Raw genomic sequence first — 57671 nt, 5'->3', positions numbered from 1 at the left:
GCGTTCACGTCCACGTTGTCCAACAGCCATGCCACAGGGCGTTGCCCGAGCTTGGCTTTGACATCGGCAACTTCTTTTTCCTGTTCCGAAATGTGGATGTGAACCGGCCCGTCCGGAACCTGTGCCAGCACCTGCCTCAGATCGTCCGGAGATGTGGCGCGCAGGGAATGGGGCGCAATGCCGACAGCCGTATCCGTGTTCGCAGTGGACAGCGCAGAGCGGCATTCATCAACCAGCCGCAGGAACCGATCCACATCGTTGCTGAACCGTAGTTGCCCACCTGCAAGCGGCTCCTGATTCACGCCACCATAGGTATAGAGCACCGGCAAATGGGTCAGGCCAATTCCGGTTGTGTTCGCCGCGCCAAAGATACGCTGGCTCAGTTCCGACAGATGCGTGTAAGGCGCGCCACCCGGTTGATGGTGGACATAGTGAAATTCACCAACCGAGGCATATCCGGCCTCAAGCATCTCCATATAGACCAGCGCGGCTATGGCCTGAATCTGGTCAGGGGTAAGGCGATCAAGAAACCGGTACATCAACGTTCGCCAGGTCCAGAAGCTTTCCTTACCTGCTGCACGAACCTCAGTCATTCCGGCCATGGCGCGCTGAAAGGTGTGACTGTGCAGGTTCGCCAGCGCAGGCAACAACACGTCAACACAGGTGTCATCGGGCTGGGCCGACACCCCGGTTTCAAGATCAGCGATGTGCCCGTCCACAACACTGACGCGCAGGTCCTTAACCCAAGCAGATCCTATCAGGCCGGTTTTTGCATAGATCGCCATCGCATTTCCATTTTGTGTAGACTTTAAATTTATACCCGTATACGAAAAAACCACACGCAGGGGGAGCCCAAAAGAATCGCCATGACAAAAAAATCTGTTCTTTGCGGTGCCCGCATCGCGACATTTGCCAGCACATCTCTGCCTTACGGGATGATCGAGGACGCAGCGATTGCGATGAACGACGGGCGAATCGTCTGGGTCGGTGCGCAGAACGAACTGCCAGAAGAGTATGACCAGTGGGATCGCGAGGATGTGGGCGGGCGGCTGGTAACACCGGCGCTTATTGATGCACATACGCATGTCGTTTTCGGCGGTAATCGCGCGGTAGAATTTGAAATGCGCCTGAACGGCGCATCCTACGAAGAAATCGCCCGGGCAGGTGGCGGCATCCTGTCCACCGTCAATGGCACCCGCGCCGCCAGCGAGGACGAGTTGCTTGAAGACGCCCTGAGAAGGGTCGACGCCCTGTTGGCCGAAGGGGTGAGCTGTATCGAGGTCAAATCGGGCTACGGGCTGGATCAGGAAACCGAACTGCGCATGCTGCGTGCCGCCCGGCGCATTCCCGCAGTTCGGCCTGTGCGTGTAAAAACCAGCTTTCTGGGCGCCCATGCTGTACCACCTGAATACAAGGAGCAGGCGGACGCCTATATCGATGCGGTTTGTATCCCCACCCTGCGCGCCGCCCATGCCGAAGGGCTGGTCGATGCGGTGGACGGGTTCTGCGAAGGGATCGCTTTTGATCCGACACAGATTGCGCGCGTTTTTGACGTAGCGAAAGAGCTCGACCTGCCCGTCAAGCTTCATGCCGAACAGCTTTCGAACCTCGGCGGGGCAAAACTGGCGGCATCGTATGGTGCATTGTCTGCCGATCACATCGAATATCTGGACGAGGACGGCGTGCGGGCGATGGCCGATGCGGGCACCGTGGCGGTAATCCTGCCGGGCGCGTTCTACACGTTGCGCGAAACGCAGGTGCCACCCGTTGATCTGCTGCGCCGCCACAAGGTAGCGATGGCGCTTGCAACCGATTGCAATCCGGGTTCGTCGCCTATGACCTCGCTTTTGCTGACGATGAACATGGCCTGCACCCTGTTCCGCATGACACCCGAAGAAGCGCTGGCCGGGGTAACCCGCGAAGCCGCCCGGGCGCTGGGCCTGACCGATACCGGGTTCATCGCCGCAGGCAAACGGGCCGATTTGGCGGTCTGGGATATCGAACACCCGGCCGAGCTGTCCTATCGCATCGGCTTTAACCCTCTGCACAAACGTATTTTTGGAGGCACGCAATGAGCCCTCTTTCGCTCACTCCGGGCAACGTCACTCTGCCTCAGCTTGCCGGAATTTATTGGGACGAAACGCCGATCATTCTGGACGGCAGCTGCAAACCGCGCGTTCAGGCAGCAGCGGACCGGATCGCCGAGGCCGCTGCAGGCGAAACTGCGGTTTATGGCGTGAACACCGGGTTCGGCAAACTTGCCAGCCACAAGATCGCGCCCGAAGATACCTCGACCCTGCAACGCAACCTGATCCTCAGTCATTGTTGTGGCGTGGGCGAAGCCGTGCCCCGGAGGCTGGCCCGGTTGATGATGTCGCTGAAACTGCTGTCGTTCGGACGGGGTGCATCCGGCGTGCGCTGGGAGCTGATCGAACTGCTTCAGGACATGCTGGCACGTGGCGTGACGCCGGTGATCCCGGCACAGGGTTCGGTGGGCGCATCGGGCGATCTTGCCCCGCTTGCCCATATGACCGCTGTGGTCATCGGCGCTGGAGAGGCCGAGGTTGACGGCAAAGTCCTGCCCGGCGCAGAGGCATTGAAATCGGTCGGGTTAGAGCCGATTCCGCTAGGTCCGAAAGAAGGCCTGGCCTTTATCAACGGTACCCAGTTTTCGACCGCATTTGCACTGGCCGGGTTGTTCGAAGCATGGCGTGCCGCCCAGAACGCGCTGGTCATTTCTGCAACGTCGACCGATGCCATCATGGGATCGACCGCGCCGTTGCAGCCCGAAATTCACTCTCTGCGCGGCCATCGCGGGCAGATCGAAGCCGCAGGCACCATGCGGGCGACACTGGACGGCTCGGTGATCCGTGAAAGCCACCGTGATGGCGACACACGGGTACAGGACCCTTATTGCATTCGCTGCCAGCCGCAGGTCACCGGCGCGGCGATGGATGTGATACGGCAGGCCGCAGCCACTTTGACGGTCGAGGCCAATGCCGCCACCGACAACCCCTTGGTTCTGACCGATCCCGAAGCCATCGTTTCGGGCGGCAATTTCCACGCAGAACCCGTTGGTTTTGCCGCCGACATGATCGCCCTTGCGGTGTCCGAGATCGGCGCAATTGCCCAGCGCCGCATCGCCCTGATGGTGGACCCGGCCCTGAGCTTTGATCTGCCACCTTTCCTGACCCCCGATCCGGGACTGAATTCGGGGCTGATGATTGCTGAAGTGACCACTGCAGCCCTGATGAGCGAGAACAAGCATCTGGCCAATCCCTGTGTGACGGACAGCACGCCGACCTCGGCCAATCAGGAAGATCACGTTTCCATGGCCGCCCATGGTGCGCGCCGGTTGTCGCGGATGGTGAATAATTTGAACTACATTCTTGGCATCGAACTGATGTGCGCCGCGCAAGGCGTAGAATTCCGTGCGCCGCTGACCACCAGCGCACCACTGCAACGGGTCATCGCCCGGCTGAGGGCCGATATTCCGGCGCTGGCCGAAGACCGCTATCTGGCCCCTGAACTGGAAACCGCACGGCGTCTGGTCGGCGACGGCGCAATCCTGCAGGCCGCCGGAATTCCCATGCCGGAGCTTGCATGATGCAGGTGTTCGATATTCTTCGCGGTGATAGCCCCATCGTGCTGGGGCAACCGCATGGCGGCACCTATGTGCCCGATGCAATCGCCGCGCGCCTGAACGAAAACGGGCGCGGTCTGGCGGACACGGACTGGCACATAAACAGGCTCTATCAGGGGCTTTTGCCGGATGTGACCGTAGTGCAGTCGCATATCCATCGCTACGTGATCGACGCCAACCGCGACCCGGCGGGCGTGTCGCTTTATCCCGGCCAAAATACCACGACACTGGTTCCGATCACCGATTTCGATGGAACGCCGATCTGGACCGAAGGTCAGGAGCCATCGGAAGATGAGATCGAGGAACGCCGCGCGGCTTATCACGCGCCCTATCACACCGCACTGGAACAGGAGCTGGAGCGGGTGCGATCAAGGCATGGAGTGGCGATCCTGTTCGATTGTCACTCGATCCGCTCGCTGATCCCCTTTCTCTTCGATGGCGAGTTGCCGGTCTTCAACACCGGTACCAACAATGGCACGACCTGCAACCCGGCCATCGAACAGGTGGTGCACGGCGTAGCGGGTAAAGCGGCAGACATGCCTTCAGTTCTCAATGGCCGTTTCAAGGGTGGCTGGACTACCCGCCACTATGGCCGCCCTGATCATGGGGTACACGCGATCCAGATGGAGATCGCGCAACGCGCCTATATGGACGAAACCCCACCCTGGAATTGGCGGGAGGACCGCGCAGCAACCCTCCGCCTGCATTTGCAGACGATGCTTGAACGCCTTCGCGACCTGGCCCTGTCGGGCGCATTGACCGAAAAAGGAGCCCTGAAATGAGCGACCCGCGCAAAAATACCCGTGATGTCTTTCCGCCCACCGGCCCAGAGCTGAATGCCAAAAGCTGGGTGACCGAGGCGCCTTTGCGGATGATGATGAACAACCTGCACCCTGATGTGGCCGAGAACCCGCACGAGCTGGTGGTTTACGGCGGCATTGGCCGTGCGGCCCGCACGTGGAACGATTTTGACACCATCGTCGCCAGTCTGAAGGATCTGGAAGAAGACGAAACTCTGATCGTGCAGTCCGGCAAGCCGGTGGCGATTATTCGCACTCACAAAGATGCGCCGCGCGTGCTGATCGCCAATTCCAACATCGTGCCGCATTGGGCCAACTGGGATCACTTCAACGAGCTCGATAAAAAGGGTCTGATGATGTACGGCCAGATGACGGCCGGATCGTGGATCTATATCGGGACACAAGGCATCGTACAGGGTACCTACGAAACCTTCGCCGAAGCCGGGCGCCAGCATTATGACGGTAACCTGACCGGCAAATGGATTCTGACGGGTGGTCTGGGTGGCATGGGCGGGGCACAGCCACTAGCAGCTGTGTTTGCCGGGGCGTGTTGTCTGGCCGTGGAATGTAACCCGGAGTCGATTGATTTCCGCCTGCGCACCAAGTACCTCGACGAAAAGGCCGAGACACTGGACGAAGCGCTTGAGATGATCGACCGCTGGACCAAGGCAGGCGAGGCCAAATCGGTTGGTCTGTTGGGTAACGCCGCCGAAATTTTCCCTGAAATCTACCGTCGCATGCAGGCCGGAGGTATGCGCCCGGACATCGTCACCGACCAGACCTCGGCCCATGATCCGGTCAATGGCTATTTGCCGCTGGGATGGACCATGGGGGAATGGCGCGAGAAACGGGAAACAGACCCCAAGGCGGTGGAAAAGGCCGCGCGCGCTTCGATGAAACAGCACGTCGCGTCGATGGTCGATTTCTGGAATGCGGGCGTGCCCACACTGGATTACGGTAACAATATTCGTCAGGTTGCGCTGGACGAAGGGTTGGAGAACGCGTTCGACTTTCCCGGTTTTGTGCCCGCATATATCCGTCCGCTGTTCTGTCAGGGCATCGGACCGTTCCGCTGGTGCGCCCTGTCGGGCGATCCCGAGGATATCTACAAGACTGACGCCAAGATGAAAGAACTGTTCCCAGAGAATGAACACCTGCATCGCTGGCTCGACATGGCACAGGAGCGTATCGCGTTCCAGGGCCTGCCCGCGCGCATTTGCTGGATCGGACTGGGCGACCGGCACCGTGCCGGTCTGGCCTTCAACGAAATGGTTGCCAATGGCGAGTTGAAAGCCCCTGTGGTGATCGGCCGCGACCATCTGGATTCGGGTTCGGTCGCAAGCCCCAACCGCGAGACCGAGGCGATGCTGGATGGTTCGGACGCTGTGTCGGACTGGCCGCTGTTGAACGCGCTGATCAACACCGCGTCGGGTGCGACATGGGTATCGCTGCATCACGGCGGCGGCGTCGGCATGGGATTCAGCCAGCACGCGGGCGTCGTGATCTGCGCCGATGGCACCGAAGATGCCGCACGGCGGCTGGAGCGGGTTCTGTGGAACGACCCGGCCTCGGGCGTGTGGCGTCACGCGGATGCGGGATATGACATCGCCAAGGACTGTGCCCGTGCGAATGGCCTGCGCTTGCCGGGTATCTTGGGATAACGAAAAGGGGCAGAGTTCAGACTCTGCCCGCCCCATACGTGACCGCTTTTGCCATCTTGGATGGAATGTTCTGCTTTAACCGGACGAGCGCGATCTTATCCGCGTAAACGACGCCAGCATGAAGATCGCAGAGAGGCCGCCAAGCAAAGACCAGAGGCCCGCCGGTAGCGGAACCGGAGCGATCGTGTTCACGACGATATTGTCCACATCGAAATGCAGGTCCGGCCCAAATCCCGTTGCCAGCGTCGCCGGAATGTTTGTGTTGATCAACAGACGGTCGATCGCCGAAAACGCCGCCCCGAAATTCAGAGTGCCCGGCAGCCCAGAACCACCGGTCAGAGAGGCAACGACAGAATTGTTGCGATAGCCGGTGAACGAGATGAAATGTTCATCCTGCGGGATAAAGCTTGCGCCCGAATAAAACAGCAGGTCCAGCGACGACAGGGAAAACAGACTTCCGGCGATATTGCTCAGGTTAATCCCGCTTGAAAAAGGGCCACAGCAAACATCCATGTGCACCCCGTTCCCTACAAAGCTTCCGAAACTTGCCGACGTTGTCGGCGTCACCTCGTACCCAGATTCCTGATAGACCAGCGGTTGTCCGACTACCATATAAGGAAGGCTGTCAAAGGTAATCGTTGTTGCGGTCGCTTTAGAAGGTGCGGAAAAGACAAAAAGCGCCAAGGCAATAAGCGCGAAAGAAGCAGAACGAATTAATCTCATTTCACTACCTTTTTCTCAGGGTGAAAACTCACATCTCTCGATTGTACCACAAATCCTGAATTCCCCAAGCTTGATTTCCGCCACACCCGTCAGTTCCAGTCCAGCACGACCTTTCCTGACAGCCCGGACTTCATTGCCCTGAAGCCTTCCGCGAAGTCGTCCACGCCGAAACGATGCGTTATCACCCGGCTCACATCCAGACCGTTTTGCAGCATGGCAATCATCTTGTACCACGTCTCGAACATCTCGCGGCCATAGACGCCTTTGATGGTGATCGCCTTGAACACGATGCGGGACCAGTCCACCGGAGATTTGCCCGGTGGGATTCCGAGCAAGGCGATCTTGCCGCCCATCACCAGTGCCTCCACCATCTGATCAAGCGCGGCCTGCGAACCTGACATTTCCAGCCCGACGTCAAAGCCTTGCGTCATTTCGAGCTCGGCTATCACATCCTGCAGATCTTCGCGGGTCACGTCGACCGTGCGTGCCGTCGGCACCACGTGTTCAGCCAGTTTCAGGCGGTCTGCGTTGATATCGGTGATCACCACATGGCGGGCACCCGCATGGCGAACGACCGCGGCAGCCATGATACCGATAGGGCCTGCACCCGTGATCAGAACATCCTCGCCCAGCAGATCAAAGCTGAGTGCAGTGTGAACGGCATTGCCCAATGGGTCGAGAATGGCGCCAATCTCGTCCGGAATATCATCCGGCAGGGGCACCACATTGAAGGCAGGCAGTTTCAGGTATTCAGCAAAAGCACCCTGTTCATTCACACCGATCCCGCGCGTGCCGGGGTCAAGATGGAACTTGCCCGCACGGCTCTGACGGCTGTCGGTGGTGATCAGATGCCCTTCGCCCGAACACCGCTGGCCGATGTCCAGACCGGTCACGTTGCGCCCGATCTCGACGATTTCACCGGCGAATTCATGGCCAGTAATCATCGGGACAGGAACGGTTGAGGCAGCCCAGTCATCCCAGTTCCAGATGTGGATGTCCGTGCCGCAGATACCGGTCTTGTTGATACGGATCAGGACTTCATCCGGCCCGATTTCGGGGACCGGAGCCTGCACCATCCACAGGCCTTCCTGAGGTTTGGACTTTTCCAGCGCCTTCATCGTGTTCGCACGCATCAGATCACTCCCAATTCCTTGCCGACCTTGCCAAAGGCTGCCAGCGCGCGGTCCAGTTCATCCTTTGTCAGGGCCGCATTCATCTGCGTTCTGATCCGCGCCTGACCACGCGGAACAACGGGGAAGAAAAAGCCCGAGACATAGACGCCTTCGTCAAACAGGCGGCTAGCCATCTCTTGGGCCAGCGTGGCCTCGCCCAGCATGACCGGGATGATCGGATGCTCACCCGGCAGCAGGTCAAAACCAAGCTTCTCCAATCCGGCCCGCCAGTATTTTGCGTTACCGAACAGCTGGTTGCGCAGCATATCACCTTCTTCGACCAGACGTATGGCCTCGAGACCAGCAGCGACGATTGATGGCGGCAGCGAGTTCGAGAACAGATAGGGCCGCGCCCGCTGCCGCAGCAGGTCGATCACTGGCTGCGGCCCGGCGATGTAGCCGCCGATTGCCCCCCCAAGTGCCTTGCCCAAGGTTCCCGTCAGAATGTCTACATCGACACCGAAGTGATCCGGTGTGCCCGCGCCTTTTGGCCCCATGAAGCCGGTGGCGTGGCAGTCGTCGACCATTACGATGGCATCGTACTTGTCTGCCAACTCCCGGATTTTCGGCAGGTTGGCCAGATAGCCATCCATCGAGAACACGCCATCCGTGGCAATCATAATGTGCCGCGCGCCATCCTCGCGGGCCTGTTTCAACCAAGCTTCGAGGTCGTTCATGTCGTTGTTCAGATAGCGATAGCGTTTTGCCTTGCACAGCCGAACCCCGTCGATGATCGAAGCGTGGTTCAGACTGTCAGAGATAATAGCGTCTTCAGGCCCCAGCAAAGGCTCGAACAAACCGCCATTGGCATCGAAACAGGCGGCGAACAGGATCGCGTCATCCTTGTTCAGGAAATTTGCCAATCGCTGCTCCAGTTCGCGGTGAATGTCCTGCGTGCCGCAGATGAACCGGACCGAAGCCATTCCAAACCCCTTGGGCTCCATCGCGCCTTTGGCGGCGTCGATCAGTGCCGGGTGATCCGCAAGCCCAAGATAGTTGTTGGCGCACAGATTGATGACCTGCCTGCCGCCCACCGTGATCTCACCGCCCTGAGGCGAGGTGATCATTCGCTCACGCTTATAAAGACCTTCCGCTTCGATCTGCGCGAGGGTGTCCGTGATGTGGGACAGGAATGCATCTGCCATGGCGATCTCCTTTGCTGAGTCGCATGTCTAACATAACGGACAAGAATCCGAAATAGGAGATTTTCACTATATTGGAAAATCGTCCGTGGTGGCGGAAAATTGCTGACTGCGACTGTGCGTGCTTAATGACAGATCGAATGGCAACCTCGTTCCATGCCGCCCTGCTGAGGCCACGGCAGATGGTTCGTGGCCGGGCTACTCCTGGACACTGAAACTCACGAGGAGGTCAGGCGTTTTTGACAATCAAAAATACGCGCGCAGGACCATCTGTGGCCTGAATTGCGTGGGGAATGTCCGCGGCATAGCGTGCCGTGTCACCGACGTTCAGATTGCTGACGGCAGAGCCCGATCTGACCTGCACAGCACCCTCCAGAACAGTAAGCTGTTCGCGTGCACCACGGGCATGGGGCTGGCTGTTCAGCGCACCGTCTTTTTCGAAGCTGATGTCGTAAACCTCGTGTCCCCCGGCCTCTTCCGGAGGAGAAAGGATAAGGATTCGACACCCCTGCCCCATATTGTCGATGCCCGGCGCCTCGGAACTCCGCAAAACTTCGATCCGGTCAACCGCATCTCCATCTTCCAGTAGACCCGCAAAATCCACTTGCAACGCTCGGGTGAGGTTCCACAGGGTTGCGATGGTGGGACTGCTTTCGCCTCTCTCGATCTGGCTGACCATCGATCGGGAAACGCCGCTGAGATTTGCCACCGCTTCCAGCGAAAGCCCCTGCGAGCGGCGCGCCTCTTTCAGGCGGGCAGGCAGTCGCGTCAGGATTTCATCAGAGCTTTCCGTCATGACGGATTCTCTGCCTTTTAAGCGGAGGTTTGTCAATTCCGGGTGTGACGGTACGTCCCGAGAGACAGGTTTATGCCGCAGGTGCATAATGCACCCAACCTCAGGAGGAGTGTATTATGAACGATATCGTAATTCTGGACGGGGCACGTACCGCAATCGGTACCTTTGGCGGTGCTCTGGCATCCACCGCACCCATTGATCTGGCAACTGTGGCGACCGAAGCGGCCCTTGAACGTTCGGGGGTCGAAGGCGGTCAGATCGGCCATGTGGTCTTTGGGCACGTCATTAATACGGAACCGCGGGACATGTATCTGTCGCGCGTCGCAGCGATGCAGGCAGGTATCCCGAACGGAACCCCGGCGATGAATGTAAACCGTCTTTGCGGTTCCGGCGCGCAGGCCATTGTATCGGCAGTCCAGTCGCTGATGCTGGGTGACGCCGAGTTTGCCGTAGCTGGTGGTGCCGAAAGCATGTCGCGCAGCCCGTACATCATGACGCAGTCGCGATGGGGCGCGAAGATGGGTGATGTGACGTCGCTGGACATGATGCTTGGTGCGCTGAATTGCCCGTTCGGTACAGGACACATGGGTGTCACGGCCGAAAACGTTGCCGACGAACACCAGATCAGCCGCGAGCAGATGGATGAGTTTGCCCTGACCAGCCAGACCCGCGCGGCAGCAGCGACCGAGGCAGGTTACTTTGAAAGTCAGATCACGCCGGTTCAGGTCAAGGTCAAACGGGAGATGGTTGATTTCAAGGTCGACGAGCATCCCAAGGCAACAACTGCTCAGGCATTGGCTGGTCTGAGGCCGGTTTTCAAGAAAGACGGCCGGGTGACGGCAGGAAATGCGTCAGGCATCAACGATGGTGCCGCCGCTATGGTTCTGGCGACAGCAGAAGCAGCGGAAAAGGCCGGTCTGAAACCCAAAGCGCGCGTGTTGGGATATGCACATGCGGGCGTTCGCCCCGAGGTCATGGGCATCGGACCGGTTCCGGCCGTGCAGAATCTGCTGGCCAAAACAGGCATGGCCGTTGAAGATTTCGACGTGATTGAAAGCAACGAGGCATTTGCTTCTCAGGCTCTGGCCGTAAATCAGGAGCTTGGGCTTGATCCGTCCAAGGTGAACCCGAATGGCGGCGCCATTGCACTGGGTCATCCGGTGGGCGCGACTGGCGCGATCATCACACTCAAAGCCCTGTACGAGCTGGAACGCACCGGTGGATCAAAGGGCCTGATCACGATGTGCATAGGCGGCGGTCAGGGTATCGCGATTGCCATCGAACGGCTGTGACCCTGAAGTCGCAAAGGGGGGCTGTCTGCCCCCCAACGCGCAATTCGCGCAATTTCCCCGAGAGTATTTCTGGCTAGCTGAAGGGGTGGATCAGAACGCCATTCCGGCCAGTAGAACAATCCCCCCGCCAAACACTGCGCCAGCCAGTGCGGTCCAGACGCCCACCGGAATTTTGGAGGGGGTCTCTTCGGTTTTGTGCGTTTGCGCGATCAGGGCGTTCTCCACCAGACTGGGAAGGCGCGGACCAAAGCGGGCCAGAACCAGTGCCGTCTTGCTGAAATCCCGGATGGCGGCGCGAGGACCGATGGATTGCTTGATATAATCCTCGACCACGGGCCGGGCGACTTCCCAGATATTGATATGTGAATCCAAGGATCTCGCCACGCCTTCGACGACAACCATTGTGCGTTGCAGCAGAATCAGCTCGGTCCGGGTTTCCATACCGAAGCGTTCGGTCACTTCGAACAGATAGTTCAACAGGCGGCCCATCGAGATGTGTGAGGCATCCATGCCAAAGATCGGTTCGCCTACGGCGCGCAAGGCACGGGCGAATTCATCCACATCTCTGTCGGCGGGTACGTATCCTGCCTCGAAATGCACCTCGGCCACGCGTTTGTAGTCGCGCCGGATGAAGCCAAACAGGATTTCCGCATAGACCCGGCGCGTGTATTCGTCGATATGCCCCATGATGCCAAAGTCGTAGGCAATAATGTCACCGTTGGCCGCAACCTTGAGGTTGCCCTGATGCATGTCAGCGTGGAAATACCCATCGCGCAGGGCGTGCAGCAAGAACAGGCGCAGCACGCGCTCTCCCAGATCGCGGCGGTCATGGTTTGCAGCATCCAAAGCGGCGTTGTCGCCCAGCGCAATACCGTCAGCCCAGCTGAGTGTCATGACCCGGCGGGCGCAGAGCGGCCAGATCACCGGTGGCAGCCAGAACCCACTGTCATCCTTGGTGTTGGCGGCATATTCGGATGCTGCCGCACTTTCCAGACGCAGATCCAACTCGCCCCGTACAACGCCGTCGAAATGCTCGATCACGTCCATGGGACGCAGGCGGCGCGCGCCCGGAGCAAAGAGATCGACAATGCGGGCCGCGAAGTAGAAGGCGTCGACGTCCTTGCGAAAGGCGCGTTCAATCCCCGGGCGGAGAACCTTGACCGCAACGTATTCACCGGTTCCCGACAGTTTTGCGCGGTGAACCTGAGCGATCGAGGCTGCTGCTATCGGCTCGCTGAATTCTTCGAACATGTCATCGACGGGCTGCCCGAGTTCCTTTTCGACCTCGGCCATGGCTTCCGCTTTGGAAAACGGCGGAAGCTTGTCCTGCAGCACGCGCAATTGCTCGGCCAGTTCGTCACCAACCACATCGGGACGGGTGGACAGCACTTGCCCGAACTTGATGTATGCCGGGCCAAGGGCGGTCAGAGCGCGGGTTGCGGGCGGCATGTCCGGATCGCCCTTGTAACCCAGCCACTGGAAAGGCTTGCCCAGCGCGTGGGCAAGGATGCGAATGGCGCGTGGGGCTTCGAAGGCGTCGAGCACTACGTTCATGGCGCCCGTACGCTCCAGCGTGGCGCCCGTCCGGATCAGACGGATGATGTTGTGGGGTCCGCGCATCCGTCAGATCTTCCAACCGGAATGCAGGGCCGCGATGCCCATACTGAGGTTGCGGTATTTGGCATTTTCGAAACCCGCCTGCCGGACCATGCCCAGGAACGTATCCTGATCCGGGAAATTGCGGATGGATTCCACAAGGTACTGATAACTGTCGCGATCCCCGGCAATCATCTGACCCATGCGTGGGATCACGTTGAAGCTGTAAAGGTCATAAAGTTTTTGCAGCCCGTCATTCGGCAGCTGGCTGAACTCAAGCACCATCAGGCGGCCGCCGGGTTTGAGTACGCGGAACGCCTCGTTCAAAGCCTCTTGCGGGCGGGTCACGTTCCGGATGCCAAACGAGATCGTGTAGACGTCAAAGGTATTGTCTTCGAACGGCAGCGCCATCGCATCGCCCACCACCCAGTCTAGACTGTCGGCGCGTTGTTCGGCATCGGCGCGTTTGCGGCCTTCGATCAGCATCGGCTCGGTCAGGTCCAGAACGGTGGCGTGGCCATGGCCCGCACGTTTCAGAAACCGGAACGAGATATCCCCGGTGCCGCCCGCGACGTCCAGCAGGCGCTGACCGGGGCGCGGGGCCAGCCAGTCCATCATCGCGTCTTTCCAGACCCGGTGGATGCCCATCGACATGACATCGTTCATCACATCGTATTTCGAGGCCACGGAATTGAAAACGCCCTGAACCCGGCCCGCCTTTTCGGCCTCGCGCACGGTTTCGAAACCGAAATGTGTGGTCTTGTCGTTGTTGTCGGACATTGGCCTTGCCGTTGCTTGAATTTCGCCTCTGTTATAGGGCGCTGGAACCGGGGCACAATGCGGCCCATTGGAATAGGAGCCGTGTAATGCCGGAATTGCCCGAGGTCGAGACAGTAAGACGCGGCCTGACCCCTGCCATGGAGGGCGTTTTGATCGAACGGGCCGAAGTGAATCGCCCCGATCTGCGCTGGCCGTTTCCCGAACGGATGGCAGAGCGGCTGACCGGGCAGCGGGTCGAAAGGTTGCGCAGGCGGTCGAAATACATTCTGGCGGATCTGAGCAGCGGTGAGACGTTGCTGATCCATCTGGGCATGTCCGGGCGCATGACCGTGTCTGGAGACCCGCTTGGGCAATTCGTGCATGACCATCCGCAACCCGCCAAACACGACCACGTTGTGTTTCATATGGCCAACGGTTCCCGCGTGACATTTAACGACCCGCGCCGCTTTGGGGCGATGGATCTGCTGCAGACCGCGACAGCCGAGGCACACCGGCTGCTGGCCGTTCTGGGGCCAGAGCCTCTGGGAAACGAATTTGACGAAAACCACCTGATTGATGCGTTCCGGGGCAGAAATACTCCGGTGAAATCCGCGCTTCTGGATCAGGGAATCGTTGCCGGTCTGGGCAATATCTACGTGTGCGAGGCCCTTTATCGCGCCGGAGTGTCGCCACGTCGCAAGGCCGGACAGATTTCCGAACACCGTGTCGCCAATATGGTTCCGATCATCCGGCAGGTGTTGCAGGACGCCATTGATGCAGGTGGTTCATCCCTGCGCGATTTCCGGCAAGCAGATGGAGAACTTGGATATTTTCAGCACAACTTTGATGTTTATGGCCGCGAGGGAGAGCCCTGCCGAACCGCCGGTTGCACCGGAACGGTGAAGAGAATCACTCAGTCCGGTCGCTCATCCTTCTATTGCGCGCAATGCCAAAGATAGCTTGATCCAACTTTTTCCCGTGATAAGGAATCGTACCTGAACGGAACAACCGAAAGCTAAGACCCCATGGCCTTTGAGACGATCATCGTCAACATTGAAGACCACGTAGCCCTTATCAAACTGAACCGGCCGGATGCGTTGAACGCACTCAACACTCAGCTTCTGGGTGAACTGTGCACCGCACTGGAAGAGGCTGACCAAAACGACAAAGTGCGCTGCATCGTCATCACCGGATCGGACAAGGCTTTTGCTGCGGGCGCTGACATCAAGGAGATGTCCGAAAAGAGCTTTGTTGAAGTGTTCAACGAAAACCTCTTTGCGGATGTCAACGACCGGATTGCTGCGATCCGCAAGCCGATCATTGCTGCGGTAGGTGGCTATGCACTGGGTGGCGGATGCGAATTGGCGATGATGTGTGATTTCATCATTGCTGCCGACACTGCCAAATTCGGCCAGCCCGAAATCAATCTTGGCGTCATTGCCGGAATGGGCGGTAGTCAGCGATTGACCCGCTTTGTCGGCAAATCCAAGTCGATGGACATGAACCTGACCGGGCGCCACATGGACGCGGAAGAAGCGGAACGCTCGGGTCTGGTCAGCCGCGTCGTACCTGCCAAAAAGCTGGTGGACGAGGCAGTGGGTGAAGCTCAGAAGATTGCCGAAAAATCCCTGATCACTGCAATGGCCGCAAAAGAAGCCGTAAATCGCAGCTTTGAGCTGCCGCTGAGCGAAGGCATGCTGTTTGAGCGCCGCGTGTTCCATTCGATGTTCGCGACCGAGGACCAGAAAGAAGGCATGGCCGCCTTTCTGGAAAAACGGGCTGCCCAGTTTCGCGACAAGTAATCCGGATCGGATGGCTGGAAACAGGGCGGGCATTGGCCCGCCTTTTTCATGCAGTATCCGGGTTGGAAAAGAATCAGCTTGGCAATCTTCCCAAACTTGGCTAATCAGCGCCGCTATACATGCGCGTGCGGCCCGCTTTGGCCAGAATCACACCCGTGATCCCTGATCCGGTGCGGCCTTGTCCGTCACGCGAACCGAAGACAACCGAACCGAACACAAACAAAGGTCAGAGACACAATGGCAAATTCGCCCCAGGCAAAGAAGCGCGCCCGTCAGAACGAGAAGCGTTTCGCCGTCAACAAAGCACGTCGTTCGCGCATCCGTACCTTCCTGCGCAAAGTTGAAGAAGCAATCGAATCCGGCGACAAGGAAGCAGCAACCGCTGCCCTGCGTGCGGCACAGCCCGAACTGATGCGCGGCGTAACCAAAGGTGTGTTCCACAAGAACACGGCATCTCGCAAGGTGTCCCGTCTGGCAGCCCGCGTGAAAGCACTGGGTTGACCTAGGGTCAATTGACTCAAAACCGATTCTGAATAAAAAAGGCGTTGCATCAGGCAGCGCCTTTTTGCTGTTGCCAGAATGCCGCGCCTTCACAAAGGCGAGAGATTCTTTCCCGGAAAGACCCGAGTCAACATCAGAGTTTCGTTGCCGCGCCGTGCCGGGTCTTGCTACCACTGTCTCAGCGATTCACTCGCTTGGGGGGACAGGCTGTCCTTGGATCATCCTGACGGGCATCGGGTAGTTCAGGGACGAATGTCGTCAGCCGGTACAAACCGGTTTGCCGATCTGCTGCGGGTTTCGGGATATCCCGATTACCTTGGCCCTGTCGAAAATTGAGATTGTCGTGTGCAACTCGGATTCCGGGTGCGCCCTGATTTTTTTCGGGGAATGCTACGGGTTTCGGAATGCAGCACGAGACCAGAGATGACACCGCCAAAACCGCGTTTTGGTGAACGGTTATCTATGTGTGAGTGAATCCCAACCGGGCAACCGGGAGCCAGTAATAAGGCCAAAGGCCAAAATGAATGGGATGCGTGAGGCGCTAGATGACACAAGAGAAATGGGGACAGCTTCGTAACAAGTTGCTCAAGACCGTTGGTCGCAACAATTACACCACCTGGATTGAACCACTCGAATTTCAGGAACTTCAGGATGGTGTGGCCGTATTTTCGGTTCCGACCAATTTTATGGGCAACTATGTAAGTCAGAACTTCGCGGACCTGATTCTCTATGAATTGAATACGGCCGGTGAGGCGGTACAGCGCCTGGCGTTTCGGGTCGCGGCCAATTCTCCGGTGCGTCCAGCCAAATCTGCAAACCCCACGCCAGTGGAAGAACCGGCAAATTCCGTTGCCGCGCCCGCCGAGGCTGCGAATGGAGCCCTTGAGTCGCTACAGGCTGCGCCTCTGGATTCGCGTTTTACATTCGAATCATTCGTCGTAGGGAAGCCCAACGAACTGGCGCATGCTGCCGCGCGGCGCGTATCCGAAGGCGGACCGGTCACTTTCAATCCGCTGGTTCTCTATGGTGGCGTAGGTCTGGGTAAAACCCACCTGATGCATGCGATTGCATGGGAGCTGAAGACGAAGCGACCGGAGCTGAACGTCCTGTACCTGTCGGCGGAACAGTTCATGTACCGCTTTGTTCAGGCCCTGCGTGAACGCCGAATGATGGATTTCAAGCATCTGTTCCGTTCGGTCGACGTTCTGATGGTTGATGACGTTCAGTTCATCGCAGGCAAGGATTCGACGCAGGAAGAGTTCTTTCACACGTTCAATGCGCTGGTTGACCAGAACAAGCAGATCATCATTTCGGCCGACCGCGCCCCGGGCGAGATCAAGGATCTGGAAGACCGCGTTAAGTCCCGCCTGCAATGCGGTCTGGTTGTGGACCTGCATCCGACGGACTACGAATTGCGGCTCGGCATTCTGCAAAACAAGGTGCAACAATATGGTAGCACCTATCCGGACCTGAAAATCGCCGATGGCGTACTCGAGTTTCTGGCCCACCGCATCTCAACCAATGTCCGCGTTCTGGAAGGTGCCCTGACCCGCCTGTTCGCTTTTGCGTCGCTGGTTGGCCGCGAGATCGACATGGAACTGACGCAGGATTGTCTGGCGGACGTGTTGCGCGCATCTGAGCGCAAGATCACCGTCGAGGAGATTCAGCGCAAGGTATCGGAATACTACAACATCCGTCTTTCCGACATCATTGGCCCCAAACGCCTGCGGTCATACGCGCGTCCCCGGCAGGTCGCGATGTATCTGTGCAAGCAACTGACAAGCCGGTCCCTGCCGGAAATCGGCCGCCGATTTGGTGGGCGCGACCACACCACGGTCATGCATGGCGTCAAACGCATTGAGGAACTCAAGTTGACCGACGGCCAGATCGCCGAAGACGTGGAGATGCTGCGCCGCGCGTTGGAAGCCTGAGGGCACCGCATCAAACCCCAATCGCCCCGAGCCCTGCGTTCGGGGCTTTTTCATGTGCGCTAATGCCCACGGTTACATCAGAACTGTGCCCCATGGGCCACGTGCCCCTTGACGGTTTGCGCATTCCGACCCAGAAATCCGTAAAAAATCCTTGTGCCTCAGGGCTGAACCGCTAACTTGCCAGTCCCGCCCATGTAAGCACTCATGTCAGAGGAATTGAGGGTATGAAGATCAGCATCGAACGCGGCACCCTTCTCAAGGCCGTGTCGCAGGCCCAATCCGTTGTGGAGCGCCGCAACACGATCCCGATACTGGCCAATGTGCTTATTGAAGCCGAAGGCGATCAGGTGCAGTTCCGGGCGACCGATCTGGATATCGAAGTCGTCGACAAGGCACCGGCCCAAGTCGAACGCGCCGGTGCCACGACGGTGGCGGCGACTACGCTGCATGAAATTGTGCGCAAACTGCCGGATGGTGCTTTGGTCACACTGAATGCAGACACTGCTGCGGGCCGGGTGACTGTTGAAGCCGGACGGTCAAATTTCTCTTTGGCGACTTTGCCGAAAGAGGATTTCCCGGTCATGGCGTCCTCGGAATATCAGTCGAACTTCACCGCATCCGCCGCTCTGCTGCGGCGCCTGTTCGACAAATCGAAATTCGCCATCTCGACCGAAGAGACCCGGTATTACCTGAACGGCGTCTATATGCATGTGGCTGACGGCTCGGAAGGCGGCAAGGTTCTGCGCTGTGTTGCGACGGACGGGCACCGGCTGGCCCGGATCGATGCCGATCTTCCCGATGGTGCGGCAGATATGCCGGGTGTCATCGTTCCCCGCAAAACAGTGGGAGAGCTGCGCAAGCTGCTGGATGACGATGAAATGGACATCGCCGTATCGGTCAGCGAAACAAAAGTGCGCTTTGCTACCCCAGACATTACACTGACATCCAAGGTGATCGACGGAACCTTCCCCGACTACACACGCGTTATCCCGCAGGGCAATACCCGTAAACTCGAGGTAGATGCGGCTGAATTCGCTCAGGCCGTGGATCGCGTTGCAACAGTTTCGTCCGAGCGTTCGCGGGCGGTCAAGCTGCAACTGGAAGGTGACAAGTTGGTGCTGTCGGTAAATGCGCCCGACAGCGGTGCGGCTGAGGAAGAGTTGGCCGTGGCCTATGGGGATGAGCGGCTGGAAATCGGTTTCAACGCCAAATATCTGCTCGAGATCGCCTCGCAGGTGGACCGTGAGAACGCGGTATTCCTGTTCAATTCGGCCGGTGATCCGACCCTGATGCGTGAAGGTAACGACCAGAGCGCCGTCTATGTGGTCATGCCGATGCGCGTTTGATCGCCTGACGGCGATGCCTCCGGCAGGGATATTTCTGGCAAGAGGAAAAGAGGTATGTTGGCGCTTACCTCTTTGACCATCTCTCACTTTCGCTCGCACAAGCTGGCCCGGCTTTCTCTGGATCACCGTCCGGTGGCCATCCATGGCCCGAACGGGGCCGGAAAGACCAACATTCTGGAAGCGGTTTCCCTGTTTTCACCAGGTCGGGGTATGCGGCGTGCAAGTGCTGCCGAAATGACCCGGCGCCCGGAAACTGTGGGCTGGAAGCTAACCGGGCTGCTGAATGCGCAAGGCCAGCAATACGAAATCGAAACCTGGTCGGAGGGCGGTGCGGCGCGGCAGGTTCGGATCGACGGCAAAGCAGCAAGCCAGATTGATTTGGGAAAACTGGCCCGCGTTGTCTGGCTGATCCCGTCAATGGACAGACTTTGGATCGAAGGGGCGGAAGGACGTCGACGGTTTCTGGACAGAATCGCGCTGAGCTTTGATCCGGCCCATGCCGAGGCATCGCTGACTTATGAAAAGGCCATGCGTGAGCGTAACCGTTTGCTGAAGGAACAGGTGCGCGATGCGCATTGGTACAGCGCGCTGGAAACTCAGATGGCTGAGGCGGGCAATCGAATCCACTCATCCCGCGTTGCGGCGCTGACCCATCTGAGGGCCGCGCAGGATCAGGCCGAAACAGCGTTTCCCTCGGCTGAACTGGAATTGATGCAGACCGAAGGTACGATGCCCGAAACCGCGGACGATCTGCGGGAAGCGCTGGCAGAGAGCCGGTTTCGCGACCTTTCTGCCGGGCGGAGTCTCGTCGGGCCTCATCGTTCGGACCTTTATGGTGTGTTTGCCGCGAAGGGAATTCCTGCCAAGGACTGTTCGACCGGCGAGCAAAAGGCGCTGTTAGTCTCGCTGATCCTGTCCAATGCTCGGGCTTTGGCGCAGATGCAGGGCGCGCCGCCGATCGTTTTGCTGGATGAGGTCGCTGCCCATCTGGACGCAGGGCGACGGGCGGCGCTGTATGACGAAATCTGCGCATTGGGTGCGCAAGCCTGGATGACGGGAACCGGGCCCGAACTGTTTTCAGAATTGGTTGATCGGGCACAGGTTCTGGAGGTTACGGAAGCCTCTGGCACGTCGCAGGTTTCGCCTATCTGATTTCCGTCTGAAATTGCACGCCTGAACACACAAAATCTGGGGGGATCGCGTGACAATCCCCACCAGAGAACGTATAAGTTACCAAAATAATATAGGTACTGACGGCATGTCCGACGACACACAGGCACACCAGGAATACGGTGCTGATTCCATCAAGGTTCTCAAAGGGTTGGAGGCGGTTCGCAAACGCCCCGGCATGTACATCGGAGATACCGACGATGGCTCGGGCCTGCACCACATGGTCTATGAGGTGGTCGATAACGGCATTGACGAGGCTCTGGCCGGCCATGCCGATCATGTGACTGTCAAAATTCACGCCGATTCCAGCGTATCCGTCAGCGACAACGGGCGCGGGATTCCGGTGGATATCCATGCCGAAGAGGGTGTCAGCGCCGCCGAAGTCATCATGACCCAGTTGCATGCCGGCGGGAAATTCGACAGCAACTCGTACAAGGTCTCGGGCGGCCTGCACGGTGTGGGTGTCTCGGTCGTCAACGCGCTGTCTGATTGGCTGGAATTGCGCATCTGGCGCAACGGCAATGAACATGTCGCACGGTTTGAAGGCGGCGAGACTGCGGAACACCTCAAGATCGTCGGTGAATGCGGCACACGAACCGGCACCGAAGTGCGGTTTCTGGCATCGACCGATACGTTCTCGAATCTGGAATATTCGTTCGAAACGCTCGAAAAACGTTTGCGGGAGCTGGCCTTCCTGAACTCGGGCGTCCGGATCATCCTGATTGACGAACGCCCTGCCGAACGGCTTGAGACCGAGCTGTTCTATGAGGGCGGGGTCAAGGAATTCGTCAAGTATCTCGATCGTTCCAAAACGGCGGCGATGCCCGAGCCTATCTATATCAAGGGTGAGCGCGACGACATCGGCGTTGAAATCGCCATGTGGTGGAATGACAGCTATCATGAGACTGTTCTGCCTTTTACCAACAACATACCCCAGCGCGATGGCGGGACACATGTGGCCGGATTCCGGGGCGCATTGACCCGAACGATCAACAACTATGCGCAATCAAGCGGCATCGCCAAGAAGGAAAAGGTGAATTTCACCGGCGACGACGCGCGCGAAGGCCTGACCTGCGTGCTGTCCGTCAAGGTACCTGATCCAAAATTCTCGTCCCAGACCAAGGACAAGCTGGTTTCGTCCGAAGTACGCCCGGCAGTCGAAGGGCTGATGAACGAAAAGCTGGCTGAATGGTTCGAGGAAAACCCAAACGAGGCCAAGACCATCGTCGGCAAGATCATCGAAGCCGCACTGGCGCGCGAGGCCGCACGAAAAGCCCGGGAACTGACACGCCGTAAAACGGCAATGGATGTGAATTATCTGGCGGGCAAGCTTAAGGATTGTTCGGAAAAGGACCCCTCCAAAACCGAAGTCTTTCTGGTCGAGGGGGATTCGGCGGGCGGTTCGGCGCAAACGGGTCGTGATCGACGGACGCAGGCCGTTCTGCCGTTGCGGGGTAAAATCCTGAACGTGGAACGCGCCCGGTTTGACCGGATGCTGTCGAGCCAGGAGATCGGCAACCTTGTCATGGCGCTGGGCACCGGGATCGGACGCGACGAATTCAACATCGAAAAACTGCGCTACCACAAGATTGTCATCATGACCGATGCAGACGTGGATGGCGCGCATATCCGCACGCTGTTGTTGACGTTCTTCTACCGACAAATGCCCGAGCTGATCGAAGGCGGTTACCTTTATATTGCGCAGCCGCCCCTGTACAAAGTTTCACGCGGCAAGTCCGAAGTTTATCTGAAGGACCAGATGGCACTGGACGACTACCTGATTCATCAGGGGGTCGAGGGTGCCGTGCTAAAGCTCGGTTCCGGCGAAGAGATTGTTGGTCAGGATCTAACGCGTGTCGTAGAGGAAGCGCGGCAGCTCAAGCGTGTGCTGGACGCATTCCCAACCCACTATCCGCGTCATATTCTGGAACAGGCGGCTGTTGCAGGTGCATTCGTGCCTGGCGCCGTGGATGCGGACCTGCAGGGTGTGGCGGACAAGGTTGCCGCCCGGCTGGATTTGATTGCGCTGGAATATGAACGCGGTTGGCAAGGCCGGATCACTCAGGATCACGGTATTCGGCTGGCGCGTATTCTGCGAGGCGTGGAAGAAGTCCGCACATTGGATGGACCGATGTTGCGGTCCGGTGAGGCCCGTAAGACAGGCAGCTTCACCCAAAGCCTGCAAGAGGTTTACAACACCCCGGCAACTCTGATCCGGCGGGACCGCACTCAGGTCATCCATGGCCCTCTGTCCCTGCTCAAATCGATCCTGGACGAAGGCGAAAAAGGCTTGTCCCTACAGCGCTACAAGGGGCTGGGCGAGATGAACCCCGACCAGCTTTGGGAGACCACACTGGACCCCGATGCGCGGACACTGCTTCAGGTGCGCGTGGACGATATGGTCGATGCCGATGACCTGTTCACCAAGCTGATGGGCGACGTGGTCGAACCGCGCCGTGAGTTTATCCAGCAAAACGCTCTAAGTGTGGAAAACCTGGATTTTTAAGCAGGTGTAGGTGTGCGCATATCACTTCGCACACCCTATAAGCTTGCGTAGTGCACCCATAGTTTTGCGCTACGCGATTGTCTGCCGTACCGATGAATTTGATCAGTTTATGGCGTAGTCGTTGCGGTTAGCGAACGCGTTCATAATTCAGTGGTTCCTTGGATTTGGTTGAAGCACTGTATTTTGCGTCCGAGTTACAGAACTGCCTCGGCAGATCTATGTCGGCTTAGCCCGCGTCTCGGAACCTGCAAAGTCTAGTTGTGAATGTCCGCTTAGGACTGCTCCGGGTTTCCTGGCATAGTCTATTGACTGTGGAACGTTAGGCATAGTTGGCGATGATTGACCAAAGCTTTGCCGAGATGTGATGGTTCTAAAATGATTGACCGAAGAATGTTCGCAACCGCGTCTCTGGCGTTTGTGGCAACAAGCCCAACTGTCTTGCGAGCTCGCCAACCCAAACGCGTAATTGTTGTAGGGGCTGGTGCCGCTGGGATGACGGCAGCATATCATCTGAAGAGCGCTGGTATCGATGTGCAGCTTCTTGAAGCATCAAACCGCTGGGGAGGTAGAATTCGACGCCTCTCGAATTTTGCTGATGTCCCGTTGGACCTTGGTGCAGAATGGATCCACGATGAACCTACGATCTTAGGTGAAATCATTGGCCGAGGCCCAGACACGCTTGGTGTAGGTACACTTGAGTATCGGCCCGAAACCTACCAATTCTGGCACAATGGGCGGTTGCGCGATTTTAACTTGCTTCGGCATGCCTATGACGAGGTCAAGTTCTACGATACGACTTGGTACGGCTTCTTTGAACGCTTCGTATTAGCGAGGATCAAAAACAATATTCGATTGAACACGCCAGTTAGCTATGTCGATTTGAACGGCGACGGCATCACAGTTCGAACACATCGCGGGCAGACATTCCAAGCAGATAAAGTGCTTGTCACAGCACCGATCTCCATGTTGCAACAGGGGCAAATCGAAACCTCCTCTGCCGACGTCAACGCAAGGCTCGAGAACTTGCGTGATTTTCAATTTGGCGTCGGGTTCAAGGTCTTCATGAAATTCCGCGAGCGGTTTTACCCTGACATACTGTTTGAAGGATCCCGAAGGAGCGTGCTTTCCAATGGTTGGTCCGAAAAGACCTACTACGACGCTGCTTTTGGAAAACCGACGGATGAGAACCTGCTGGGGTTGTTTACGGCTTGGGACACAGCAATTCCGCGCTCTGAAATGAACCACTCGGAATTGGTGCAAGACGTCCTGCGAGAATTGACTGAGATCTTCGGTAAAGTCGTACGCGACAGCTTCGTTTCGGCACAAGCGCTCAACTGGTCCAAAGAGCCGTTCATTGGAGGTAGCTATTCTATGTCCAATCAAGGTACTTCGGACATAGATGAAATTCTCCAGCCTGTTTCGAACAAACTCTTCTTTGCAGGAGAGGCACTTGGCGGGGATGCTCAGTCAACAGTTCACGGGGCAGCGTTCTCTGCGATCAACGCCGTGTCGCTCCTTCTTCAGACATAGTTAATTCTTCGGCCTTAATTAAGTTTCCGTTTCATAACGCGACTTGAAATCTGGAATGTCGGGTTTAGGCTGGGATGCCAGCCAATCGAGTTGAACACCAAGAACGGTCACACCGAACGCTAAGCGCGCAGTTTGTCACACTCGCAAAGCGTCAACACGGAACATCATACCCAGAATTTTTGCAAAGCTGGCGCAGTGGCATGCGGAATGCGGAATGCGGTATAGTCTTATTACGTTATTCCAAGATGCTTGCCGGTGGCTCCCATGACCGAGAATGATATCGCGGTTAAACCCTCCACAGTTCAAATTGGTGATCTACGTTTCGATGTGCAATCTCACGATCTGTTGGACGCGTCTGGCAATCGGGTCAAACTACGGAACAAGAGCTTGGAAGTTCTCGCATGTCTTGCCAAAAGACGCGGCCAAGTCCTGACCAAGTCGGAAATTCTCGAATCCGTGTGGCCGGATGTGACTGTGTCGGATGAGAACCTGACACAGTGTATTGCAGAAATCCGGCGCGCCATTCGGGACCGTGAGCAAACTCTCCTGACAACACATATTGGAAGGGGATACTGCCTAGAAGCAGACCAGCCAACCTTTCGGCAGCACCACTATCGGATACAGGTCGCAGCGGCGGGCACGGTGATTGCAGCCGTTTTTGCGGTTGTAGTTTGGCTTATGTGGCCAACATCTCAGGTTGATGGGCCTCCGAGGATCGCAGTGCTGGCATTTGATGATTTGAGCGCCAGTGAAGACAGCGGATATCTTGGCGATGGTGTTGCAGAAGGTCTCTTGACGGAGTTGTCGCGATACCGCGAGCTCGCGATCATTGCCAGAAACTCCAGTTTCAGCTTCCGCGACAGCGGGCTTGGCATTTCGGAAATAGCTGACAAGCTGCGCGCCGACTACGTGATCGAAGGCAGCAAGCAAAAGGCAGGCAATCGGCTCAAGATTACAGTCCAACTCATAAACGGACACGATGGGACGCATGTCTAGGCTGAAGATTATGAATCGGACATCGGCGATCTGTTTGATGTGCAAAATCGGATTGTACGCGAAGTCACCAACAAAGTCGGACGCGAAGTTACCCGCAAGCCCCCATTGAGGGGGGGAAGCGAAGCGGTCGGGGCACTTCACAGCTACATCAAGGGCATGCAGCATTTTCAACAGGACACGATTGCCGGAACACTGGCAGCGCGTGATCTGTTCGACGAAGCCGTCAAAAAGGACCCAACTGCGCCTTTTGGATATATTGGCCTGACTTGGGTACACTGGCGCGACCTCTGGTCAAATGAGGTTGATCCAGATTTGCCGAGGAGTGAAAAATTAGCGCGAGCCGAGGCCCTTGCCGACAAGGCTCTGTCGCTCGATCCAGAATATCATTTGGCCCACGTTGCGCGGGCAGATGTGCACATCGCCGCAGGGGAACTGGAAGAAGCGGTTGTACGATACTCGGTCGCGAGTGAATTGAACCCAAACGACGTTCTGGTCATGGTTGGCGCAACGGATGCATTGGTGTTCTTGGGTCGGGAAGAAGAGGCCATCGCGCTTCTCGAGAAAGCAATCGATCTCGATCCGGTTACGCCTGGTTGGTATTTCCACCAGCTCGGCTGGGCTCAGTGGAGTGCCGGACAGTGTGATGATGGTCTGGAAACGATGACGCGGATGCCCAGCATACCAAATAACGCCCTCAGAGTCCTGGCAGCGCTTCAGATTTGCAGTGGGGATACCGAGGCTGCGAAAAAAACGATGCAACGTTTCAGGAAGGCAAATCCCGGACGGACGGTTACCGAAGAGATTGAATTTTTTGGTGAGAGTTGGCGGGACCCGGCCAAGATGGAGCGGTGGGCTAACGCTATGCGTTTGGCTGGCATGCCCTACGGCTCTTGATCAGCTTTGAGAAATTAACCTGAAAGCGGTACTTCCGCCATTTCTCATACAAATTTCAGACCAATTTCACAGTGATCTCACGACACTCTTGATCGCCGAACCTATTGATTGCGGGTATCCGCGATCAAATACGCGACGTTGCCTCAGCATGGCGCAGCTTCATTGCAGATCGCGAAAGCGGATAATCCGCGGGGTGACTGTTTTGGGTAGGTTTGGAAAGAAAGTTGTATTTCTGGCAGCCATTTTGGTCATGGTTTCGTTTATGCCTCATGGTGGCAAAGGTCAGTCAATATTGCCGCCCGACGTTGTTGAAGCACTGGAATCGTGGATTGACCATGAAACTGATTTGCCAAGGCGCGAAAAAGCACCGAACATAGTATTTGCTGACAGCCTGCCCGCTGTAGACGCAAATGAGCCAGCAATGGCCATAGGGCGCAAAACTCGTGGGCTCTATGATCCCGATACTGCAACGATCACTCTGATAAATCCATGGAGCGTCGAAAATCTAAACGACCAGTCTGTGCTTCTACATGAGTTAGTACACCACCGACAGTCGGTAGCGAACTGGACGTGCCTAGGTGCAATGGAACATCCAGCATATAAGCTACAGGAGAAGTGGCTGAACCAGTTCAATCTAGCGCTGGATGTGAATTGGATCGCTATCGTGCTTGCGGCAAACTGCGCACCACGCGACTTCCATCCCGACTGACTTCGTGAAGCATCTGCTGCATTTTACAGGGAAAATTGGAAGTCGACGCGCAGCCGATTTGTCAGCACTATGCCTCATATAGGAAAATGGGGGCATCCATGGTCAGGACACGCAAAATAGTCATAGTGCGAGAGCACATAACGTCTGATGCCTTCGGTGAGCCATGTGAGGCGGTGTGCCGCGTAGCGGCTGCAGCAGTTTTTCCGAATCCGATGGCAGGCCGTTTCGACGCTGACCTCACTCCGCTTTTTGAAATCGGGGCTGAACTTGGGCTACAACTCGCTGAACAAGCAGTGTCGCAGCTTAACGGTCCGCCAGTTTCTTATGGAAAGGCTGCGATTGTTGGGGTTTCCGGAGACATGGAGCACGGCGGCGCAGTCATACATCCCAGGCTCGGCGCTCCGATGCGGACCGCAGCAGGTGGTGGCGAAGCAGTCATTCCATCCAACGTCAAAATTGGGGCGGCTGGGACTTCAATCGATTTGCCACTAGGTCACAAGGACAACCCCTGGTCCTTCGATCATTTCGATACAATGACACTTTGTGTGCCGGATGGGCCTCGCCCCGATGAAATAGTCATGTTTTTGGCATATGCTGATCGCGGCCGTCCTACCCCGAGATGCGGAAGCGGACCCGTCAAAACATAGTGTTTATGTAGTCATTCGCTGCCGATGAGTGGCCTTCGAAGTATCGGAGTCGAGGGCGCGTCTACACACTTTCCGGACTTAGATGAGAGGTATCAAAGTAATGCACCCCACAGAGAAAATAGTTCGGCAATTTCATGAGTCCTGGGATTTGCGTGACCCGGAACGAGGCGCAGCCGTAATAGCCGAGGATTGTGACTTTGAGGACATCGCGCGTGGCGAGAAACTTCAGGGAAAGGAAGCATACAAAGCAGACTACCACCGCTGGCGTGAGGCATTCCCCGATGGGCTGTGCAAGGTTGAGAATGTCGTGGTTAGCCAATGCGGCGAGTGGGCTACTGTCGAGTTCCGAAACACGGGCACCCACACCGGGACGCTGCGTTCAAGCCTCGGAGATTTCCCGCCAACAGGAAGGCGGGCCGAAGTCCGTTATTGCTCGGTGATGCGCGTTAAGGACGGGATGGTGGTTGAGGGACGAGATTACTATGACAGCGCCACGATTGCGCGACAACTTGGTCTGGTTGGATAGCGCATTGGATCAAGCTGCGGTTAAATCCACACTCAAATGTCGCTTCGCTCAGATAACTACTTTGTCCGAATATCGGAACCTGCAAAGCTGTTATTGTAATGTCCGCTAAGGGCTGACCTCGTTCACCTGGCAAAGGCATCCGCTTCGGTTATTGACGGCTCGCGGGAAGCATCCAGTGAAACACGTAGGGGATCACAGGAGTGGGTTCGGCACTTCGCCGATTCCCTGAACGTCGCGCAGCCTCAGTTTGTTGCGCTTGCAGAAGTAGCAGATGCGCACCGCGAGCCGCGCAAGCTCATGCGCAAATGCAGCGCAAGATTTCTAGCGAGCTCAATGTGGAATTACTTAAGCAATGACAACTCTGCCTGTTGTATGAGGATAGCTGATAGGCATTACCCGCACGTTTCGAGGCAGGCGTGGTTTTGAATCTAAGACGCTACTCAAACCGGCATATGCACGCATCGATATTGGTACTGGCAACGGTGACACTTCGCCGTTCCTCAAATTCGAAAGTTTTGGTCAAACGTGACGCAAAATCCTCCGAAATCTGAACTGTACCGGGAACGCCGAAACTTTCCATCCTCGCCGCTATATTTACCGTTTCGCCCCAAATATCATAAGCAAACTTTGCTTTTCCGATAACGCCAGCGACGGCAGGTCCGGAATGCAATCCGATCCGGATGACAAGAGGTTTGCCGGTGTCAGGTCGACCAAAGTTCTTTGCAGCGGCCAGTATGTCGCGTGCAAGATTCATGGCCCCGTCTTCCGGTTTGGGATGAGGTTTCGGCGCACCGACTGTGATCATAATCGCGTCACCGATAGTCTTAATCTTTTCGGCGTTGTGTTGCTCGATGAGATCATCAACCGCCACGAAGAACTTGTTCAGGAACTCGACGATCTTTGCCGGTGCCTGTCCTCGGCTCATTTCAGTAAAGCCAACGATATCGACAAACATGACGGCAACACGTGAATGTTCGTCTGCAATCTGATCTTCTCCGGCCTTTAACCTGTCGGCGACAGTCACGGGCAGAATGTTGTGCAATAGGCGCTCGCTTTCGCCATGCGCGATCTCAAGCTCTTTTTCCGCCTTTGAGGCGGCTCGAATGAATGGCACCACCATCGCCAGCATCAACATCGGCCATGTCACGACCCGCATCGCGAGATCCCCGGACGTGACCTGAAAATGGGGATAAAGGGGCGCATGGGTCAGCATGTACTCCTGTGTGAACACGGCTGCGGCCAAAACGAGAGCAGAAAGAACCAAGGATAATATCAACGGATAAAAAGGCTGCACATAAAGCAGAACGAGAACCAGTAGAATTGCATCCAGAGCACCGAACTCGGTGCCGACAGAAATCGTCGCAGCTATCGCGTGGGATACAAGCTCGGCCAGTGCGAACCAATAGGCCGAACGGAACCATCCCCGATACAAAAGCAGCATGCATGTTGTGAACACGATGACGCTGCCAACGTTGAACCAGGCCATGAGCCAAACTTCCCGGTCCAGGAAAAACAGTATCGACAGGCCATGAGTGACACCCGCAAGGAAATAAAAAATGCGCCAGTAAACGAAATATCTGGCGACTTCCCTGGAAACCCAACCGGGAGCCGTGGTTACAGCGTTAAATCCGCGTTGGATTTTGGGAGTGCCCCGGCCAGCAAAGCTGGGGACACTCCTTCTTAGCAGATTCGATTGACCGCTTTCTTTCACAAACCGATCTGCTCTTTGATGCCACCGATGAAGGTAGCATCGTCAGCAGCCTTCCGATTGGTCAGCAGGAAATCGGCATCCTGCCCTGCGCGATATCGTAGAGTTTTGGTGCCATCGGTTACTGCCGTCCAGATCACTTCTGCCACGACTTCAGGAGGGGACGGCGGGAACGCCTGATTTGCGAAAGACCCCATAACGGCGGTTACGACACCTTGATACTCCTCAATGGCTGGCTCATTGGCAAAATCAAAGCTACGCCCGGAGAAGTCCGTTGCAATCATGCCCGGCTCCACGATCTTCACTTTTACGCCGATGGCCTCCAGCTCGTAATGCAGAGCCTCAGAGATGCCTTCGACGGCAAACTTGGTCCCGTGATAGAGCGTGCCAAGCGGAAAGGTCATTTGCCCACCGATGGAGCTGATATTGACGATGGTGCCGGATTTCCGGGCGCGCATCTGAGGCAGAACCGCTTTGGTCACTTCCAGTAGGCCGATGACGTTTGTATCGAACTGGCGGCGGATACGGTCCATGTCGAAGTTTTCCAGCGGACCGTAAGCTCCGTAGCCCGCATTGTTCAGAAGAACGTCAACCCCGCCAAACTTGTCGAGCGTGACTGCAACCGCGGCTTCGATGGACGCCGGATCGGTTACGTCAAGACGCGTCACCAGAACGTTGTCCAGAGCGGCCAGTTCTGCACCATCGTCGGGTTTCCGCATGGTGGCGACGACATTCCAGCCCTGAGCTTGGAAGTGCTCTGCTGTTGCCTTGCCAATACCGGTTGAAGCACCGGTAATCAAAATTGTCTGGGCCATTTTCGTTTCCGTTTGTTCACGTGAGTTGAGTTCTGCGCGTATGGGTGGTGCTTGGATTATGCGGGGAAGTGGGCGTATGCGCCTGCCGCGATGGCGGTTTTGCCTTCATAGCCTCGTAGTTGAGAACCGGCTTCGTGCGCTTGTTCCCGGGTCGCGCCGGTCACAAAGGCGCGACGTTGCAGATTTGTGTTTTCAGTTTCGTCGGACACAACTTTCTCCTTCAGGCGCGAAGCCTGTTGTTTGGTTGGTCAGTTTAGAGGGGAGTGGCTGGCGGGCTACGGGAGCCCGCTAGCTGGAGGAGGCAATATCAGACGAAGGATACTCCATTGGCTGACATGGGAAGGTGCGTTACGCGCGTTCCGGAAGCCGCCGCAATCGCATTGGCGAGCGCAGGAGCAGCGGGTGGGGTGCCGGGTTCACCGACGCCTGTTGGGGCTTCGGCGGAGGGAACGATATGCACCTCGATTGCTCCGATATCGCTGATGCGAAGCGGCTCGTAGTCCGGGAAGTTGGACTGATCCACTGCACCACCGGTCAGGGTGATCTGGTCGCGCATCACGTGACCGATGCCATAGCCAGCGCCGCCCTGAATCTGAGCTTTTACGACATCCGGGTTTACCGCAATGCCGCAGTCTACGGCACAGGTGACCTTTTCGATCTTGATGCCACTGTCTGCATCGCCAGACACTTCAACCACTTCAGCTACGTACGAGCCAAAGGACTTGTGAACCGCGATACCCTGAGCGCGACCGGCGGGCGCATTGCCCCAGTTGGCCTTCTCCATCGCCAGTTTCAGAACGCCCGCTTTACGCTTTTGATCAGCGTTGCTGTCATCGGCCAGATGGGCCAGACGAAACTCGACCGGATCGCGGCCAGCAGCTTCGGCGGCTTTGCTCATCATGGTTTCCATCACGTAGGCCGTATGGGTGTGACCCACCGAACGCCACCACAGAACCGTGGTTGCCTTGGGCGTATCCGTCAAACCCAGCGCCATGCCGGGGATCGAATAGGGGCTGTCTGCAATACCTTCGACCGAACTGTGGTCAACGCCATCGTGTACAGAGAACGCTTCGAATGCGGTGCCCTTCATGATCGACTGACCGGCCACCTGATGCTGCCATCCAACGATGTTGCCCTGACCATCCAGGCCTACACGGACCTTGTGGCCAAAGGCTGGGCGGTAGTAACCACTGCGGATGTCGTCTTCGCGAGTCCATACCAGTTTCACCGGGCGGCTCCGGTCGGTGATGACAAAGGCCAGCGCGGCCTCGACCTGATAGTCGGCTTCCGGAGTTGCACGGCGCCCAAACGACCCACCGGCCAGCAACGTGTTGATCTCGATCTGCTCGGCTGGCAGTTGGAATATCTGTTGCAGGGCGTAATGAACGCCAGTCGGTATCTGGCAGGCGTCGTGCATTACGATTTTGCCTTCTGTCGTCTGCTCGATGGTGCAGTTCATCGGCTCCATCGGGGCGTGAGCCAACAGAGGGAAGTAGAAGTTCTCTTCCAAAATCGTGTCCGCACCGTCAATCGTCGCCGCGACCGCTGCTGCATCCGCTTTGTTCACATTGTACTGAGGCTCGGTGTCCAGAGCAGCGCGAATTTCAGCCTCGATCTGATCCGAGTCACGTGTCTCGGCCGCAGACAGATCCCATTGGACTTCCAACGCCTCACGCGCCTGAATGGCTGCCCATGTGTTTTCGGCATAAACTGCCACACCGGCCTGATTGGGCAGAGTGGCTGCGTTGATAAAGCCCTTGATCTCCTTCGAGGCGCTGTCGTCGAATCCTACGACGACGCCGCCACGCGATTCCGGACGTTTGATCATGACGACCATCTGGTTCGGCAGGTGCATGTCCATACCGTATTTCGCCTGACCATTGCCCTTGATCGGAGAATCCTTGCGGCGCACAGATTCGTTGCCGATCAGGCGGAACTCAGACGGATCTTTAAGACGCGGCTCGGCAGGGGCATCAAGTTGGGCAGCCGCTGCAACGAACTCGGCGATCGGAGCCGACTGTTCGCCTGCTTTGACGACCCCTTCCTCAATGGTGATACCCGACGCGTCCACACCCCAGGTCTGAGCTGCCGCAGCGATCAGCATCTCGCGCGCAGCAGCGCCAGCCTGACGGTATTGCTGCCACGAGTTTGCCATAGCGGTCGACCCACCAGAGCCCTGGACCTGACCGAAGAGCAGGTTGTTGTAGAGCTGTGGGTTCGATGGGGCGAATTCGTATTCAATCTGATCCATGTTTGCGCCGATTTCTTCGGCGACCAGAGTCGGCAAGCCGGTTGCGGGCCCCTGACCCATCTCAAAGTGCTTGACGATCACGGTCACGGTACCGTCGGCATCGATCTTCACGAACGGGTTGAATTGAGCGCTTTCCGAAGGCGCGGCAGCGAGTGCGCCATCAGGGCGTGCACCGACCAGAAGAACGGCACCAGCGGCGGCTGCGCCTTTCAGGAAACCACGGCGGGAGGTGTTGACGGTCATGAATCAGGCCTCCAGAATTTCAGATGCGCGTTGGATACCGGCGCGGATGCGTTGATAGGTGGCGCAGCGGCAGGCATTGCCCCACATGTATTCGTCGATCTCTTCGACGTTCGGCTTGGGGTTTCCCGACAACAGGCCGACAGCAGACATGATCTGCCCTGACTGGCAATAGCCGCACTGGACCACGTCCAGTTCAACCCACGCTTGCTGAACAGCCGCACCGATTTTGTCTTCGTTCATCGCCTCGATTGTAGTGATCTCGGCACCTTCGACGTCTTCGATATAGGTTTGGCAGGACCGTACCGGCTCACCGTCCAGATGCACGGTGCAGGCGCCACAAGACGCGACACCACACCCAAATTTGGTTCCGGTCAGCTTCAACTCGTCTCGGATCACCCACAGAAGTGGTGTGCCCTCCGGCGCTTGAATATCGCGCATTTGACCATTGATCTTCAAGCTAGTTGGCATGTCGGCTGTCTCCCTTTTGGATTCGCAAAGCATCGGCATTTCTTGACTGGAATAGACAGGTAGACTCAAATACTACTTTTGTCAACTTGTGCTTTACAAGTAGACGCCTCGGGTCTAGATCGGTCACATGACGATGAACGAGAAGAACCTGAAAATCGTAGAGGCTGCGTTTGGTCTATTCGCCCATTATGGCGTGGCGAAAACGTCTATGACTGAGATCGCTGCCGCATCGAAAGTGTCGCGCCAAACGCTGTACAAAGCATATGAAAGCAAAGAAGATTTGATCTTCGCAGCCCTTCTTCACTACGCTGAGAAAACAAAGGCTGAAATCGAAAGTGACTGCGCAACAGCAACTGATCTTGAAGATCGGCTCGACATACTCTTCAGGCATATGTGCGCCGCCCCTTTCGACGCCATGCAAAGGTTACCGCACCTCGACGAGATAATGGAAATTGGCGCCAACCTCTCACCAGAGCGTGTGAAACAGATCAAGGGCAACTACCTTGGGGCAATCGGCGTTGTGTTGGCGCCCTTCGAAAAGGATTTGAACAGCGCGGGTGTCGACCTGTCGCAGCTTCAGAACATGATCAAGAGCATGTTTACACAGATCAAGCGTGACGCAAGCGACGCTGAACATCTCAAAGACCTTTTTGATCCTTTACAAGCAATGATAGCTTTCTGTGTTCGGGGCAGGCCTTAACGGCGCACTTGGGTTGCCAGACGAACCAAATTGGCGTGGATAGTATCAACTGCGTCAGCCTACGCGATCAATCTCTGTAAAAGCGATCACAAGCTTAAGATTGGCCAATGGTCATTATTTGAGTGAAATTGGGCTGAGGTGCCGCTGCCTCATACATCCGGCAGGGTCGGGAAGTTGAATACATCACCGATCGACACAAATCCCGACTATCGAGACGTCGGGCAGCATCCCTGATACAAGCAGCCGCTCTGATTGCACTCATTACCATGCCGGGCGAAATACAGACATTCTCTGTGGCGGCAAGATTATTTCCCACCAGATAACAAAGCGGATTTTTCAGCTAACCGACCGAAAAAATCCTGTCGCTGGCCACATTCCGGACCAGCCGTTCCAAAAAAGCCTTACCGGTGCCTTGAATTTCTGGACCAACCATTCCACATCTTGCTCATGAGCAATGAAACCCTCTCAGTTGGCGACATCAGATCACCTGCAGGCCCAGGTCGGCCTCGTGCCTTTGACGAAGCGGAGGCTTTGGAAAAAGCCTTGTGCGTTTTTTGGCACAAGGGCTACGAGACTGCCTCCGTGGACGATCTGACCAAGGCCATGGGCTTGAGCCGGTCCAGCTTCTATGGAGCGTTTGGCAACAAGGAGGCTTTGTTTCACAAAGCCCTCAGCCACTATTCAAGGCGTGCCTTGAAAAATCTGCGTGCTGTTGCAGACGCTGGCGGGAATGATCCTGTTGGAGCGATGATGGAAGCTTTGGCGAACCCGCAAGGCGGTCGTGACGGCTGCATGCTGATCAACTGCCTTACCGAGCTTGCCCCGCATGATGATGAGGTGGCGGCTCTTGGGCGGCACCACTTGGAAAGCATCGACGAAATTATTGCGGGAGCGCTTGAGCCTTCAGATCCGGATCAGGCCCTCGACAAGGCGCGCGCCTATGCCTCCCTTGCAATCGGCACGCTGGCCCTGCGTAAGGCGGGCGTTCCTGCTGAGCAGATATCGCAAACCCTGAAACAAGCCCGGTTGGTGATTTCGCCTTAGCGCACTCCTCGACCATAAGGACCTGAAACCCAACACAAACTCCAGCAAGAAACGTGACACTAATATTGGACTATTTAGTCCAAAACTTTCTGAACTAAGTTGACCAACGAAGGAAACAGCAATGGCTGATGAAAAACTATTCTCAGGCACCAAAGCCGGTGAAATCGAGCTGAAAAACCGCGTTGTCATGGCGCCACTAACCCGCAATCGGGCAAGGGCAGAAGATGACAGCGTTCATGAATTGCAGGCCGAATACTACGCCCAGCGGGCGGGCGCTGGACTGATCATCACAGAAGCTTCGCAAATCTCACCCCAAGGCAAAGGCTATGCCTGGACGCCCGGCATTTATTCCGAAACACAGATCGAAGGCTGGAAAAAAGTGACTGAGGCCGTCCATGCAAAGGGTGGCAAGATCGTGATCCAGCTTTGGCATGTGGGTCGGATTTCCCATACCAGCTTGCAGCAGGACGGCGGTGCACCGGTTGCACCATCTGCAATTGGTGCCAAGGCGATGACTTTTGATGGCGAACAGTTTGTCGAAACATCGGAGCCGCGGGCGCTGGGCATCGAAGAAATTGCAGGCATTGTCGCCGACTACCGGCAGGCTGCGGAAAACGCCAAAAGGGCGGGGTTCGACGGTATCGAGGTCCATGCGGCCAATGGATATCTGATCGATCAGTTCCTGCGGGACGAGTCCAACAAGCGTGAAGACGAATACGGCGGCCCTGTTGAGAACAGAGCGCGATTCCTGAAAGAGGTCATGGACGCGGTTGTCGATGTGTGGGGCGCCGCCCGCGTTGGTGTCCGTCTCAGCCCATTCTCGAGCGCCAATAACATCTCCGACAGCGACCCACAGGCGACATTCTCCCACGCGGTCAAATTGCTGAATGGTTATGGTCTGGCTTATCTCCATCTCGTTGAAGGACAAACCGGCGGCCCGCGCGAAATTCCGGAAGGGGGCAATCTGAAGGCGCTCTATGACCTGTTTGACGGCGCGAAAATGGGCAACAACGCTTATGACCGAGAAATGGCGATTGAAGCGGTCAAAATCGGATCCCTCGATCTGGTGGCCTTCGGTCGGCCGTTCATTTCCAACCCGGATCTAGTCAATCGGTTGGAGAAAGACACGACACTGAATGAGTTGGATTCAACCACCCTCTATGGTGGCAATGAAAAAGGGTACACCGATTATCCGGCACTCGAAGAGGAAACGGTTGCAGCGGAGTAAAACCACTGCTCTACCAGCCAGATTAACTCTGTTTTGACAAACAAAACCAAAATAGTGAGCGCGCCGGTTTGGGCGCGCTCACCTTGCGGTTACGGCAATCTCCATTGTTGAAGCGGGGAGAAAAATGGCTTCTGGAGACGTTCAGAACCGCGTTTTTTTATTGCAAGAGCATGACTTAATTTAGGATGGCAACTCGCCGTCGACGCCTTGCACAAACCAGTTCATTTCATGAACCTGCTTGTCGGTCAGCGCTTCTCCTTCGCCGATTACAAGTTCGCCACTTGCATTCGTGATAGGTCCGGCAAACGGGTTCAGTGTTCCATCTTGCAGCGCTTGCTCGACATTGGTTGCGGCTGATTTCACGTCATTCGGTAGCGCTTCGTTGTACGGAGCCAGCATGACCAATCCACCACTGATGCCGTCCCAGGTGTGATCGGTTTCCCAAGAGCCGTCCAAGACATCCTGAACGCGGCGTATGTAGTATGGCCCCCAATTGTTCACGATTCCTGTAAGGTGCGCCTTTTCAGCGAATTGAGACATGTCCGCATCCTGACCGAAGCAGTATACACCTGCCTCCTCGGCTCTTTGGCAGGGCGCCGGGCTGTTTGTGTGCTGGGTAATGAAGTCAGCACCTTGATCGAGCAACACCTGTGCGGCGTCTGCTTCCAATGCAGGGTTATACCAAGTATTGACCCAGACCACTTTCACCTCGACATCCGGGTTTACCTTTTGTGCCGCCAGCGTGAAGGCGTTTATGCCCATGATGACTTCGGGGATTGGGAAGGAAGCGATATATCCCACGGTATTCGTTTCAGTCATCATCCCGGCGATTGTTCCAAAGACAACCCGACCTTCATGGAAACGCGCATTGTACACACTGACATTGGGTGCGGTCTTGAAGCCCGTATTGTTTTCGAAGTGGACGTCCGGAAACTTTCCTGCAACTTGCAACGTCGGCTCCATAAAACCAAATGAAGCCGTAAAAATCAGCTCATGGCCAGTCAAGGCTAGCTGGGTGATGACGCGGGTGGCATCGGGGCCTTCGGCTACACTTTCAACGAACGTTGTTTCGATCTGATCGCCAAAATGAGCAATGACGTCCTGTCGTCCGACCTCATGTCGATAGGACCAGCCGTTGTCACCAATCGGAGTTGGGTAAACAAATCCAACTTTTAGTTTTTCTTCAGCTAAACTTGGTCCGGAACCCAACACCATTGAAACAGCGGCGCAAATCCCGCTTGCAACAAGCGTTTTGAACTTGAGCTTGCTTTCCATCGTATATCCTCCCTGTTCATCCACCGGATGCAACGGACCGAGTTTGGCGTGGCACCGTTCTCGCGATTTGCTGCAAGGATCGGGTGACAACACGCATTGCGACGTTGCACGAAGCCTGACACCGTTTCGGCTTCCTGTTCGGATTTGGTGAGGAAAATTATTGATCAGCCACCGATACATTCAAGCGCATACATTCGCTTATTGCGTGCGCAAAATTAGAACGGACTTGCGAGCTTCTCTGTCTTTGATCGAATATCAAAAAACAACCTTCAGGCTGTGTTTCACCTAAGCACACGGCTTGTCACTTGCCGCGGCAAGTAGTCTCCAACCGAGCAAAATCTTATCACGCAGTCGTGGTTTTTGCCCCGGCATCAATTTTCTCCAAGGTCTGCACCAATATTTGCGCCAGAGCTTGAGTTGTCTCGGACATTTGCGCGGGGTTGCGACCACTGAGTGTCAGAATTTCGTAAATGTTTTGGCTTTCGATCTGGCAGAACACCAGATCGCCTCTGGTCACTTCATCGCGCACATCCGCCCAGGTCAAAAAGCTGACGCCTGCACCCTGAATGACAAGCTGTTTTATCGCGCTTACCGAGTTGGATTTTGCTATGGCCTGCGAATTCAGGCCCATACGCTGGATCATGGATTTCACGGTTGCGTTTAATGACAAGGAACGATCCGGAAGCACTAATTGCTGCCCTTGTAGTTCCTCTTTCCCAACCACACCCTTTGATCGGAGCTCTGGTGTTGGTTTCATAACCGCACCGATATCCAGCCTTGTTTCATAATGACAACGGAAACCGAGATCCCCTGGCATGTTAAATGCAACAACCAAATCAAGCTCACCTGCAAGCATCTGCTGAACCAGTTGAGATGTCCCGGCCACAACGACATCAATGGCCACGGACCCGTGTTTTTGTCTCACCTCGTCATAAACTGTCGCCAGAAAGCCTTCGGCAAAGCATTCCATGATCCCCAGACGCACATGACCAACACGCCCCTTCAGGACTTCGATTTCGCTTCTCAGAGTCTGATCCCGGATTTGAAAGTCCCGGATGTATTCGACGACCAGCTTTCCAGCTTCGGTCAAATTCATTCCTTTGGCATGGCGCAGGAACAACGGGGTCCCTAACTCCCGCTCCAGATTCAGAACGTGCCGATTTATCGCAGACGGAGCCAGATTGACTCTTTCCGACGCCTTCCGGATCGAGCCTGAGCTGGCAACAATTTCAAGAACGTGGGCAGCCTGGGTGAGCAGTGGCATTATTGCGTCCTAATTATTAGTCCAGTTTGTCCGATTTATTATCATAGATTGGAACACCACTTCCTCCTAGCCTTAACAAAAGTTCTTAAAGGGTAGAGAAGAAATGACACGTGATGTCCTGCTTTGCGCACCGCACGTACTGACAATGGATACGCAGAATACTGTCTTAATCGACGCCGCGGTTCTCGTGCGTGGAAATGAAATCGCTGCCGTTGGGTCGCGCGAGCAGCTGGTACGCGAAAACCCGCAAGTAAAAATCCAGGAATTTCGTGATAGCTTGCTCATGCCCGGACTCGTCAATGCACATTGCCATTCGGGCATTCTGCGTGGAACGGCCGAGGGATTGCCCGTCTGGGATTGGTTGCGCATGTATATCGATCCGATGCACCGGGTGCTCAATGCGCGTGAAGCAGAAGCAGCATCATGGCTTTGCTATGCGGAATCGGCTTTGTCCGGGACGACGACAATCGTTGACATGTGGCGGTACATGCATGGCAGCGCGAAGGCCGCGGATACAATCGGCACACGGGCTGTGCTTGTGCCGTATGTCGGTGAACACCCGGACTACAACTATTTTGAAACTCTGGCATCCAACGAACAGCTTCTGGATGACTGGCATCGCAAGTCGGAGGGTCGGATCAATGTTTGGGTTGGGCTTGAGCACTTGTTTTATGCGTCGTCCGAAAAGCATCGGGACTTCATTGATCTCGCGCTGAAGTATGACACTGGCTTCCATACGCACAGCAACGAAGCCGAGATTGAATTGCGGGAAATGGACCGCCGCTATGGCAAGCGTTCGGTTCATGTTCTCAAGGATTTGGGTTTCTTCGAACCTCGAAATACTCTGCTGGCACATTGTGTCTGGTTGGACGATTCCGAGATCGAGATCATCGCCGAAAATGGTGTTGGCGTCGCCCACAACCCGGTCAGCAATATGAAGCTGGCAAGTGGCATCGCGCCGGTGGAAAAACTGCTCAAGGCAGGGGTGGCTGTCGGTATCGGCACAGATGGCGAAAAAGAGAACAACAATCTCGATATGTTCGACGACATGAAGTGCACGTCTCTTCTTGGAAAGTTGAACAATCTGGACGCTAGCGCATTGGATGCATGGGAGGTCCTGCGAATGGGCACAATCGACGGCGCAAGAAGCATCGGTCTGGAGAATGAGATCGGTTCTCTGGAGGTCGGCAAGAAGGCCGACATCATTGCGGTACGCACTGACACGCCGCGCATGACGCCATTGATCAGCGAAGGTGAATTCTTCAATCTCCACTATAATCTGGTGCATTCGGCGCGGGGCTCGGACGTTGTCATGACAATGGTGGACGGAAACCAGATCGTGAGTGATGGGCGGCTTTTAACCGCTGATATATCTGACCTGATCGGAGAGGTTCACGACGTGCTTCCAGGATTGTTTGAGCGCCGCGCAGCCTTTCTTTCTGAAAACACCGATGGCGCGGTGAGCCCTGTTTGAAGGTTGGCACCGCTTCTGAAAAGCTACGTATGTCATAAGAAAAACCTTTTGGCGGGCTCCAAATGGCAAAATAGGAAAATATGATGTGCAATGATCTGAAATATCTGCGGCAAACCATCAAGATCGCCAAGGAGTGTCGAGAATCCGGCAACCATCCCTTCGGTGCCATTCTGGTCGGCCCACAAGGTGATATTTTGCTTAGCGCTGGGAACTCCTACTCGTATGAAAAAGGCGTTGGACACGCGGAGTTGAATGTTGCCCGAGCGGCAAGCCGAAAATACCAACCGGAGTACTTGGAGAAGTGTACACTGTACACATCGGTGGAGCCGTGCTGCATGTGCGCCGGAGCCTGCTACTGGGCAGGGATTGGAACGGTTGTATACGGGATGACTGAAAAGCGATTGGCTGTACTAACCGGCGACAACGAGGAAAACCTCACACTGGACCTGCCGTGTGAAACCGTATTTGCAGCCGGCCAGCGGACCGTAGAAACCCGCGGGCCATTTGCCGAGATCGAAGAAGAAGTAGCCGAGGGTCATTTGGGTTTCTGGTAGTTTGATGCGAACCACGAGAGACTTTTGAAAAGCTGATCTTCTAAATTTCAATTGAAATGAAAGGTTGGTTTCGCTCTAAGGCTATTTAGCCATCACGCCCAATAAGCCAATTTCCTTGGCTGTCCTCTTGAGGCGACACGTGATTCATAGCTCCGGTCCACGACCTGTTGGCCGATTAGCCTCACGCCTTCGACCAAAATTTTGAGAATCGTCTGAATTCAGGCCTGCAGAAGCTCTATTCTGCGCCTGCCCGTTTGGGGAAATGGTGTCAGCGTTAGAAGTCGTTTCGAGGCCCTGCTTACGATCCGCTCCAGGAACGGACCGAAAGGGTCGTTGGAAGAGTGCTTGATGGTGGCTACTCGAGTGCGCGCTGAACCCCGAAGTATATGGTCCAACTCCGGCTGGAGCCCGGTGATCTGATCGCCTTCGACAATCGCCGGATGCTGCATGCCCGGCCGGAGCTCGATCTGCAAAGCGGCACTCGGCGTGTACGAGATGCAGGGGCTGAAGACGGCCACGGACTATTATCTTGAACAGGTCGCTATCATGGGGGCCAATCCGGTGCCGGAATACAAGGCGGTTTCGAAATCCACCGTCGAAAAGGGGCTGACAACAACTTTGAAAGAGGTAAATGCCCGCTATGAAGGGTTGGACTGACCCAGCGATCCGCCGGTTTCCTTGCGGATCGACTGGCTACTGCATTTGTTCCGCCCAGCGGCCCGGAAGCCGATGAAAAAGCCGCAACGCCGCGCGATTTCTTCAATGCTCAGTCTGGTGTGTGCGCTCAGATCGCGCGCGCACGTCAGCCACAGGGGCCAGATGTGCACGCTCCCTTCGTGTTGCTTGAGCGGGTTGCTCTCCATAAGTTAGTCGGTCGCGAGAACGCCTGCTGTTCTACCCTGACCAGCGATCCAATCGAGGAATTTGCCAGCTGAATTGCGGTCCGCTGCGCGGGGCATCAGGCAACCAAAATAGCCACGATGTGTCTTGATGCGCCGATCGGTGATCGGTGTTAGCAACCCAAGATCGAAATGATCCTGGAGCAGTGTCTCCCAGCCAAGGATGACGCCATCACCGTTCAAGGCCGCCTGAAGATAGACCATGAAACTGGTAAATTTCCGCTCGGAGGCCGGGGCGGATGGAACAAGCTCTGTCCCATCGAAGAACGTGGTCCAATCGTCGGTGTGAAGGCCCATTGTCAGATAGAGCAGCGCGTGCTCTGAAAGCGCTTTTAGGTCGTCCCCAATCGATGCGGCCACGTCCGGCCGGGCCACTGCGACCATACTCTCTTCAAAAACCAAAGCCTTTCGCATGCCCGGCAAACGGTCAGGGTTGTCGAAAGCGACCACGATATCGCTCTCCAAATCGTAGGCGTCGTTCTGGTCTCGCGAGATCAACTCAATCGAAATATCGGGATGCATGGCCCGAAATTCGGGCAGGCGCTTCATCAGATAGCAACTGGCAAAGCCGATGGTGGTGTTGACGGTCAAGCGCGCTCGGTTCGGGTGCTGGCGTACCAATTCCAGCGCACTGCGGACCTGCGTGATGCCACCCGAGATTGCCCGATAAAGCACTTCGCCTTCCCGCGTGAGTGTCGCAAAGGGCCGTGTCCTGTTCAAAAGCTTCACGCCCAGCTCAGCCTCCAACTCGGCCACACGGCGGCTGGCCGCCGGTTGCTGTACGTTCAATTCTTGCGCCGCTCGAGTGAAATTACGATGTCGGGCCACGGCCTCGAACGCGGTCAGACGTTTCCAGTTCAGTGCCGCCATACCATTCCTCCACGGAATGAAAGGTATAAGCGTTTCGGGCGTTCTAACAATGGATAAGGCGAAATAGGGTTCCGTTGAAAGCAAATACATTCAGAAAGGTGCACGCCATGCCGCCTCGCAAATCGGGCCGGTCCGACGGATTTAACGGAACCTTCCTGTCATGAAGACACAAGCCGCTGTGATGTACAGCACGAAAGAACCGCTTGTGGTGGAAGAGCTGGACCTCGATACACCGCGTGCTGGCGAGGTTTTGATCCGCATGGGGGCAGCTGGCGTCTGTCATTCCGACTATCATGTGATCTCGGGTCAGGCGGATCATGATCTGCCCGTCGTGCTGGGCCATGAAGGCGCGGGCGAGGTGATCGGATTGGGCAAAGGCGTCACCGATCTGTCTATCGGAGATCATGTCGTCCTGAGCTGGATTCCCTATTGCGGCGACTGTTTCTTTTGCGCTCATGAGCAAACCCATTTGTGCCAGACCTACAAAACCCCACTCTGGGACGGCACCATGCTGGACGGGACGTGCCGGTTGACCAACGCGAAGGGCCCTGTACGGCACCTGTCCATGCTGGCGTGCTGGGCCGATCATGCTGTGGTACCGCAGGAAAGCTGCATTAGGATCAGCAAGGCCTTACCGTTCGATGTCGCCGCGCTATTAGGTTGTGCCGTAACCACAGGCGTTGGCGCAGTCCTGAACCGCGCCAAGGTGGCGCCAGGATCAACTATTGTGGTGATCGGTGCGGGTGGTGTGGGTTTGTCTATCATCATGGGGGCAAAGCTGGCGGGCGCGCGCAGGATCATCGCCATTGATGCGGCGCCGGGAACGGAGGCCAAGGCGCGTGAATTAGGGGCCACGGATTTTATACCAGCGAGCGAGGATGTCAGGGCTCGTATCCATGAGATGACTGAGCACGGCGCCGACCATGTGTTCGAAGCCGTCGGAAAACGCACCTTACAGCGGGCGGCGATCGAGTACTGCCGCCCCGGGGGGCAGGTGACTTTTGTCGGGATGGACGGAAATGACGCTACTATAGACCTGCCCTCAACAGGAATTACGCGCGCCGAGATTATTGTTACTGGATCGATCTTTGGATCAGCCTGCACATCGCGCGACTTTGTGGCCTATGCGCAGCACTACATGGAGGGTAACCTCCCCATCGACCAGCTGATAGGACGGCGCTACAGGCTTGACCAGATCAACGAAGCTCTGGATGACATGCTCGCTGGAAAACCTGGGCGCGGCGTGATCCTGTTCGACGAGCCCGCCCTTTGACCCAATCGGCTCTGATCCGTCTGGCCCGCTTTGTTGCCGAAGACCCGCTGAATGCGGATGCCGCTGCACTGGCGGTTCTGCGCGACGGCGTGATCGACACACTTGGTTGTATTCACGCTGGCGCATGCACTGATGTCGCGATCAGGTCGCGAGACGGCGTGCTGGCAATGGGTTCGGATGGCCCTGCACAGGTGATCGGTACCGAGATGAAAACCTCGCGACCGCAAGCTGCATTCCTGAACGCTGTCGCGGGTCATGCCCTGGACTTCGACGATTGGGAAATCCCAGGCAACACGCACCCGACCGTGGTGCTCTTGCCTGCCGTGCTGGCCGTTTCGGGGCCACAAACCCACGGCGCCGACGTCGCCTGCGCCTATCTCGCCGGATTTGAAGTGATCGCCCGATTGGGGGAGGCGATGAATTTCGAGCATTACGATGCGGGCTGGCATTCCACTGCCACGCTCGGTGCGTCCGCAGCCGCCGCGGCCTGCTCGCGGGTTATGGGGTTGTCCGCTGAAGAAACAGCGAATGCGATGTCCTTGGCGATCAGTACGGCAAGTGGGTATACCTGTCAGTTCGGGTCTCATGCCAAACCGATCCAAGCGGGATTTGCTGCGCGGGCCGGTGTCGAATCCGCCTTCTTGGCGCAGGCTGGGCTGACAGGCCAGGAGCATGTTCTCGACCATCCGCGAGGTATGGCTCAGTTGATGGGCGGGCCGGGCGCTCAACGTTTTGACGTGGCCTTGGGGAAGTTGGGCTTGGGGTATGCCTTGACGCAGCACGGGCTTGTTTTCAAACCATGGCCAAGCTGTGGATACACGCATCGGATCATGACCTGCGCGTTGCGCCTGCGTGATCGCCTACCTCTGGGTGAAATTGCACGCATCGATCTGCATCTTCCCGATTTCCATGGCGCCGTACTGCCCTTTTGCCAACCAACGAACCGGCCCGAGGCCCTCTTCAGCCTGCCTTTCGTGGCCGCGATTGGGTTGATCCGAGGTGGATTGACGCTGTGCGACCTTGAGGCCGAGCAATGGAATTCGCCAGAGGTGATGAACCTGATCACCAAGATACACGTACATCCATTCCCTCCAGCACGACCGGACCTGAACTATGCAAAGGAAGATCCCGACCGCATGGTTATCACTCGGACTGACGGGACGATCCTTGAGGAAAGCTGCACCTATCCCTTGGGTGCGCCTCAACAGCCCATGAGCGATGACCGGCTCTGGCAAAAGTTCAATGCAAATGTCGGGCTTGTCCCCGACGCATGGGCGGCGAAGCTTCGTAACTGGCCTGAACAATCAGGCATTCTCGCCCTTTTGACACAGCAGGTATCCCACTAATGAGCAGAATACGATCAGGCCGCGCCGCACGGCGAGCGGGACGTCAGGGTGGTGCTGGATCTGGCCCCAGCGCAGCAATCTGGCCCGGCATTGAGGGCGGTCAATACCAGGTGATCTCTCCCGAAGGCGTCCTTGGTATTCATCGGACGGTCCTGCGTATCCTTGCCGAAATCGGGCTCGTCGGTGCAACACCACGCTGTATCGAGACGATCACGGCTGCGGGCGGGTCTGTCTCTGACGCTGGCAGGTTGCTCTTTCCGCCTCAGATGGTGGAACGTGTACTTCAAACAGCGGGCCGTGGGTTCATGCTTCATGGCCAGAAGCCTGAGTACGACCTTAACCCAAGCGGCACACGCATCCACCTTGGTACCTCTGGTGCGGCTGTACACATTGTGGACAGCGAGACCGGCAAGGTACGTGACAGCACCCTGTCTGATCTCCACGACATGGCCCGTCTTGCCCAGGCGCTACCGAATATCCACATGTTCCAGCGCACGGTCGTGGCGCGCGACATCAAAGACACCCATGCAATGGAGTTAAACACTGCCTATGCCTGCGCAGCGGGCACGGCAAAGCCTATCGGCACGTCATTTACCTCCGCAGACACGATGCGGGATGCAGTCGAGATGTTCCACATGATCGCGGGCAGTGAAGAAGCCTGGCGCGCACGCCCGTTTTGTTGTGTCTCGACGTGTTTCGTCGTGCCGCCCCTGACGTTCGCCGAAGAAGCGCTTAGCATCATCGAATGCGCTGCAGAGACCGGCACGCCCCTAAAGCTCGTCTCTGCCGGGCAAGCCGGGGCCACCAGCCCAGCGCCGCTAGCCGGTGCAGTCGCGCAGCAAACGGCCGAAGTGTTGGCGGGATTAGTCTATGTGAACCTTCTAAATCCCGGCCATCCGGCGCTGTTTGGTGCCCTGCCCTTTGTCAGCGATCTGCGCACCGGCGCGATGTCGGGTGGCAGCGCCGAGCAAGGCGTGCTGATGGCGGCCTGTGCCCAGATGGCGCAGCACTACGGCATCCCCTGCGCCGTCAGTGCCGGTATGACAGACAGTAAAATGCCCGACTTTCAGGCGGGTTACGAAAAGGGCATAACCGAGCTTCTCAGTGCTCTGGCAGGCGCGAACCTGATCTATGAAGCTGCGGGCATGTACGGATCGCTTTTAGCCGCCAGCAAAGAAAGCTTCGTTCTGGACAACGACCTGATCGGATCGGTCCTGCGCGCCACGCGCGGTTTCCAAATCAACGAGGACGCTTTGGCTTTCGACGTGATCCGCGAGGTTTGCCTTGCCGGGCCGGGACATTTCCTTGGCAGTGGGCAGACGCTGCAACGAATGCAAAGCGACTATTACTATCCTGACCTCGCCGACCGCACCACACCACAGGCCTGGGCAGATGCCGGGGCGCCATCGACCCTTCAAGCAGCACGCACACGAGCCAAAGAGATCCTTGCGAGAGATGATGCTGCGGTCTTCGGGGCCGAGACCGCCGCCGCCATCTACCAACGCTTTCCCGAGATTGCGACAAACTGGAAATGACCTGTTTCAGAGAAGCCAGCGTTATTTGGGACGTTATTCGACCACGCAGCATTGGCTGCATTGAGTTCTCTCCGGCCAATCGCTGAGGTCCTCAACAACGGCGGCTGCGATGCCGAAATATATCCGGTCTCGCATATGGTTCGGCGACTAGCCAATTTTTGTCCAACTTTGGCATCTAGTATCGACGATGCACCCTTTTTTCAGTGATCACGTTCCGCTTCTTTTGACGCTCCCGTAAAAAGACAAACATTCCCGATCCCAAAATCAATGCGATACCGATTGCGACAGGCAGGTTGGGCAATTCTCCCCAGATTACCCAGCCCCAGAAAATTGCCATCGGAAGGCCAACATATTCAAATGGTGCCACCGTAGCGGCATCCGCCATCCGGTAAGCCTGACCAAGACAATAACCGATGATTGCAGAATTGAACCCAAGCCCAACAAACAGCCAGCGGTCAGTCCCTTCGGGCCAAACCCAAGCGCGTAGTAAGAAAATCAGGCTCTCGTTTTCAAACTCATTCGCAAAGCGCCCATCCCCGGCTATCGACCAGAACACCAGACTGACGACGATAAAGCACGCCTGAATGTAAACGGCCATCGCCGACGCCTTGGACTTTGCGCCAAGAAAGCGGGTGAGCACGTTGTTAAGGGCATAGGTGAAGGCAGCAAGAACCGGCAGAGCATACATCAGCAGACCAACTTCACGCTCGCCACCGGCTTCCCACGGACGAGTCATGATCACCACGCCCAAGAAACCCACAAGCACTGCGCCAATCCGCATGGGGCCAACCTTTTCGCCTAGCAATGGGATGCTCAGCAAAGTGATCATCAAGGGTGCAACGAAGAACACCGCAGTGGCTTCCGCCAGTGGCATTACTGCAAGAGCCGTGAAGAACGTCAGATTGGCAACGACAATAAGCAAACCGCGCAGGAGGTGAAGTCCCGGTTGATCTGTTTTCAGGATACGCCAACCCCCTTCCATTTGCACCAAGGCAAGGCTGAACCCGATCCCGATCAACGATCTCGTAAAGACCATCTGATGCAGGGGATAACCGCCAGACAGGAATTTGATCAGCATATCATTGACAGAAATCGCCAATATACCGATCAGTACGAACGCGATACCCGCTGTCGGGTTTTGCAGTTTTTGTTCCGCTGTCATGGAGTACCCTTTCCAAATGGCCACTAACACGGACCATTGAACAGGTCACCTCGCTTGTGATGCCTATTTGGAATAAGGCGATTGACCCGAAGCCGGTGTCGGGCTGAGTTTGAGAGCAAGGTTGTTTTGTTGATCTGGCAGCAAAAGCAAAACTGCCGGTCTATTTTGATCCAAGGCCGATAACTCTTGGCGTATCGGCTGCAACCACACGTTAGTTTTACCTCTAACATCTGGGTGGGCGGACGCTTGGCTCAGACGCGCTGGTATAGTTTATGGGTTGCAAAAAAGATCACCCGCTATCACCAGGTCTATTCCGATCACTCATTGTTCAAGGTATCTCCTGAAAGCCAATCCAAGTCGGAAGCGAGGTTAACCAGATGTCAGATCTCTTCGATCTCAGCAAAGAACAAGGCAAACAGCCGCTTGCCGCAGCTTTGCGACCACGCTCACTTGACGAAGTTATCGGACAGGATGCACTCACGGCGAAGGGGTCGATCCTGCAGCGCAGGATTGCCGCGGATCAACTCGGCAGCATTGTTCTTTACGGTCCGCCGGGTATCGGAAAGACGTCCATCGCGCGGGCCGTGGGCAACATGCTCAATAAGGATTTCCGCCCGCTTCATGCGACGCGCGCCGGTGTGAAGGAAATCCGTCAACTTGCGGACGAAGCGCGGATGCGCCCCCTGCTTATTTTTGTCGATGAAGTTCATCGGTTCTCCGCCACACAGGCAGACGATCTTCTTGCGATCTGCGAAGACGGCACCGCTGATTTCATGGGGGCGACAACTCAGAATCCCTACACTGCGTTACCCAAGGCTCTTATTTCACGATCAACGATCCTGAAACTTGAACCCATTTCTCTCGAGGACATGGAAAAAGTCGTTACACGAGGCCTCGATCATCTGAAGAGCACCGGTATCAAGGTAGCCTTATCCGCCGAACAAATGCGGCTCATCGCGGGGCGCTCTGGCGGTGATGCACGCCGGGCTTTGACGACCCTTGAAAGTCTTGCTGTTGGTCATATGCCGGGCGAACCCGTTACCGTAACAGAGGAAATGATCGAAGAAGCCTATATGGCCTCGCCAGTTAACCATGATCGTTCCGGTGACCAGCATTACGACATTATTTCCGCGTTTATCAAATCGATGCGTGGAGGAGCAGCAGCGGACGCCGTGCTTTACTGGCTTGCGCGGCTCATCCATGCAGGTGAAGACCCGCGTTTCATCGCCCGCCGCATCATGATTCAGGCGTCCGAAGACGTGGGGCTTGCCGACAACAGTGCCCTGCAGACTGCTGTTGCCGCTGCTCAGGCCGTGGAATTGGTCGGATATCCCGAGGCAAGAATTATCCTTGCCCATGCCGCCCTTCATGTTGCCCGTGCGCCCAAGTCCGGATCCGCCAATCATGGAATTTCGGCAGCCCTTGCGGCAGTTGCGAGCGAGCCGCCTTTGCCGGTTCCGTTGCATTTGCGCGATACGCATTATCAGGGCAGCGAAAAGCTTGGCCATGGCGGCTACCGGAGCCCACACAAGGATCCGCGAGGCTGGGTTGATCAACAATACGCACCAGGCATCGAGCCGGGACGCTTCTATAAAAGCGAAGCTCGGGACGCGCCTACATTTGAAAAGCGCGCTGACGAATATTGGGAGAGGATCACCGGCCGACCGTCCCCCAGACTGTTCGATTAGGGTGCTTTTGTCCCTACGAACTTCCACTCTCCAGACCGGCGCAACATCAGAAACTCGGGAAACTTTGAAAACTAAAATACCTCAAAGATGCCAGGGCGCTTCTCCAATCTCCTGCTTCAGTGAAATCTCTGAGGTCGTTACGTCAGAATGACATGTGCCGTGACGTTGCAGGTGACACTTTACCTACAGCAGCATTCCCTAAGGGCAAGAACATGCCGGGAGGGAAGTTTATGACCGTTGAAATCGAAAAAACCGAAGACGTCTGGACTATAGTGCACGACAGGCCAGAGGCGCGGAACGCCGTGGATACCGATCACGCGCGGGCGTTGGTAGATGCTTTTCTGGAATTTGAGCAAGGACCGGCCAAGGTCGCGGTCTTCTGGGGAAAGGGCGACAATTTCTGCGCGGGCTGGGATCTGAAGCTGGCGGCGTCGTTGTCTGACCCTGAACTGCGTGAAGCCTATTTTGATATGCTCGCATTTCCGGTCGGGTCGGCTCCTTCGCTGACTGGTCCTCTGGGCCCCTCGCGGCTGGAATTGTCGAAACCGGTCATAGGCGCGATAGAAGGCGCCGCCGTCGCCGGTGGAATGGAGCTTGCGCTGTGGTGCGACATCCGGGTGATGGCCGAGACTGCATATCTTGGCGTTTACTGCCGTCGCTGGGGGATAACTCTGATGGATGGTGGCTCGGTCCGTTTGCCAAGGCTGGTCGGTCAGGGCAAAGCGCTTGAGATTGCCCTGACCGGCCGCAAGGTCGAAGCAGAGGAATGCTATCGCATCGGCCTTGCGGAAAAGGTGGTACCACATGGCACGACCCGGACTGCAGCCGAGGCTATGGCCCGGGAAATTGCTCGGTTCCCGCAGGAAGCCGTGCGGGCGGATCGCCGGTCGATCATCGAAACCCGGGGCATGCCGGTGCGCGAGGCGCTCAAGGTAGAATGGGCCAACGGCCTTGAGGCAATCCGCCGGGAAGGAACCGCCGGAGCCGGACGCTTCCGGGATGGTGCCGGCAGGCATGGCGACTTTTCGAATATCTGAGCCATCAATCTGAATGTAGCCACGTGAAACGACTGTCGCGCCTTGACTCTGCTGGCGCTGCGCGCGACAGACGCCTCATGCTTTCTTGGAGTGGTGTGGATATGTGGCTCACGCGGGCGCGCCGTGAATTGATGGGGGTTTTCCCATGACTGGCGTGCAGATGATCACGGTTGAAAACGGCGACGGAGATCAGCGCCTGGACCGCTGGTTGCGGCGCCTGTTTCCGCATGTCAGTCAGGGTCGCATCGAAAAGATGTGCCGCAAGGGAGAGTTGCGAGTGGACGGTGGCCGGGTAAAGGCCTCGACCCGGCTTGAACCCGGTCAGGTCGTGCGTGTGCCACCGCTGCCTGACGCAGATCACAAACCGGCCGAGGTTAAACGCCGCGTGTCCGACGCGGATGCAAAGATGATCCAGTCCTGCGTGATCTACAGGGATGATCATGTTCTTGCCCTGAACAAGCCCGCAGGACTGCCGGTTCAGGGGGGAAGCGGTCAAACCCGCCATGTGGACGGCCTGTCCGAAGCTCTGCGCTTTGGCTTTGATGAAAATCCGCGCCTTGTGCACCGATTGGACAAGGATACCTCGGGTGTATTGCTGCTGGCGCGAACCCGTGAAGCGGCCAAAGGATTGACGGCTGCATTCCGACACCGCAACACCCGCAAGATTTATTGGGCGCTGGTTGCCGGAGTTCCGACACCCTATCTGGGCGAGATCAAGACCGGTCTGGTCAAGGCGCCCGGCCATGGCAAGCACGGCGAAGGCGAAAAAATGATCCCTGTCCATCTGAACGAGGTGGACGTTACGCCGGGCGCCAAGCGGGCGCACACCCAATACGCGACCCTTTATCGTGTGGCGGGGCGGGCCTCGTGGGTTGCGATGGAGCCGATTACCGGCCGCACGCATCAATTACGGGCGCATATGGCCGCCATCGGGCACCCCATTATTGGCGATGGCAAATATGGCGGATCAGGGCAGGAAAATCTGGGCGATGGCTGGGGCGCGCAACTGGGCGGAATCATCAGCAAAAAGCTGCATCTGCATGCCCGGCGCTTGTCGTTCGAACACCCCCTGACACGAAAAACCGTGACCGTTACCGCAGCGTTGCCGGATCATATGAAAGAGAGTTGGGACACTCTTGGCTGGACCGAAGACCTGGCCGCCGACGATCCTTTTGAGGACCTGCAATGAGCGCGCCCCTGCGGCTGGTTCTGTTCGACGTCGATGGCACTCTGGTTGATAGTCAGGGAAGCATCGTCTCGGCCATGACCGCATCGTTTCAGGCAGCATCGCTGCCGGTGCCCGATCGCCCGGCGATTTTGTCCATTGTGGGCCTGTCCCTGCCGCACGCAATGGCGCGTCTGGCACCTGAACAAAGCGACAGCGTTCAGCATGATCTGGTCGAAGGATACAAGGCGGCCTATCACGCCCAGCGGCTGGAACAGGGGGCAGCAAGCTCTCCGCTCTACCCCGGCGCACTTGAGATATTGCAGGCCTTGCATGCAATTCCCGAAGTACTGCTTGGGGTCGCTACCGGTAAGTCGCAGCGCGGTCTGGATGCGCTGCTTGAGGCCCACGCGTTGGAGCAGTTTTTCGTAACCCGACAGGTTGCGGATCATCACCCGTCCAAACCGCATCCTTCGATGATCGATACCGCGCGATCCGATACCGGTGTTGCGGCTTCTGATACGGTGATGATCGGGGATACCAGCTTTGACATGGAAATGGCCAAGGCCGCCGGTGTTGCGGGTATTGGGGTTTCATGGGGATATCATCATAGGACCGCCCTGAAGGATGCACATTGCGTGGTGGAAACCTTCGACCAGCTTCCGGGCGTGCTGACCAAAATCTGGGACTGAACGTATGAGCGATTGGAAACCGAAACGGTTCTGGACATCTAGCGCTGTGGTGCCAGTTGATGGGGCATACACGGTCGAATTGGATGGCCGTCGGGTGAAAACCCCGGCCAAAGCCACCCTTATTCTGCCAACGCAGGCCATGGCGCAGGCCGTAGCAGCCGAATGGGACGCGCAGGAAAAAGAGGTCGATCCGGCCACGATGCCCTTCACCCGGTCTGCCAATGCAGCCATCGACAAGGTGCGTCATCAACATGCCGAAGTGGCCGACATGCTGGCCGCGTATGGTGATTCGGATTTGCTGTGCTATCGGGCAGAACACCCCGAAGCACTTGTTCGACGGCAGTCGGAACAATGGGATCCAGTGCTTGATTGGGCGGCAGAAACACTCGGCACCCGGTTGTTGCCGGTCACCGGCGTTGTTCACCAGCCACAGTCAGCATCGGTTCTGGAACTGCTGAAACAACAGGTGCGGGAACTGGACGAATTCCGTCTGGCAGCGTTCCACGATCTGGTCGGTCTGTCGGGATCTCTGATTCTTGGCTTCGCCGCAGCGCAGGATTGGCGGAAAGCAGACGAGATCTGGCGGATTTCGCGTCTGGATGAAATCTGGCAGGAAGAGCAGTGGGGCATCGACGAAGAAGCGCAGCGGGAAGCCGAGTTGAAAAAGATCGCCTTCCTACACGCTAAACGGTTCTACGATCTATCGGTTTGAGCCTTTGCTTTAGGCGGCTGCGGGTGACCCAGGGTCACCCTGCACATGCCGTCCATCTATTTCCCTGATACGACCCTTGACGTTTTCTAATGAATGCGACCAAACTTGTGCCCACTAAAGGGGAGACACCTTTGGGGTAACCTTTCCGGTATCTTGATGCCGGACAAAACCGTTTCGTCTGGGGACGGAAAATCAGGAAGAGGTAAAAATGAAAAAATCCGTAATCTTGGGCGCGGCCACCGTTGCCGCTCTGGCAGCAGGTGCTGCCGCAGCGGGTACCGCGGACGACGTCAAGGCGCGCGGCAAGCTGAACTGTGGTGTCGCAACCGGCGTACCCGGCTTTGCGAGCCCGGATGCCAATGGCGAATGGCAGGGCTTTGACGTAGCTGTCTGCCGCGCAGTTGCAGCCGCCGTACTGGATGATCCGAGCGCTGTTGAGTTCATTCCCACCACCGGCAAGACACGCTTCACAGCGCTGGCTTCGGGTGAGATTGACATGCTGGCCCGTAACACCACGTGGACCTTCAGCCGCGACGTCGACCTGAAGTTCGAATTCGTTGGCATCAACTACTATGACGGTCAGGGCTTCATGGTGCCAAAGGCGCTGGGCGTAAGCTCGGCCAAGGAACTGGATGGCGCAACCGTCTGCATCCAGACCGGCACCACCACCGAACTGAACCTGGCGGATTTCTTCCGTGTCAACAACATGAGCTACGAGCCGGTTCCGATCGAAACCAACGCCGAAGCGCAGCAGCAGTATCTGGCTGGCGCCTGTGACGTCTACACCACCGACGCTTCCGGCCTTGCCGCAACCCGCGCCACCTTCGAGAACGCTGCAGATCACGTGATCCTGCCCGAAATCATCTCGAAAGAGCCGCTGGGTCCGCTGGTCCGTCATGGCGACAACGAGTGGGGCGACATCGTCCGCTGGACTCTGAACGCGCTGATCGCGGCCGAAGAGCTGGGCATCACCTCGGCGAACATCGACGAGATGTCGGCTGGCACTGACAACCCCGAAGTGAACCGCCTGCTGGGTTCCGAAGGCACCCTGGGCGAGATGCTGGGTCTGGACGCAACCTGGGCACAGCGCGCGATCAAAGTGGGTGGCAACTATGGTGAAGTGTTTGCCAAGAACATCGGTGAAGAAACGCCGATTGGTCTGGCACGCGGCCTGAACGCACAGTGGACCGATGGCGGCCTGCTGTACGCACCGCCGTTCCGCTAAAAGCCACGGAAAAGGGCGCAGGGCAACCTGCGCCCTTTTTCCATCCACAAGAAACACGCCCGGACAGTTCCGAGCAGAGATCAACTCTGCCGACAGAAAACCGGGATTCACGGGGATATACATAGGTCATGACGACTCTCACTGACCCGCCGAAGGAGCAGTTCCGGCTGTCCATGCTCCTTTACGATACGCGGTACCGATCAGCGACCATTCAGGTCATTGCAATGATCGGTTTCATGCTTCTGGCAGCCTGGCTTATCAACAATACGATTCAGAACCTTGAGGCATTGGGCAAAACGGTCGAGTTCTCGTTTTTCGGTGAACCGGCCAGTTATGATATCAACCAACGCTTGCTGGAATATGACTCGCGCGATACCCATCTGCGCGCCGCGCTGATCGGACTGCTGAACACGCTGGTTGTTGCGGTACTGGGCTGTATCACTGCCACGATCGTTGGTGTTATGGTCGGCGTCCTGCGCCTGTCTAACAACTGGTTGGTCGCCCGGATCATGACCGTTTACGTCGAGATGTTCCGTAACGTGCCGGTGCTGCTGTGGATCGTACTGGCCATGGCTATCCTGATCGAAGGTCTGCCTGCACCGCGTGCGTTCCGGGGCGAAGATCCCGAAGCAACGATGAAGCTGTTCGACTCGGTCGCCATTACAAACCGCGGGGTCTATATCCCCGAGTTCCTGTTCTCACGCAGTTTGGGCGATATCCACCTGTTTGGAACATCGAGCCTGCGCTTTGATGTTTCGCTGGACCTGATCGCGTTCCTGATCGTGCTTGGCGGCAGCATCTTTGCAATGCGCAAAGTGTCGGCCTGGGCCAATGCCACACAGGAAAAGACCGGCGACCGCCCGACCATCTGGCACATCCAGCTGGGCCTGCTGGTCGTTCCGTCGGCCATCCTGCTCGGCGCGCTGGGCTTCCATTTGGGTTTCCCTGAGCTGAAGGGCTTCAACTTCAGCGGCGGCACCCATCTGCGGAACTCATTGATCGCCCTGTGGCTGGCGCTGTCACTTTATACAGCGGCCTTCATCGCCGAGATCGTCCGTGCTGGTATTCTGGCGATTTCGAAAGGTCAGACCGAGGCCGCATCCGCGCTGGGTATGCGTCCGGGCCGCACGATGCGTCTGGTGATCCTGCCGCAGGCGCTGCGGGTGATCATCCCGCCGATGATCTCGAACTATCTGAACCTGACCAAAAACTCGTCACTGGCGATTGCGGTCGGATATATGGACATCACGGGTACCCTTGGTGGCATCACCATGAACCAGACCGGGCGTGAGCTGGAATGTGTTCTGCTGCTGATGCTGATCTACCTGTCCATCTCGCTGAGCATTTCGGCGGTGATGAACTGGTACAACAACCGTGTCAAACTGGTGGAGCGGTAATATGAGTGATGTTTCATTTGTCCGCACGGAAATGTTGCCGGAACAGACACCACCCGCCTCAGAGGTGGGGGTGCTGGGCTGGATCAGACATAACCTGTTCTCAAGCTGGCTCAACGCTATCCTGACCGTAATCTCACTGGTCTTCATCTACTACGTGCTGTCCAACGTTCTGACATGGACGTTCGAATCCGTCTGGAACGCGAATTCACTGTCAGAATGTCGTGAGATCATGATGGCAACGTGGGGCGATACCCATGGTCATGCCTGCTGGGGCGTGATCAAGGATCGCTGGTTGCAGCTACTTTACGGCTTCTACCCGCCGTATCCTGAGTACCCGAATGCAACATGGTCAAACCCACCAGAAGCTGGGGCATGGCCGGCCTATTTCCGACCAAACCTGGCCTTCATCCTGTTGCTCGTCGCGATTGCGCCTGTGTTGTTCACCAAAGTACCGCGCAAGCTTCTGATCGTCACGGCGGCCTACCCGTTCCTGCTGCCCTGGCTGATGTGGGGCGGTAGCATCTGGGGGCCACTGATGGTCGCCGCCGGATTCGCCATCGGGTATATTGCCTACAGGCTTGTGCTACCTGCCGCGGGTTCACTGACGGCCCTGATCCTTGCGATCGTGCTGCCCATTCTGTGGTGGTTGTTTGCAGCCGGCCCGGTTGCCGATACCATTGATGCAGCACTTCCAATCGGCATCGCCGCTGTGGAAAGTCGTGACTTTGGCGGCTTCATGCTGGCGATCCTTCTGGGCGTTGTGGCCATCGGTGTATCGCTGCCTATCGGCATCCTTCTGGCACTGGGTCGCCAGTCCGACCTGCTGATCGTCAAATATATGTGCGTGGGCTTTATCGAGTTCATTCGCGGTGTACCGCTGATCACCCTGCTGTTCGTGGCCTCACTGCTGCTGAACCTGTTCCTGCCGCCGGGCACCAATTTTGACATCATCCTACGGGTGATGATCATGATGACCCTGTTCTCGGCCGCTTATATGGCCGAGGTGATCCGGGGTGGTCTGGCAGCCTTGCCAAGGGGTCAGTACGAAGGCGCCGACAGTCTGGGCCTGAACTACTGGCAGGCACAGCGGCTGATCATCATGCCGCAAGCCCTGAAAATCTCGATCCCGGGCATCGTGAGCACTTTCATCGGTATCTTCAAGGACACGGTTCTGGTGTCGATCATCGGCCTGTTCGATGTAATCGGCCTGACCAACGCGATCCGTGCCGATACCGCTTGGAATGGCATCTACTGGGAACTGTTCGCCTTTATCGGCGCGCTGTTCTTCGTCGTCTGCTTCTCCATGTCCCGTTATTCCATGTATCTGGAGCGCAAGCTTCAGACTGGCCACCGTTAAGGAGTTCAACACATGTCTGAACTTGCAATTGAACGTGAAATCGACCGCTCGAAGATGCAGGTGAGCGACGAGGTCGCCATCGAAATCACCAACATGAACAAGTGGTACGGGGCATTCCACGTGCTGCGCGACATCAATCTGACCGTC

51 protein-coding genes and 2 pseudogenes (1 of these 53 running past the window's edge) are annotated in these 57671 nt (G+C 56.7%); 37 read left to right on the top strand and 16 right to left on the bottom strand.

The genetic code is table 11. The features are described 5' to 3' along the window. Window positions 1–785, bottom strand: the 5' portion of a protein-coding gene (locus ACR0NW_RS22085; protein WP_480452823.1) for a formimidoylglutamate deiminase. The gene continues 577 nt to the left of window position 1, outside the view; 785 of the gene's 1362 nt are visible here — the first part of the coding sequence; its start codon is at window positions 783–785; the stop codon falls past the left edge of the window. Window positions 786–866: 81 nt separating this feature from the next. On the opposite strand from ACR0NW_RS22085, the gene hutI reads away from it, so the two are divergent. Genes hutI through hutU form a run of 4 tightly spaced genes read left to right on the top strand, consistent with a single transcriptional unit; the run spans window position 867 to window position 6104 of the window. Further along, window positions 867–2075, top strand: a complete 1209-nt coding sequence (gene hutI, locus ACR0NW_RS22080) for an imidazolonepropionase (RefSeq protein ID WP_480452822.1) — start codon at window positions 867–869, stop codon at window positions 2073–2075. Next, the gene (hutH, locus tag ACR0NW_RS22075) at window positions 2072–3607 is read left to right on the top strand and encodes a histidine ammonia-lyase (protein ID WP_480452820.1); all 1536 of its coding nucleotides are present in this window, start codon (window positions 2072–2074) and stop codon (window positions 3605–3607) included. Before hutI ends, hutH begins: the two co-directional genes overlap by 4 nt. Next, window positions 3607–4425, top strand: a complete 819-nt coding sequence (gene hutG / locus ACR0NW_RS22070; RefSeq protein WP_480452860.1) for an N-formylglutamate deformylase — start codon at window positions 3607–3609, stop codon at window positions 4423–4425. The genes hutH and hutG overlap by 1 nt, the downstream gene beginning before the upstream one ends. Further along, window positions 4422–6104 (top strand): urocanate hydratase, encoded by a 1683-nt coding sequence (hutU, locus tag ACR0NW_RS22065; protein ID WP_480452819.1) that lies wholly within the window; start codon window positions 4422–4424, stop codon window positions 6102–6104. The genes hutG and hutU overlap by 4 nt, the downstream gene beginning before the upstream one ends. A 75-nt stretch (window positions 6105–6179) precedes the next feature. Here the strand turns inward: hutU and ACR0NW_RS22060 are convergent, their stop codons facing one another. From ACR0NW_RS22060 to ACR0NW_RS22045, 4 genes are all read right to left on the bottom strand, one after another. Continuing rightward, a complete protein-coding gene (locus tag ACR0NW_RS22060) occupies window positions 6180–6827 on the bottom strand; it encodes a hypothetical protein (RefSeq protein ID WP_480452817.1) in 648 nt (215 codons plus the stop codon). Window positions 6828–6916: 89 nt separating this feature from the next. Then, window positions 6917–7945 (bottom strand): L-threonine 3-dehydrogenase, encoded by a 1029-nt coding sequence (gene tdh / locus ACR0NW_RS22055; protein ID WP_480452858.1) that lies wholly within the window; start codon window positions 7943–7945, stop codon window positions 6917–6919. Between the two features lie 14 nt (window positions 7946–7959). Then, a complete protein-coding gene (locus ACR0NW_RS22050; RefSeq protein ID WP_480452815.1) occupies window positions 7960–9144 on the bottom strand; it encodes a glycine C-acetyltransferase in 1185 nt (394 codons plus the stop codon). 226 nt (window positions 9145–9370) lie between these two features. Next, window positions 9371–9937, bottom strand: coding sequence for a helix-turn-helix domain-containing protein (locus ACR0NW_RS22045; protein ID WP_480452813.1), 567 nt, complete (start codon window positions 9935–9937; stop codon window positions 9371–9373). A gap of 116 nt (window positions 9938–10053) precedes the next feature. On the opposite strand from ACR0NW_RS22045, the gene ACR0NW_RS22040 reads away from it, so the two are divergent. Further along, window positions 10054–11229: an acetyl-CoA C-acyltransferase family protein gene (locus tag ACR0NW_RS22040; RefSeq protein ID WP_480452811.1), complete on the top strand. Its 1176-nt coding sequence runs from the start codon at window positions 10054–10056 to the stop codon at window positions 11227–11229. Window positions 11230–11319: 90 nt separating this feature from the next. Here the strand turns inward: ACR0NW_RS22040 and ubiB are convergent, their stop codons facing one another. Then, entirely contained in the window at window positions 11320–12849 is a 1530-nt protein-coding gene (ubiB, locus tag ACR0NW_RS22035) for a 2-polyprenylphenol 6-hydroxylase (RefSeq protein ID WP_170656729.1), read from the bottom strand. 3 nt (window positions 12850–12852) lie between these two features. Beyond that, complete coding sequence (ubiE, locus tag ACR0NW_RS22030; protein ID WP_170656727.1) at window positions 12853–13605, bottom strand: bifunctional demethylmenaquinone methyltransferase/2-methoxy-6-polyprenyl-1,4-benzoquinol methylase UbiE; 753 nt, start codon at window positions 13603–13605, stop codon at window positions 12853–12855. A gap of 86 nt (window positions 13606–13691) precedes the next feature. Here ubiE and mutM point away from each other — a divergent pair, with 86 nt between their 5' ends. From mutM to ACR0NW_RS21965, 13 genes are all read left to right on the top strand, one after another. After that, window positions 13692–14543 (top strand): bifunctional DNA-formamidopyrimidine glycosylase/DNA-(apurinic or apyrimidinic site) lyase, encoded by an 852-nt coding sequence (mutM, locus tag ACR0NW_RS22025; RefSeq protein ID WP_480452809.1) that lies wholly within the window; start codon window positions 13692–13694, stop codon window positions 14541–14543. Between the two features lie 66 nt (window positions 14544–14609). Beyond that, window positions 14610–15386 (top strand): enoyl-CoA hydratase, encoded by a 777-nt coding sequence (locus ACR0NW_RS22020; RefSeq protein WP_170656723.1) that lies wholly within the window; start codon window positions 14610–14612, stop codon window positions 15384–15386. A 237-nt stretch (window positions 15387–15623) separates the two neighbouring features. After that, window positions 15624–15887, top strand: coding sequence for a 30S ribosomal protein S20 (gene rpsT / locus ACR0NW_RS22015; RefSeq protein WP_170656721.1), 264 nt, complete (start codon window positions 15624–15626; stop codon window positions 15885–15887). 545 nt (window positions 15888–16432) lie between these two features. Then, on the top strand, window positions 16433–17818 hold the full coding sequence (gene dnaA / locus ACR0NW_RS22010) for a chromosomal replication initiator protein DnaA (protein WP_480452808.1): 1386 nt from the start codon (window positions 16433–16435) through the stop codon (window positions 17816–17818). A 224-nt stretch (window positions 17819–18042) separates the two neighbouring features. Next, entirely contained in the window at window positions 18043–19164 is a 1122-nt protein-coding gene (dnaN, locus tag ACR0NW_RS22005) for a DNA polymerase III subunit beta (RefSeq protein WP_170656717.1), read from the top strand. 54 nt (window positions 19165–19218) lie between these two features. Beyond that, entirely contained in the window at window positions 19219–20316 is a 1098-nt protein-coding gene (gene recF / locus ACR0NW_RS22000) for a DNA replication/repair protein RecF (RefSeq protein WP_480452806.1), read from the top strand. Window positions 20317–20422: 106 nt separating this feature from the next. Next, window positions 20423–22840, top strand: coding sequence for a DNA topoisomerase (ATP-hydrolyzing) subunit B (gyrB, locus tag ACR0NW_RS21995; RefSeq protein WP_170656714.1), 2418 nt, complete (start codon window positions 20423–20425; stop codon window positions 22838–22840). A 375-nt stretch (window positions 22841–23215) separates the two neighbouring features. After that, window positions 23216–24370: a flavin monoamine oxidase family protein gene (locus ACR0NW_RS21990; protein WP_480452804.1), complete on the top strand. Its 1155-nt coding sequence runs from the start codon at window positions 23216–23218 to the stop codon at window positions 24368–24370. A 264-nt stretch (window positions 24371–24634) separates the two neighbouring features. Next, on the top strand, window positions 24635–25366 hold the full coding sequence (locus ACR0NW_RS21985; protein WP_480452803.1) for a winged helix-turn-helix domain-containing protein: 732 nt from the start codon (window positions 24635–24637) through the stop codon (window positions 25364–25366). A 39-nt stretch (window positions 25367–25405) separates the two neighbouring features. Then, window positions 25406–26260, top strand: coding sequence for a tetratricopeptide repeat protein (locus ACR0NW_RS21980; RefSeq protein ID WP_480452801.1), 855 nt, complete (start codon window positions 25406–25408; stop codon window positions 26258–26260). A 193-nt stretch (window positions 26261–26453) separates the two neighbouring features. Then, the gene (locus ACR0NW_RS21975; protein ID WP_480452799.1) at window positions 26454–26969 is read left to right on the top strand and encodes a DUF6647 family protein; all 516 of its coding nucleotides are present in this window, start codon (window positions 26454–26456) and stop codon (window positions 26967–26969) included. An 86-nt stretch (window positions 26970–27055) separates the two neighbouring features. Continuing rightward, the gene (locus tag ACR0NW_RS21970) at window positions 27056–27616 is read left to right on the top strand and encodes an amino acid synthesis family protein (RefSeq protein WP_480452856.1); all 561 of its coding nucleotides are present in this window, start codon (window positions 27056–27058) and stop codon (window positions 27614–27616) included. Between the two features lie 82 nt (window positions 27617–27698). Then, window positions 27699–28142 (top strand): ester cyclase, encoded by a 444-nt coding sequence (locus tag ACR0NW_RS21965; RefSeq protein WP_480452798.1) that lies wholly within the window; start codon window positions 27699–27701, stop codon window positions 28140–28142. Window positions 28143–28578: 436 nt separating this feature from the next. Here the strand turns inward: ACR0NW_RS21965 and ACR0NW_RS21960 are convergent, their stop codons facing one another. The 5 genes from ACR0NW_RS21960 to ACR0NW_RS21940 form a co-directional block, all read right to left on the bottom strand. Further along, complete coding sequence (locus ACR0NW_RS21960; protein ID WP_480452796.1) at window positions 28579–29628, bottom strand: adenylate/guanylate cyclase domain-containing protein; 1050 nt, start codon at window positions 29626–29628, stop codon at window positions 28579–28581. 221 nt (window positions 29629–29849) lie between these two features. Beyond that, the gene (locus tag ACR0NW_RS21955) at window positions 29850–30665 is read right to left on the bottom strand and encodes an SDR family oxidoreductase (protein ID WP_480452795.1); all 816 of its coding nucleotides are present in this window, start codon (window positions 30663–30665) and stop codon (window positions 29850–29852) included. Between the two features lie 56 nt (window positions 30666–30721). Further along, window positions 30722–30874: an RNA-binding protein gene (locus tag ACR0NW_RS21950; protein WP_480452793.1), complete on the bottom strand. Its 153-nt coding sequence runs from the start codon at window positions 30872–30874 to the stop codon at window positions 30722–30724. 98 nt (window positions 30875–30972) lie between these two features. Beyond that, entirely contained in the window at window positions 30973–33159 is a 2187-nt protein-coding gene (locus ACR0NW_RS21945; RefSeq protein WP_480452791.1) for a xanthine dehydrogenase family protein molybdopterin-binding subunit, read from the bottom strand. 3 nt (window positions 33160–33162) lie between these two features. Beyond that, window positions 33163–33627 carry a (2Fe-2S)-binding protein gene (locus tag ACR0NW_RS21940; protein ID WP_480452789.1) on the bottom strand — a complete coding sequence of 155 codons (465 nt, stop codon included), beginning with the start codon at window positions 33625–33627 and terminating at the stop codon, window positions 33163–33165. Between the two features lie 127 nt (window positions 33628–33754). On the opposite strand from ACR0NW_RS21940, the gene ACR0NW_RS21935 reads away from it, so the two are divergent. The 3 genes from ACR0NW_RS21935 to ACR0NW_RS21925 all read left to right on the top strand — a co-directional run bounded on the left by ACR0NW_RS21935 (window position 33755) and on the right by ACR0NW_RS21925 (window position 36599). Continuing rightward, window positions 33755–34327, top strand: coding sequence for a TetR/AcrR family transcriptional regulator (locus tag ACR0NW_RS21935; RefSeq protein WP_480452788.1), 573 nt, complete (start codon window positions 33755–33757; stop codon window positions 34325–34327). 447 nt (window positions 34328–34774) lie between these two features. Then, the gene (locus ACR0NW_RS21930) at window positions 34775–35371 is read left to right on the top strand and encodes a TetR/AcrR family transcriptional regulator (protein WP_480452786.1); all 597 of its coding nucleotides are present in this window, start codon (window positions 34775–34777) and stop codon (window positions 35369–35371) included. A 121-nt stretch (window positions 35372–35492) separates the two neighbouring features. Further along, a complete protein-coding gene (locus ACR0NW_RS21925; RefSeq protein ID WP_480452784.1) occupies window positions 35493–36599 on the top strand; it encodes an alkene reductase in 1107 nt (368 codons plus the stop codon). A gap of 180 nt (window positions 36600–36779) precedes the next feature. Here ACR0NW_RS21925 and ACR0NW_RS21920 read toward each other — a convergent pair whose 3' ends face one another. After that, window positions 36780–37874: a BMP family ABC transporter substrate-binding protein gene (locus ACR0NW_RS21920; RefSeq protein WP_480452783.1), complete on the bottom strand. Its 1095-nt coding sequence runs from the start codon at window positions 37872–37874 to the stop codon at window positions 36780–36782. Window positions 37875–38217: 343 nt separating this feature from the next. Beyond that, window positions 38218–39138, bottom strand: coding sequence for a LysR family transcriptional regulator (locus ACR0NW_RS21915; RefSeq protein ID WP_480452781.1), 921 nt, complete (start codon window positions 39136–39138; stop codon window positions 38218–38220). 103 nt (window positions 39139–39241) lie between these two features. Between ACR0NW_RS21915 and ACR0NW_RS21910 the strand changes: the two genes are divergently transcribed. The 4 genes and pseudogenes from ACR0NW_RS21910 (at window position 39242) to ACR0NW_RS21895 (ending at window position 41823) form a co-directional block, all read left to right on the top strand. After that, the gene (locus tag ACR0NW_RS21910; RefSeq protein ID WP_480452780.1) at window positions 39242–40612 is read left to right on the top strand and encodes an amidohydrolase family protein; all 1371 of its coding nucleotides are present in this window, start codon (window positions 39242–39244) and stop codon (window positions 40610–40612) included. An 83-nt stretch (window positions 40613–40695) separates the two neighbouring features. After that, the gene (locus ACR0NW_RS21905) at window positions 40696–41166 is read left to right on the top strand and encodes a nucleoside deaminase (protein WP_480452778.1); all 471 of its coding nucleotides are present in this window, start codon (window positions 40696–40698) and stop codon (window positions 41164–41166) included. Window positions 41167–41552: 386 nt separating this feature from the next. Next, window positions 41553–41603, top strand: a pseudogene (locus ACR0NW_RS21900) (hypothetical protein); the annotation flags it as partial. A gap of 10 nt (window positions 41604–41613) precedes the next feature. Continuing rightward, complete coding sequence (locus ACR0NW_RS21895; protein WP_480452861.1) at window positions 41614–41823, top strand: helix-turn-helix domain-containing protein; 210 nt, start codon at window positions 41614–41616, stop codon at window positions 41821–41823. A gap of 209 nt (window positions 41824–42032) precedes the next feature. Here the strand turns inward: ACR0NW_RS21895 and ACR0NW_RS21890 are convergent, their stop codons facing one another. Further along, entirely contained in the window at window positions 42033–42935 is a 903-nt protein-coding gene (locus ACR0NW_RS21890) for a LysR family transcriptional regulator (protein ID WP_480452776.1), read from the bottom strand. 160 nt (window positions 42936–43095) lie between these two features. Here ACR0NW_RS21890 and ACR0NW_RS21885 point away from each other — a divergent pair, with 160 nt between their 5' ends. The 3 genes from ACR0NW_RS21885 to ACR0NW_RS21875 are packed head-to-tail and all read left to right on the top strand — an operon-like array spanning window position 43096 to window position 47089. Then, complete coding sequence (locus ACR0NW_RS21885) at window positions 43096–44208, top strand: zinc-binding dehydrogenase (protein WP_480452775.1); 1113 nt, start codon at window positions 43096–43098, stop codon at window positions 44206–44208. Beyond that, window positions 44205–45554 carry an MmgE/PrpD family protein gene (locus ACR0NW_RS21880; RefSeq protein ID WP_480452773.1) on the top strand — a complete coding sequence of 450 codons (1350 nt, stop codon included), beginning with the start codon at window positions 44205–44207 and terminating at the stop codon, window positions 45552–45554. Before ACR0NW_RS21885 ends, ACR0NW_RS21880 begins: the two co-directional genes overlap by 4 nt. After that, window positions 45554–47089 carry a trimethylamine methyltransferase family protein gene (locus tag ACR0NW_RS21875; RefSeq protein ID WP_480452771.1) on the top strand — a complete coding sequence of 512 codons (1536 nt, stop codon included), beginning with the start codon at window positions 45554–45556 and terminating at the stop codon, window positions 47087–47089. The genes ACR0NW_RS21880 and ACR0NW_RS21875 overlap by 1 nt, the downstream gene beginning before the upstream one ends. Before the next feature lie 175 nt (window positions 47090–47264). On the opposite strand, the gene ACR0NW_RS21870 is transcribed toward ACR0NW_RS21875, so the two are convergent. Then, on the bottom strand, window positions 47265–48251 hold the full coding sequence (locus ACR0NW_RS21870; protein ID WP_480452770.1) for a DMT family transporter: 987 nt from the start codon (window positions 48249–48251) through the stop codon (window positions 47265–47267). 377 nt (window positions 48252–48628) lie between these two features. On the opposite strand from ACR0NW_RS21870, the gene ACR0NW_RS21865 reads away from it, so the two are divergent. The 9 genes and pseudogenes from ACR0NW_RS21865 to ACR0NW_RS21825 form a co-directional block, all read left to right on the top strand. Next, a complete protein-coding gene (locus ACR0NW_RS21865) occupies window positions 48629–49939 on the top strand; it encodes a replication-associated recombination protein A (protein ID WP_480452768.1) in 1311 nt (436 codons plus the stop codon). 230 nt (window positions 49940–50169) lie between these two features. Beyond that, window positions 50170–50976 carry a crotonase/enoyl-CoA hydratase family protein gene (locus ACR0NW_RS21860; RefSeq protein ID WP_480452766.1) on the top strand — a complete coding sequence of 269 codons (807 nt, stop codon included), beginning with the start codon at window positions 50170–50172 and terminating at the stop codon, window positions 50974–50976. Between the two features lie 145 nt (window positions 50977–51121). Beyond that, window positions 51122–52165: an RluA family pseudouridine synthase gene (locus ACR0NW_RS21855; protein WP_480452765.1), complete on the top strand. Its 1044-nt coding sequence runs from the start codon at window positions 51122–51124 to the stop codon at window positions 52163–52165. Beyond that, a complete protein-coding gene (locus ACR0NW_RS21850) occupies window positions 52162–52833 on the top strand; it encodes an HAD-IA family hydrolase (protein ID WP_480452764.1) in 672 nt (223 codons plus the stop codon). The genes ACR0NW_RS21855 and ACR0NW_RS21850 overlap by 4 nt, the downstream gene beginning before the upstream one ends. A gap of 4 nt (window positions 52834–52837) precedes the next feature. Further along, the gene (locus tag ACR0NW_RS21845; RefSeq protein WP_480452762.1) at window positions 52838–53545 is read left to right on the top strand and encodes an ATP12 family chaperone protein; all 708 of its coding nucleotides are present in this window, start codon (window positions 52838–52840) and stop codon (window positions 53543–53545) included. A 208-nt stretch (window positions 53546–53753) separates the two neighbouring features. Then, on the top strand, window positions 53754–54770 hold the full coding sequence (locus ACR0NW_RS21840; protein WP_480452760.1) for an amino acid ABC transporter substrate-binding protein: 1017 nt from the start codon (window positions 53754–53756) through the stop codon (window positions 54768–54770). A 128-nt stretch (window positions 54771–54898) separates the two neighbouring features. Next, window positions 54899–56167 (top strand): ABC transporter permease subunit, encoded by a 1269-nt coding sequence (locus tag ACR0NW_RS21835; protein ID WP_170656655.1) that lies wholly within the window; start codon window positions 54899–54901, stop codon window positions 56165–56167. A 1-nt stretch (window position 56168) separates the two neighbouring features. Continuing rightward, complete coding sequence (locus tag ACR0NW_RS21830; RefSeq protein WP_480452759.1) at window positions 56169–57524, top strand: amino acid ABC transporter permease; 1356 nt, start codon at window positions 56169–56171, stop codon at window positions 57522–57524. 12 nt (window positions 57525–57536) lie between these two features. Continuing rightward, window positions 57537–57671, top strand: a pseudogene (locus ACR0NW_RS21825) (amino acid ABC transporter ATP-binding protein); the annotation flags it as partial.

It is taken from the genome of Ruegeria sp. CF5 (assembly GCF_056537325.1).
This window is presented reverse-complemented; position numbering and strand designations above follow the sequence as displayed.

Excerpts from the sequence above, each read along its gene's own strand:
- ACR0NW_RS21915 (WP_480452781.1), bottom strand. The coding sequence starts at position 39,138 with ATGCCACTGCTCACCCAGGCTGCCCACGTTCTTGAAATTGTTGCCAGC.
- ACR0NW_RS21835 (WP_170656655.1), top strand. The coding sequence starts at position 54,899 with ATGACGACTCTCACTGACCCGCCGAAGGAGCAGTTCCGGCTGTCCATG.
- ACR0NW_RS21890 (WP_480452776.1), bottom strand. The coding sequence starts at position 42,935 with ATGGCGGCACTGAACTGGAAACGTCTGACCGCGTTCGAGGCCGTGGCC.
- ACR0NW_RS21830 (WP_480452759.1), top strand. The coding sequence starts at position 56,169 with ATGAGTGATGTTTCATTTGTCCGCACGGAAATGTTGCCGGAACAGACA.
- ACR0NW_RS22020 (WP_170656723.1), top strand. The coding sequence starts at position 14,610 with ATGGCCTTTGAGACGATCATCGTCAACATTGAAGACCACGTAGCCCTT.
- ACR0NW_RS22045 (WP_480452813.1), bottom strand. The coding sequence starts at position 9,937 with ATGACGGAAAGCTCTGATGAAATCCTGACGCGACTGCCTGCCCGCCTG.
- ACR0NW_RS21940 (WP_480452789.1), bottom strand. The coding sequence starts at position 33,627 with ATGCCAACTAGCTTGAAGATCAATGGTCAAATGCGCGATATTCAAGCG.
- ACR0NW_RS21985 (WP_480452803.1), top strand. The coding sequence starts at position 24,635 with ATGACCGAGAATGATATCGCGGTTAAACCCTCCACAGTTCAAATTGGT.
- mutM (WP_480452809.1), top strand. The coding sequence starts at position 13,692 with ATGCCGGAATTGCCCGAGGTCGAGACAGTAAGACGCGGCCTGACCCCT.
- ACR0NW_RS21905 (WP_480452778.1), top strand. The coding sequence starts at position 40,696 with ATGTGCAATGATCTGAAATATCTGCGGCAAACCATCAAGATCGCCAAG.
- ACR0NW_RS21885 (WP_480452775.1), top strand. The coding sequence starts at position 43,096 with ATGAAGACACAAGCCGCTGTGATGTACAGCACGAAAGAACCGCTTGTG.
- ACR0NW_RS21965 (WP_480452798.1), top strand. The coding sequence starts at position 27,699 with ATGAGAGGTATCAAAGTAATGCACCCCACAGAGAAAATAGTTCGGCAA.
- ACR0NW_RS21920 (WP_480452783.1), bottom strand. The coding sequence starts at position 37,874 with ATGGAAAGCAAGCTCAAGTTCAAAACGCTTGTTGCAAGCGGGATTTGC.
- hutH (WP_480452820.1), top strand. The coding sequence starts at position 2,072 with ATGAGCCCTCTTTCGCTCACTCCGGGCAACGTCACTCTGCCTCAGCTT.
- ACR0NW_RS22050 (WP_480452815.1), bottom strand. The coding sequence starts at position 9,144 with ATGGCAGATGCATTCCTGTCCCACATCACGGACACCCTCGCGCAGATC.
- ACR0NW_RS21865 (WP_480452768.1), top strand. The coding sequence starts at position 48,629 with ATGTCAGATCTCTTCGATCTCAGCAAAGAACAAGGCAAACAGCCGCTT.
- ubiE (WP_170656727.1), bottom strand. The coding sequence starts at position 13,605 with ATGTCCGACAACAACGACAAGACCACACATTTCGGTTTCGAAACCGTG.
- dnaN (WP_170656717.1), top strand. The coding sequence starts at position 18,043 with ATGAAGATCAGCATCGAACGCGGCACCCTTCTCAAGGCCGTGTCGCAG.
- ACR0NW_RS22040 (WP_480452811.1), top strand. The coding sequence starts at position 10,054 with ATGAACGATATCGTAATTCTGGACGGGGCACGTACCGCAATCGGTACC.
- ACR0NW_RS21970 (WP_480452856.1), top strand. The coding sequence starts at position 27,056 with ATGGGGGCATCCATGGTCAGGACACGCAAAATAGTCATAGTGCGAGAG.
- hutG (WP_480452860.1), top strand. The coding sequence starts at position 3,607 with ATGCAGGTGTTCGATATTCTTCGCGGTGATAGCCCCATCGTGCTGGGG.
- ACR0NW_RS21895 (WP_480452861.1), top strand. The coding sequence starts at position 41,614 with ATGCCCGGCCGGAGCTCGATCTGCAAAGCGGCACTCGGCGTGTACGAG.
- ACR0NW_RS21875 (WP_480452771.1), top strand. The coding sequence starts at position 45,554 with ATGAGCAGAATACGATCAGGCCGCGCCGCACGGCGAGCGGGACGTCAG.
- ACR0NW_RS21960 (WP_480452796.1), bottom strand. The coding sequence starts at position 29,628 with ATGGCCTGGTTCAACGTTGGCAGCGTCATCGTGTTCACAACATGCATG.
- rpsT (WP_170656721.1), top strand. The coding sequence starts at position 15,624 with ATGGCAAATTCGCCCCAGGCAAAGAAGCGCGCCCGTCAGAACGAGAAG.
- ACR0NW_RS21930 (WP_480452786.1), top strand. The coding sequence starts at position 34,775 with ATGAGCAATGAAACCCTCTCAGTTGGCGACATCAGATCACCTGCAGGC.
- ACR0NW_RS21910 (WP_480452780.1), top strand. The coding sequence starts at position 39,242 with ATGACACGTGATGTCCTGCTTTGCGCACCGCACGTACTGACAATGGAT.
- ACR0NW_RS21870 (WP_480452770.1), bottom strand. The coding sequence starts at position 48,251 with ATGACAGCGGAACAAAAACTGCAAAACCCGACAGCGGGTATCGCGTTC.
- recF (WP_480452806.1), top strand. The coding sequence starts at position 19,219 with ATGTTGGCGCTTACCTCTTTGACCATCTCTCACTTTCGCTCGCACAAG.
- ACR0NW_RS21955 (WP_480452795.1), bottom strand. The coding sequence starts at position 30,665 with ATGGCCCAGACAATTTTGATTACCGGTGCTTCAACCGGTATTGGCAAG.
- ACR0NW_RS21855 (WP_480452765.1), top strand. The coding sequence starts at position 51,122 with ATGACTGGCGTGCAGATGATCACGGTTGAAAACGGCGACGGAGATCAG.
- hutU (WP_480452819.1), top strand. The coding sequence starts at position 4,422 with ATGAGCGACCCGCGCAAAAATACCCGTGATGTCTTTCCGCCCACCGGC.
- tdh (WP_480452858.1), bottom strand. The coding sequence starts at position 7,945 with ATGAAGGCGCTGGAAAAGTCCAAACCTCAGGAAGGCCTGTGGATGGTG.
- gyrB (WP_170656714.1), top strand. The coding sequence starts at position 20,423 with ATGTCCGACGACACACAGGCACACCAGGAATACGGTGCTGATTCCATC.
- ACR0NW_RS21860 (WP_480452766.1), top strand. The coding sequence starts at position 50,170 with ATGACCGTTGAAATCGAAAAAACCGAAGACGTCTGGACTATAGTGCAC.
- ACR0NW_RS21925 (WP_480452784.1), top strand. The coding sequence starts at position 35,493 with ATGGCTGATGAAAAACTATTCTCAGGCACCAAAGCCGGTGAAATCGAG.
- ACR0NW_RS21850 (WP_480452764.1), top strand. The coding sequence starts at position 52,162 with ATGAGCGCGCCCCTGCGGCTGGTTCTGTTCGACGTCGATGGCACTCTG.
- ACR0NW_RS21840 (WP_480452760.1), top strand. The coding sequence starts at position 53,754 with ATGAAAAAATCCGTAATCTTGGGCGCGGCCACCGTTGCCGCTCTGGCA.
- ACR0NW_RS21945 (WP_480452791.1), bottom strand. The coding sequence starts at position 33,159 with ATGACCGTCAACACCTCCCGCCGTGGTTTCCTGAAAGGCGCAGCCGCC.
- dnaA (WP_480452808.1), top strand. The coding sequence starts at position 16,433 with ATGACACAAGAGAAATGGGGACAGCTTCGTAACAAGTTGCTCAAGACC.
- ACR0NW_RS21935 (WP_480452788.1), top strand. The coding sequence starts at position 33,755 with ATGACGATGAACGAGAAGAACCTGAAAATCGTAGAGGCTGCGTTTGGT.
- hutI (WP_480452822.1), top strand. The coding sequence starts at position 867 with ATGACAAAAAAATCTGTTCTTTGCGGTGCCCGCATCGCGACATTTGCC.
- ubiB (WP_170656729.1), bottom strand. The coding sequence starts at position 12,849 with ATGCGCGGACCCCACAACATCATCCGTCTGATCCGGACGGGCGCCACG.
- ACR0NW_RS21845 (WP_480452762.1), top strand. The coding sequence starts at position 52,838 with ATGAGCGATTGGAAACCGAAACGGTTCTGGACATCTAGCGCTGTGGTG.
- ACR0NW_RS22060 (WP_480452817.1), bottom strand. The coding sequence starts at position 6,827 with ATGAGATTAATTCGTTCTGCTTCTTTCGCGCTTATTGCCTTGGCGCTT.
- ACR0NW_RS21990 (WP_480452804.1), top strand. The coding sequence starts at position 23,216 with ATGATTGACCGAAGAATGTTCGCAACCGCGTCTCTGGCGTTTGTGGCA.